The sequence below is a fragment of the Acidovorax cavernicola genome, from assembly GCF_003581445.1.
This window is the reverse complement of sequence record NZ_QXMN01000027.1, coordinates 1-55844: the sequence shown is the minus strand read 5'-3', so window position 1 is coordinate 55844 and position 55844 is coordinate 1. Positions and strand designations below refer to the sequence as shown.

General features: G+C 67.3%; 55 protein-coding genes and 1 tRNA gene (1 of these 56 running past the window's edge). 33 read left to right on the top strand and 23 right to left on the bottom strand.

The window, feature by feature from the left end; translation table 11 throughout:
* Positions 1-1346, top strand: the 3' portion of a protein-coding gene (locus D3H34_RS20275; protein ID WP_434057701.1) for a family 2A encapsulin nanocompartment cargo protein cysteine desulfurase. The gene continues 562 nt to the left of window position 1, outside the view; the window shows 1346 of its 1908 coding nt (coding positions 563-1908); the start codon falls outside the window, past its left edge; the stop codon is at positions 1344-1346.
* A gap of 26 nt (positions 1347-1372) precedes the next feature.
* On the opposite strand, the gene D3H34_RS20270 is transcribed toward D3H34_RS20275, so the two are convergent.
* Complete coding sequence (locus D3H34_RS20270; RefSeq protein ID WP_119556045.1) at positions 1373-2341, bottom strand: alpha/beta hydrolase family protein; 969 nt, start codon at positions 2339-2341, stop codon at positions 1373-1375.
* A 128-nt stretch (positions 2342-2469) separates the two neighbouring features.
* On the opposite strand from D3H34_RS20270, the gene D3H34_RS20265 reads away from it, so the two are divergent.
* The gene (locus D3H34_RS20265; RefSeq protein WP_119556044.1) at positions 2470-3828 is read left to right on the top strand and encodes an NAD(P)/FAD-dependent oxidoreductase; all 1359 of its coding nucleotides are present in this window, start codon (positions 2470-2472) and stop codon (positions 3826-3828) included.
* A 36-nt stretch (positions 3829-3864) separates the two neighbouring features.
* Here the strand turns inward: D3H34_RS20265 and D3H34_RS20260 are convergent, their stop codons facing one another.
* From D3H34_RS20260 to D3H34_RS20245, 4 genes are all read right to left on the bottom strand, one after another.
* On the bottom strand, positions 3865-4566 hold the full coding sequence (locus D3H34_RS20260) for an aspartate/glutamate racemase family protein (RefSeq protein ID WP_119556043.1): 702 nt from the start codon (positions 4564-4566) through the stop codon (positions 3865-3867).
* Between the two features lie 18 nt (positions 4567-4584).
* A complete protein-coding gene (panE, locus tag D3H34_RS20255; RefSeq protein WP_119556042.1) occupies positions 4585-5517 on the bottom strand; it encodes a 2-dehydropantoate 2-reductase in 933 nt (310 codons plus the stop codon).
* Between the two features lie 65 nt (positions 5518-5582).
* Positions 5583-6803 carry an N-methyl-L-tryptophan oxidase gene (gene solA, locus D3H34_RS20250; RefSeq protein WP_119556041.1) on the bottom strand — a complete coding sequence of 407 codons (1221 nt, stop codon included), beginning with the start codon at positions 6801-6803 and terminating at the stop codon, positions 5583-5585.
* A gap of 19 nt (positions 6804-6822) precedes the next feature.
* The gene (locus D3H34_RS20245) at positions 6823-7806 is read right to left on the bottom strand and encodes an aliphatic sulfonate ABC transporter substrate-binding protein (protein ID WP_119556040.1); all 984 of its coding nucleotides are present in this window, start codon (positions 7804-7806) and stop codon (positions 6823-6825) included.
* A gap of 231 nt (positions 7807-8037) precedes the next feature.
* On the opposite strand from D3H34_RS20245, the gene D3H34_RS20240 reads away from it, so the two are divergent.
* The 4 genes from D3H34_RS20240 to D3H34_RS20225 are packed head-to-tail and all read left to right on the top strand — an operon-like array spanning position 8038 to position 10943.
* Positions 8038-8880 carry an ABC transporter substrate-binding protein gene (locus D3H34_RS20240; RefSeq protein ID WP_119556039.1) on the top strand — a complete coding sequence of 281 codons (843 nt, stop codon included), beginning with the start codon at positions 8038-8040 and terminating at the stop codon, positions 8878-8880.
* Positions 8881-8889: 9 nt separating this feature from the next.
* A complete protein-coding gene (locus D3H34_RS20235; RefSeq protein ID WP_350308484.1) occupies positions 8890-9606 on the top strand; it encodes an amino acid ABC transporter permease in 717 nt (238 codons plus the stop codon).
* Positions 9603-10337 (top strand): amino acid ABC transporter permease, encoded by a 735-nt coding sequence (locus D3H34_RS20230; protein ID WP_119556038.1) that lies wholly within the window; start codon positions 9603-9605, stop codon positions 10335-10337. The genes D3H34_RS20235 and D3H34_RS20230 overlap by 4 nt, the downstream gene beginning before the upstream one ends.
* Positions 10338-10385: 48 nt before the next feature.
* Positions 10386-10943 (top strand): NADPH-dependent FMN reductase, encoded by a 558-nt coding sequence (locus tag D3H34_RS20225; RefSeq protein WP_119556037.1) that lies wholly within the window; start codon positions 10386-10388, stop codon positions 10941-10943.
* 166 nt (positions 10944-11109) lie between these two features.
* Here the strand turns inward: D3H34_RS20225 and D3H34_RS20220 are convergent, their stop codons facing one another.
* Positions 11110-11757 (bottom strand): FMN-dependent NADH-azoreductase, encoded by a 648-nt coding sequence (locus tag D3H34_RS20220; RefSeq protein ID WP_119556036.1) that lies wholly within the window; start codon positions 11755-11757, stop codon positions 11110-11112.
* A gap of 134 nt (positions 11758-11891) precedes the next feature.
* Here D3H34_RS20220 and D3H34_RS20215 point away from each other — a divergent pair, with 134 nt between their 5' ends.
* The 11 genes from D3H34_RS20215 to D3H34_RS20160 all read left to right on the top strand — a co-directional run bounded on the left by D3H34_RS20215 (position 11892) and on the right by D3H34_RS20160 (position 23488).
* The gene (locus tag D3H34_RS20215) at positions 11892-12806 is read left to right on the top strand and encodes a LysR family transcriptional regulator (protein WP_119556035.1); all 915 of its coding nucleotides are present in this window, start codon (positions 11892-11894) and stop codon (positions 12804-12806) included.
* Between the two features lie 150 nt (positions 12807-12956).
* Positions 12957-13598 carry a peroxiredoxin gene (locus tag D3H34_RS20210; protein WP_119556034.1) on the top strand — a complete coding sequence of 214 codons (642 nt, stop codon included), beginning with the start codon at positions 12957-12959 and terminating at the stop codon, positions 13596-13598.
* Positions 13599-13618: 20 nt separating this feature from the next.
* A complete protein-coding gene (locus D3H34_RS20205) occupies positions 13619-14194 on the top strand; it encodes an RBBP9/YdeN family alpha/beta hydrolase (RefSeq protein ID WP_119556033.1) in 576 nt (191 codons plus the stop codon).
* On the top strand, positions 14191-15207 hold the full coding sequence (locus tag D3H34_RS20200; protein WP_119556032.1) for a sulfate ABC transporter substrate-binding protein: 1017 nt from the start codon (positions 14191-14193) through the stop codon (positions 15205-15207). The genes D3H34_RS20205 and D3H34_RS20200 overlap by 4 nt, the downstream gene beginning before the upstream one ends.
* On the top strand, positions 15208-16095 hold the full coding sequence (cysT, locus tag D3H34_RS20195; protein ID WP_119556031.1) for a sulfate ABC transporter permease subunit CysT: 888 nt from the start codon (positions 15208-15210) through the stop codon (positions 16093-16095).
* Positions 16096-16225: 130 nt separating this feature from the next.
* On the top strand, positions 16226-17128 hold the full coding sequence (gene cysW / locus D3H34_RS20185; protein ID WP_119556030.1) for a sulfate ABC transporter permease subunit CysW: 903 nt from the start codon (positions 16226-16228) through the stop codon (positions 17126-17128).
* 20 nt (positions 17129-17148) lie between these two features.
* Positions 17149-18246, top strand: a complete 1098-nt coding sequence (locus tag D3H34_RS20180; RefSeq protein WP_119556029.1) for a sulfate/molybdate ABC transporter ATP-binding protein — start codon at positions 17149-17151, stop codon at positions 18244-18246.
* A complete protein-coding gene (locus tag D3H34_RS20175; RefSeq protein WP_119556028.1) occupies positions 18243-18746 on the top strand; it encodes a disulfide bond formation protein B in 504 nt (167 codons plus the stop codon). The genes D3H34_RS20180 and D3H34_RS20175 overlap by 4 nt, the downstream gene beginning before the upstream one ends.
* Positions 18747-18943: 197 nt before the next feature.
* Positions 18944-20122 carry a macrolide transporter subunit MacA gene (gene macA, locus D3H34_RS20170; RefSeq protein WP_119556027.1) on the top strand — a complete coding sequence of 393 codons (1179 nt, stop codon included), beginning with the start codon at positions 18944-18946 and terminating at the stop codon, positions 20120-20122.
* A complete protein-coding gene (gene macB / locus D3H34_RS20165; RefSeq protein ID WP_119556026.1) occupies positions 20119-22101 on the top strand; it encodes a macrolide ABC transporter ATP-binding protein/permease MacB in 1983 nt (660 codons plus the stop codon). The genes macA and macB overlap by 4 nt, the downstream gene beginning before the upstream one ends.
* Entirely contained in the window at positions 22094-23488 is a 1395-nt protein-coding gene (locus D3H34_RS20160) for an efflux transporter outer membrane subunit (RefSeq protein WP_119556025.1), read from the top strand. Before macB ends, D3H34_RS20160 begins: the two co-directional genes overlap by 8 nt.
* A 248-nt stretch (positions 23489-23736) precedes the next feature.
* Here D3H34_RS20160 and D3H34_RS20155 read toward each other — a convergent pair whose 3' ends face one another.
* From D3H34_RS20155 to D3H34_RS20140, 4 genes are read right to left on the bottom strand one after another with little or no spacing between them, the layout of a single operon-like run.
* Positions 23737-24516, bottom strand: a complete 780-nt coding sequence (locus D3H34_RS20155) for a glycosyltransferase family 2 protein (protein ID WP_119556024.1) — start codon at positions 24514-24516, stop codon at positions 23737-23739.
* A complete protein-coding gene (locus D3H34_RS20150; protein ID WP_095948657.1) occupies positions 24480-25277 on the bottom strand; it encodes a lysophospholipid acyltransferase family protein in 798 nt (265 codons plus the stop codon). The genes D3H34_RS20155 and D3H34_RS20150 overlap by 37 nt, the downstream gene beginning before the upstream one ends.
* Before the next feature lie 35 nt (positions 25278-25312).
* Positions 25313-26353 (bottom strand): chorismate transformation FkbO/Hyg5 family protein, encoded by a 1041-nt coding sequence (locus tag D3H34_RS20145; RefSeq protein ID WP_119556023.1) that lies wholly within the window; start codon positions 26351-26353, stop codon positions 25313-25315.
* Positions 26354-26355: 2 nt separating this feature from the next.
* Positions 26356-27147: a class I SAM-dependent methyltransferase gene (locus tag D3H34_RS20140; RefSeq protein ID WP_119556022.1), complete on the bottom strand. Its 792-nt coding sequence runs from the start codon at positions 27145-27147 to the stop codon at positions 26356-26358.
* A gap of 117 nt (positions 27148-27264) precedes the next feature.
* Between D3H34_RS20140 and D3H34_RS20135 the strand changes: the two genes are divergently transcribed.
* The 8 genes from D3H34_RS20135 to rng are packed head-to-tail and all read left to right on the top strand — an operon-like array spanning position 27265 to position 34211.
* Positions 27265-27990 (top strand): YebC/PmpR family DNA-binding transcriptional regulator, encoded by a 726-nt coding sequence (locus tag D3H34_RS20135; protein WP_119556021.1) that lies wholly within the window; start codon positions 27265-27267, stop codon positions 27988-27990.
* Between the two features lie 43 nt (positions 27991-28033).
* On the top strand, positions 28034-29332 hold the full coding sequence (gene purD, locus D3H34_RS20130; RefSeq protein ID WP_119556020.1) for a phosphoribosylamine--glycine ligase: 1299 nt from the start codon (positions 28034-28036) through the stop codon (positions 29330-29332).
* Positions 29332-30252, top strand: coding sequence for an oxygen-dependent coproporphyrinogen oxidase (gene hemF / locus D3H34_RS20125; protein ID WP_119556019.1), 921 nt, complete (start codon positions 29332-29334; stop codon positions 30250-30252). The genes purD and hemF overlap by 1 nt, the downstream gene beginning before the upstream one ends.
* Positions 30249-30881, top strand: a complete 633-nt coding sequence (nadD, locus tag D3H34_RS20120) for a nicotinate (nicotinamide) nucleotide adenylyltransferase (RefSeq protein WP_119556018.1) — start codon at positions 30249-30251, stop codon at positions 30879-30881. Before hemF ends, nadD begins: the two co-directional genes overlap by 4 nt.
* Positions 30881-31573, top strand: coding sequence for a ribosome silencing factor (gene rsfS / locus D3H34_RS20115; protein ID WP_119556017.1), 693 nt, complete (start codon positions 30881-30883; stop codon positions 31571-31573). The genes nadD and rsfS overlap by 1 nt, the downstream gene beginning before the upstream one ends.
* Entirely contained in the window at positions 31570-32037 is a 468-nt protein-coding gene (gene rlmH, locus D3H34_RS20110) for a 23S rRNA (pseudouridine(1915)-N(3))-methyltransferase RlmH (RefSeq protein WP_119556016.1), read from the top strand. Before rsfS ends, rlmH begins: the two co-directional genes overlap by 4 nt.
* Positions 32038-32074: 37 nt before the next feature.
* On the top strand, positions 32075-32677 hold the full coding sequence (locus D3H34_RS20105; RefSeq protein WP_119556015.1) for a Maf family protein: 603 nt from the start codon (positions 32075-32077) through the stop codon (positions 32675-32677).
* A gap of 7 nt (positions 32678-32684) precedes the next feature.
* Entirely contained in the window at positions 32685-34211 is a 1527-nt protein-coding gene (rng, locus tag D3H34_RS20100; RefSeq protein WP_119556014.1) for a ribonuclease G, read from the top strand.
* A 33-nt stretch (positions 34212-34244) separates the two neighbouring features.
* Here rng and D3H34_RS20095 read toward each other — a convergent pair whose 3' ends face one another.
* From D3H34_RS20095 to D3H34_RS20085, 3 genes are all read right to left on the bottom strand, one after another.
* Complete coding sequence (locus tag D3H34_RS20095) at positions 34245-35579, bottom strand: MFS transporter (protein ID WP_119556013.1); 1335 nt, start codon at positions 35577-35579, stop codon at positions 34245-34247.
* Between the two features lie 124 nt (positions 35580-35703).
* Positions 35704-36636 carry a 3,5-dioxohexanoate:acetyl-CoA acetone transferase gene (kce, locus tag D3H34_RS20090; protein ID WP_119556012.1) on the bottom strand — a complete coding sequence of 311 codons (933 nt, stop codon included), beginning with the start codon at positions 36634-36636 and terminating at the stop codon, positions 35704-35706.
* Positions 36637-36681: 45 nt separating this feature from the next.
* Complete coding sequence (locus tag D3H34_RS20085) at positions 36682-37464, bottom strand: SDR family oxidoreductase (RefSeq protein ID WP_119556011.1); 783 nt, start codon at positions 37462-37464, stop codon at positions 36682-36684.
* A 100-nt stretch (positions 37465-37564) separates the two neighbouring features.
* Here D3H34_RS20085 and D3H34_RS20080 point away from each other — a divergent pair, with 100 nt between their 5' ends.
* Positions 37565-38323, top strand: a complete 759-nt coding sequence (locus tag D3H34_RS20080; RefSeq protein WP_119556010.1) for a GntR family transcriptional regulator — start codon at positions 37565-37567, stop codon at positions 38321-38323.
* A gap of 3 nt (positions 38324-38326) precedes the next feature.
* On the opposite strand, the gene msbA is transcribed toward D3H34_RS20080, so the two are convergent.
* Positions 38327-40111, bottom strand: a complete 1785-nt coding sequence (gene msbA, locus D3H34_RS20075) for a lipid A export permease/ATP-binding protein MsbA (RefSeq protein WP_119556009.1) — start codon at positions 40109-40111, stop codon at positions 38327-38329.
* Between the two features lie 174 nt (positions 40112-40285).
* Here msbA and tolB point away from each other — a divergent pair, with 174 nt between their 5' ends.
* The 6 genes from tolB to D3H34_RS20045 all read left to right on the top strand — a co-directional run bounded on the left by tolB (position 40286) and on the right by D3H34_RS20045 (position 46463).
* Complete coding sequence (gene tolB / locus D3H34_RS20070) at positions 40286-41602, top strand: Tol-Pal system beta propeller repeat protein TolB (RefSeq protein WP_119556008.1); 1317 nt, start codon at positions 40286-40288, stop codon at positions 41600-41602.
* A gap of 44 nt (positions 41603-41646) precedes the next feature.
* Positions 41647-42165, top strand: coding sequence for a peptidoglycan-associated lipoprotein Pal (pal, locus tag D3H34_RS20065; RefSeq protein ID WP_119556007.1), 519 nt, complete (start codon positions 41647-41649; stop codon positions 42163-42165).
* Complete coding sequence (gene ybgF, locus D3H34_RS20060; RefSeq protein WP_119556006.1) at positions 42165-42917, top strand: tol-pal system protein YbgF; 753 nt, start codon at positions 42165-42167, stop codon at positions 42915-42917. Before pal ends, ybgF begins: the two co-directional genes overlap by 1 nt.
* Positions 42918-42989: 72 nt before the next feature.
* Complete coding sequence (locus tag D3H34_RS20055; protein WP_205736770.1) at positions 42990-43808, top strand: tRNA threonylcarbamoyladenosine dehydratase; 819 nt, start codon at positions 42990-42992, stop codon at positions 43806-43808.
* Positions 43809-43859: 51 nt separating this feature from the next.
* Positions 43860-43935, top strand: a tRNA-Lys gene (locus D3H34_RS20050).
* 194 nt (positions 43936-44129) lie between these two features.
* Positions 44130-46463 (top strand): membrane-bound PQQ-dependent dehydrogenase, glucose/quinate/shikimate family, encoded by a 2334-nt coding sequence (locus tag D3H34_RS20045; RefSeq protein ID WP_119556004.1) that lies wholly within the window; start codon positions 44130-44132, stop codon positions 46461-46463.
* Positions 46464-46490: 27 nt separating this feature from the next.
* Here the strand turns inward: D3H34_RS20045 and D3H34_RS20040 are convergent, their stop codons facing one another.
* Together D3H34_RS20040 and D3H34_RS20035 are read right to left on the bottom strand one after the other, a co-directional pair.
* A complete protein-coding gene (locus D3H34_RS20040) occupies positions 46491-46724 on the bottom strand; it encodes a hypothetical protein (RefSeq protein ID WP_119556003.1) in 234 nt (77 codons plus the stop codon).
* A 552-nt stretch (positions 46725-47276) separates the two neighbouring features.
* Positions 47277-48002, bottom strand: coding sequence for a helix-turn-helix domain-containing protein (locus tag D3H34_RS20035; RefSeq protein ID WP_119556002.1), 726 nt, complete (start codon positions 48000-48002; stop codon positions 47277-47279).
* A gap of 70 nt (positions 48003-48072) precedes the next feature.
* Between D3H34_RS20035 and D3H34_RS20030 the strand changes: the two genes are divergently transcribed.
* A complete protein-coding gene (locus tag D3H34_RS20030) occupies positions 48073-48303 on the top strand; it encodes a helix-turn-helix domain-containing protein (RefSeq protein ID WP_119556001.1) in 231 nt (76 codons plus the stop codon).
* A 21-nt stretch (positions 48304-48324) separates the two neighbouring features.
* On the opposite strand, the gene D3H34_RS20025 is transcribed toward D3H34_RS20030, so the two are convergent.
* From D3H34_RS20025 to D3H34_RS19995, 7 genes are all read right to left on the bottom strand, one after another.
* On the bottom strand, positions 48325-48837 hold the full coding sequence (locus D3H34_RS20025; protein ID WP_119556000.1) for a hypothetical protein: 513 nt from the start codon (positions 48835-48837) through the stop codon (positions 48325-48327).
* A gap of 91 nt (positions 48838-48928) precedes the next feature.
* Positions 48929-50941 (bottom strand): ABC-F family ATP-binding cassette domain-containing protein, encoded by a 2013-nt coding sequence (locus tag D3H34_RS20020; protein ID WP_119555999.1) that lies wholly within the window; start codon positions 50939-50941, stop codon positions 48929-48931.
* Positions 50942-51083: 142 nt separating this feature from the next.
* On the bottom strand, positions 51084-51965 hold the full coding sequence (gene prmB, locus D3H34_RS20015) for a 50S ribosomal protein L3 N(5)-glutamine methyltransferase (RefSeq protein ID WP_119555998.1): 882 nt from the start codon (positions 51963-51965) through the stop codon (positions 51084-51086).
* Entirely contained in the window at positions 51962-53149 is a 1188-nt protein-coding gene (gene dapE, locus D3H34_RS20010) for a succinyl-diaminopimelate desuccinylase (RefSeq protein WP_119555997.1), read from the bottom strand. Before dapE ends, prmB begins: the two co-directional genes overlap by 4 nt.
* 22 nt (positions 53150-53171) lie before the next feature.
* Positions 53172-54320, bottom strand: coding sequence for a PilT/PilU family type 4a pilus ATPase (locus D3H34_RS20005; RefSeq protein ID WP_119555996.1), 1149 nt, complete (start codon positions 54318-54320; stop codon positions 53172-53174).
* Between the two features lie 167 nt (positions 54321-54487).
* The gene (dapD, locus tag D3H34_RS20000; RefSeq protein WP_119555995.1) at positions 54488-55321 is read right to left on the bottom strand and encodes a 2,3,4,5-tetrahydropyridine-2,6-dicarboxylate N-succinyltransferase; all 834 of its coding nucleotides are present in this window, start codon (positions 55319-55321) and stop codon (positions 54488-54490) included.
* Positions 55322-55327: 6 nt separating this feature from the next.
* The coding region (locus D3H34_RS19995; RefSeq protein WP_119555994.1) for an aminotransferase class I/II-fold pyridoxal phosphate-dependent enzyme at positions 55328-55844 on the bottom strand (517 nt) is incomplete at its 5' end.

Sequence of the window (55844 nt, the reverse complement as noted above, 5' to 3'; positions counted from 1 at the left end):
GGCGCGACGCGCAGTTCTACTTCGTCGATGCCGTGCGCCTGCCCAGCGGCTTCGTCACGCCGGCCAAGCCCGATCCGCGCGGCCCCGACGCGGTGCCGCTGGCCGGCAGCGGCCGGCATCCGCCGTTCGACGTGCACGCCGTGCGGCGCGACTTCCCGGTGCTGCAGGAGCGCGTGAACGGCAAGCAGCTCGTGTGGTTCGACAACGCGGCCACCACGCACAAGCCGCAGTCGGTCATCGACCGCATCGCGTACTTCTACGCGCACGAGAACTCGAACATCCACCGCGCGGCGCACGAGCTGGCCGCGCGCGCCACCGACGCCTACGAAGGCGCACGCGAACGGGTGCGCCGCTTCATCAATGCGCCCGAAGTGGAGGAAGTGATCTTCGTGCGCGGCACCACCGAGGCCATCAACCTGGTGGCCAAGAGCTGGGGTGGGCAGCATGTGGGCGAGGGCGATGAGATCATCGTCTCGAACCTGGAGCACCACGCCAACATCGTGCCGTGGCAGCAGATGGCCGCCGCCAAGGGCGCGAAGCTGCGCGTGATCCCCGTGGACGATTCGGGCCAGGTGCTGCTCGACGAATACCGCAAGCTGCTCAACGACCGTACGAAGATCGTCGCCGTCACGCAGGTGTCGAACGCGCTGGGCACCGTGGTGCCGGTGAAGGAGATCGTCGAGCTGGCCCACCGCGCGGGCGCGAAGGCGCTGGTCGACGGCGCGCAGTCGGTGTCGCACATGCGCGTGGACGTGCAGGACCTCGGCGCCGACTTCTTCGTGTTCTCCGGCCACAAGGTGTTCGGCCCGACCGGCATCGGCGTGGTCTGGGGCAAGCGCGAAGTGCTCGAAGACATGCCCCCGTGGCAGGGCGGCGGCAACATGATTGCCGACGTCACCTTCGAGAAGACGGTGTTCCAGCCGATCCCGAACAAGTTCGAGGCCGGCACCGGCAACATCGCCGACGCGGTGGGCCTGGGCGCGGCGATCGACTACGTGAACAAGGTCGGCATCGAGAACATCGCGCGCTACGAACACGACCTGCTGGTCTACGGCATGGCGCAGCTCGGCGCGATCCCGGGCGTGCGGCTGATCGGCACGGCGGCCGACAAGGCCAGCGTGATGTCCTTCGCGCTCGACGGCTACAGCACCGAGGAGGTGGGCCACGCGCTCAACGACGAGGGCATTGCTGTGCGCACAGGGCACCACTGCGCGCAGCCGATCCTGCGGCGCTTCGGCGTCGAGACCACGGTGCGGCCGTCGCTGGCGTTCTACAACACCTTCGACGAGATCGACCGGCTGGTGACGGTGGTGCGGCGGCTGGCCGGCCAGCGGCGCACGCGGTAGTGAAGTAGGACGGTCGCGCGACTGGGTCAGGGCTTCGATGCGAGGTGCTGCCTGAAGAAGGCGAGTACCTTGGCATTGAAGTCCGCATGGAAGGCCACGCGGTCGAAGCCGGCCCCGTCGTTGCAGATCTCTGGCAGTACCTTGGCCATGGCGGGCGCGCAAGGCGCCAGGAACGCGAAGTGCCCGGTGTTCGCGGCCACGTGCCAGTCCGGCGGTGTGGGCAGGTTGCGGCGGACGGCTTCCACGTCGTCCGGCATCACCCCATCGCCGCCACGGGCCGAGGCCCAGAGCTGCACGGGCACCGCGACCTGCTTCAGTCCCTCGGCGTCGAAGAAGCTCAGCGGATCGACGATGACGGCGGCCTTGATGCGCGCGTCGCGCACCGGTGGCGCAGGCAGTTCCTGGCGCTGGATCTGTCCGCAGAACGGAATCCTCGACGCCGGTGTGCAGAAGCGCAGGCCGAGCTTGTAGTCGGGCACCGCGCCCGTCGCCACGAGGCCGGTGAAGCCGCCCCGGGAGAAACCGAAGAAGCCGACCTGGTCGGCGGTGAGCTTCGCGCGATGCGGCCAAGCGCCGAGCATGTGGTCGGCCAGTCGCCGCATGTCGATGGGCCGTGCGGCCAGCGTCGAGAGATGGCCCCGGCGTTCCATATCCTGGAAGTTGTCGTTGGGGTGATTGATGGCGGCGACCACGAAGCCAGCGTCTGCCAGCGCGGCGGCCGTGTCGTGGTGGCCCAGGAACGAGCCGCCTGAGCCGTGCGACATCAGCACCAAGGGGAGCTTCGCGCCAGCGATGGGGCAATCCTTCGCGGCCGAGATGGCGATCAGGCCGAACGAGATGTCGGTGGGCGGCGCCTCGCAAGGTGTCCACACTGCGCCACGCAAGGCCGGTCCGTCCTTGTCGGCCGGGACTTCGATGAAGCTGAATCCCGCGGCATGGCTCCATGCGGCGGATAGGCAGAGCGCGGCAGACAAGGCAAGGCGTCGCAGGAACATGGCGTGCAAGCTGGGGGGATGACGGGGCACCAGTGTGCCGTCTCCCGATCCGTGTCACCAACCGTTTTGTGTCGTGCGATGCGGGCGCGCTATGCTCTGTCGCTGTCAACCACGCAGCTTGTCTTCGCATGTCCCAGCCCCAGGTTTCCTCTCCCGGCGTTTCCAGCTCTCCAGAATCCTGCGATGTGTTCGTGATCGGCGGCGGCCCCGCCGGATCGACGATCTCGGCGTTGCTGGCGCAGCAGGGCCGAAAGGTGGTGCTGGTCGAGAAGGAGCACCACCCGCGTTTTCACATCGGCGAATCGCTGCTGCCCGCGAATGTCGAGCTGTTCGACAAGCTCGGCGTGCGCGATCAGGTCGAGAAGATCGGCATGCCGAAGTTCGGCATCGAGTTCGTCTCGCCGGAGCATGAGCACCGCAGCTACGTCGAATTCGGCGAAGGCTGGGACAAGTCGCTCGACTCCGCCTGGCAGGTGCGCCGTTCCGAACTCGACGAACTGCTGTTTCGCAATGCCGCCACGCGCGGCGCCCAGGCCTTGGAAGGTTGCAAGGTGCGCGACGTGGCCTTCGACGCCGACGGCGCCAACGTGCAGGCCGTGATGGACGACGGCACCAGGCGCAGCTGGCGCGCGCGCTTCGTGGTCGACGCGTCCGGGCGCGACACGATGCTGGCGAACAAATTCCGCTGCAAGGAAAAGAACCCCGACCACAACAGCACCGCGCTGTTCGGCCACTTCACGAACGCCGAGCGGCTCGAGGGCAAGAAGGAAGGCAACATCAGCATCTGCTGGTTCCCGCACGGCTGGTTCTGGTTCATTCCGCTGGCCGATGGCACGACCAGCGTGGGCGCGGTGTGCTGGCCTTATTACCTGAAGACGCGCGAGAAGCCGCTCAAGGATTTCTTCTACGACACCATCGCGCTATGCCCGGTGCTGGTCGACCGCCTGAAGAACGCCACGCTGGTCGACGACGCGGTGCATGCGACGGGCAATTTCTCGTACTCGAGCACGCACGCCACGGGCGACCGCTATCTGCTGCTGGGCGATGCCTTCGCTTTCATCGACCCGATGTTCTCCTCCGGCGTGTACCTCGCGATGCACAGCGCCTTCGACGGCGCCGAGTTGGTGAACGCCGCGCTCGACCAGCCGGCCGAACTCCCGCGCGCGCGCGAAGCATTCGAAGCCATGATGCGCAAGGGGCCGCGCGAGTACTCGTGGTTCATCTACCGCGTGACCAACCCGACCATCCGCGACATGTTCATGTACCCCGGCAATCCGTTCCGGGTGAAGGAGGCGCTGATGTCGCTGCTGGCCGGCGACATCTACAGGGGCACGCCGATGTGGGGCGCGCTGCGCATGTTCAAGGTGATCTATTACGGCATCTCCATCTCCAACTTCCGCCGTACCTGGGCGGGCTGGAAGCGGCACCGCTTCAACACCCGCGACATGGGGATGCTGAGGGGCGAGACGATCCAGAAGCAGGAGTAGGCCTGGCGAAGACCTGGCTCCTGCTGCAGGGCAGGGCTACCAGCCCGACATTCCTGTGCTGTTGGACGCCCAGGCCTTGCTCGACGCGCGCAGCATGGCCACCGCATGCGCCACGCCCAGTTGCGGGCTGCTGAGCACGTCGACACCCAGGTCCGCCAACAACGCCGTCACCGGCGCCATCGACGCCTGCGCCAGCACGATCACATCGGTGGCATCGGCTGCGGCGCGGATCGATTCGGCCAGCGTGGCCACGTAGCGCGCGGTGTCGCCGGACTGGAAATGCACCCAGGCGTCTTCGACCAGCAAGGTGCTGGCCCGGATGCCGACACCGGCCTGACGGGCCGCGGAGAGCACGAGCGACAGGGTCGGGTCGATGGTGCTCTCGACAGCGCCGACGATCAGCACGCGCGGGCCGTTGCGCACGGCGCGGTCGGCCATGGCGCGATCGATGCGCAGGGCTGCAAAGGCGCCGCCGGTGGCGGTTTTCTCTGCGATGCCGCCGATGGTCGAGCAGGTGCACACGACGACGGCGGCGCCGTCCGAGGCGGCATCCCGCATGGCTTCGTGCACGCGCGTCACGAGGCTGGCGTTGTCGATGCCCAGCCTGCGCGCATCGGCCAGCAACTCTTCCATCACCACATGCTGCACGCGCAGCTCGGGCGCGACCTCGCGTGCGAGGTTGCCGAAGGTCTGCACATGCACCTGGGCCGTGTGGAGGAAGGCGAGCGTGTCTGCCATGAGGCTCGTCGTGTCCGTTCAGCCGGCCTCGCGGGCGCGCCGGAACTCGTAGGCCTTGAGGTGCACGTACGCCGTGCGCAGCACCGACGGCGTGGGTGACTCGGTGCGCGCAGCACGGGCCAGCAGATCGCCCAGGATGTGGTCGGCCTCGACGCGCGCGCCGCGGGCCATGTCCTTGTACATCGAGGCGGTCATGGGCGAGCCGGCGGTCGTGACCACCGCGCGACCACGTGTGATGGCACCGGGCCGCGGGGCAAAGCCGTTGTGGGCGGCGATGGCGCAGCATTCGTCGAAGATCGCCAGCGCCACGTCCTCGCCGCCGGCGGCCACGATGTCGCCGATGGAGGCGTGCATGAGGCTCGTGAGGCCCGCGGCCGAGGCGATGAAGACCCACTTTTCCCACATGTCCTGCGCGATGGTCTCGCTCGCGGTGGCTGCGAAGTTCGCGCCGTCGAACTGCGCCGCGATGGCATCGATGCGCGCGGAGCGCCCACCTGCACGTTCGCCGTAGCTCAGGCTGTGCATGTCGTTCAGGTGCAGCACGCGACCCTCGTCGTCGAGCGTGGCGGAGATCATGCACAGGCCGCCGAGCACGCACGCATCGCCGAAGCGCGCGGCCAGCCGGTCGATGTGGCCGAGGCCGTTGAGCAGCGGAAGGATGACTGTGTCGGGGCCGACGGCGGGCGCGAACGAATCCATGGTCGCGTCGAGGTCGTAGGCCTTGCAGCCGACCACGACCACGTCGTACGGGCCGTCGATCTGTTCGGCCAGCACATGTTTCGGTGTCGGCAGGTCGAGGTCGCCGAAGGGGCTGCGCACCACGAGCCCGGTCGTGGCCAGCTGGGCTGCGCGGCCCGGACGCAGTAAAAAGGTTACGTCGCGGCCCGCTGCGAGCAGGCGTCCGCCGAAGTAACCACCGAGTGCACCAGCACCCACCACCAGGAATCGCATCGCGCGCTGCCTCCGAAGAAACTGAAGATCGGAAGCGATGATGCCCCGGATCGCGCGCGTACGCCTCAGGGGTATTGCGAGGCCACCAACCGCTCGCGGGCAAAGGGCCGCAGGTCGAGGCCGTGCGCGCTTTCGCGGCCCAGCACGCGGTCGGCGATGGCGTCGCCCAGTCCGGCCGAGTGCTTGAAACCATGGCCCGAGCAGGCCGAGACGATCAGCACGTGGGGCAGGCCGTCGAGCGCGTCGATCACGAAGCGACGGTCGGGTGTGACGGTGTACATGCAGGCGCGGGCCTTGAGCGCGTGTCCCTGGATCTGCGGAAAGCGGCCGGCCACGCGGTTGCGGTACATGGCGGCGGTTTCTTCGGCGCTCACGTCGCGGTTGAGCGCGTCTGGCGTGGTGGCGTCGACGTACTGCTCGGTGGCGACCTTCAGCGCGGGCTGCGATGCGTCGGAGGCCGGAAAGCCGTACATGTAGTCTTCCTGCGCGTCGCCGAACATCCAGATGAAGATGGGGAAGCGCCCGGGTGCGAAGTCGGCCGCGGCAGAGGGGCCGGTGTCGAACCAGTGCATCACCTGCCTGTGCACCGAGAAGTGGGCTTGCCAGTCGGTGCGCGCCTGCCGGCCGAGGAATTCGGGCAGCCAGGCGCCGGCGGCAACCACTACCTGGTCGGCGGTGAAGCTCGCGGTGTCGGTGCGCACGCGCACGGTGTCGCCATTGCCCACGGGCTCGACGCTCAGCACGCGCTCGCCCGTGCGGGTCTGTGCGCCGTCGGCGCGGGCCACGGCGAGCTGGGCGGCGATGGCTTCTTCGGGCCGCACGAAACCGGCGTCGCGTTCGAGATAGCCGATCTCGTCGCCTTGCAGGTGGAACTGCGGATAGCGCGCGCGGATGCCGGCTGCGTCGAGCACTTCATGCGCGATGCCGAAACGCTCGGCGCAGGCGATGGTGCGGCGCACGAAGTCGGACTTGCCATGGTGTTCCGCCACGCGGTCGCGCGGCGCGAGGATGAGGCCGCCGGTGGTGGTCATCAGCTCGTGGCCGGTGCGCGCTTCGAGTTCACGCCAGATGGCGTGCGAGCGGTGCACCAGCGGCACGTACTCGTCGCCTTCGCCGACGGCCAGTCGCGTGATGCGCGAATCGCCGTGCGAGGAGCCCTGGTCGTGTGGCGGCGCGAACTGGTCGATGCCGAGCACGCGCGCGCCGCGCTGCGAGAGCTGATACAGGGTGGCCGCGCCGAGGGCGCCCAGGCCGATGACGATGGCGTCGTAGTGGGGGAGGGTCACGGGGCGAAGGGTGTGGTCGTCAAACAAGGTTCAGGTCGAGGAAGGCATCCTTCACCGCGATGGGCTGCGGAATGAGCTTCAACTGCGCGAACACATCGGCCAACCCCTGTTGTTCGCGGGCGATGGCGGGCGTGAGCGCAACAACGCCATACTGCCGCCGTTCGGTCGCCAGCGCCAGCACCTTGGGTTCGACCTTGAGCTGCGGCGCGAGCGTGGCGACGACCTCGGCCGGGTTCGCCTGTGCCCATTCGTTGGCCTTGCGCAGTTCGGCGAACACGGTGCGCAGCGTGTCCTGGTTGGCGCGCGCGAAGCCGGCCTGCGCAAAGTGGTAGGTGCGGTTGCCGCTCAGGCCAGTGCCGTCGAACAGCAGGCGCGAATCGGTCGCCACCTGCGCGCCGGCCAGGAACGGGTCCCACAGGCCAATGGCCGCCACGCTGCCCGACTGGTAGGCGGCCACGGTGTCGGAGGCCGTGAGGATGTTGACCGGCTCGATGTCTTCGTAGCGCAGGCCGGCCGCTTCGAGTGCGCGGATCAGCACGTACTGCGTGTTGTAGCCGCGGCCGGTGACGACCTTCTTGCCCTTCAGGTCGCGCACGCTGCGGATCGGCGAGTCGCGCGGCACCAGGAAGCCGACGCCGCCGGGGTAGGGGCTCTCGGCTGCGAGATACACCAGGCCCTTGCCGCTGGCCTGCTGGAACACGCCGATGCCGTCGGAGGCATGGCCGAAGTCGATGGCGCCGGCGGCCAGCGCTTCCGAGAGTTGGCTGCCGCCAAGGAACTCGCGCCACTCGACGCTCACGCCGGCCGGCGCGAGCGCCTTCTCGAGCTGGCCCGTGCCCTTGAGGATGTTGAGCGTGTTGAACTTCTGGTAGCCGATGCGCAGCGTGCGAGCGCGGGTCTGGGCGAACAGCGGCGCCGAGGCGGCGACGGCGGCAGCGCCGACGCCGGCGCGAAGCAGAAGGCGCCGGGAGACGGCGGGAGATGAAGAAGCGGGGATGTGCATGAGAAGAGCGAGGCCACGTCACGCGGTCAAGGAAGAAAAAAGCAGTCAGTCGGAAGGCGGAGGCTGGCCACTCTAGGGATCGACGCCTTCACGCGCCACGAAGCTTTTGTCATTTGTTCATGCGCAACTCGTCGCTGCATATGCAAGCGGAAATTGCTTCGTTGGCGCCGTGCCGGACACTGCCTAGAGTCGCGCTCTCTCATTTTTTTCTTCTTCAAGCGAAGCGCAGGCATGACCCGCAATACCCACTCTTTCACTCTGACCAGCCTGGCCCTGGCTCTCGGCGCCTTCACCACCTTGGGCAACGTCGCCTGGGCCGACAAGCTCGACGACATCCGCAAGGCCGGCGTGCTGCGCGTGGCCGCGTTCGACGGCAACCCGCCGTTCGGCTACATCGATCCGGCCAGCAAGAAGCAGGTGGGCCATGACATCGACCTGGCCACCGAGTTCGCGAAGAGCCTGGGCGTGAAGATCGAGCTGGTGCCGACCAACCCGGCCAACCGCATTCCGCTGCTCACCTCCGGCAAGGCGGACGTGGTGTTCGCGAGCTTCACCATCACCGACGAACGCGCCAAGGCCGTGGACTTCACCACGCCTTACTTCCTGGTCGGGCAGCAGTTCCTCGCGAAAAAGGGCGTGCTGAAGGACGCCGCGCAGATCAAGGACATCCGCATCGGCACCGAGAAGGGCACGACGATGGAGTCGAACCTGCGCAAGAACTACCCCGACGCCAAGGTCGTGCTCTACGACGATTCGCCGTTCGCGCTGGCCGCGCTGCGCAACGGCAACGTGCAGGCCATCACCAACGACGGCGTGAAGCTCACGGCGCAGTGGAATGCGATTCCTGACAAGGAGAAGTACGAGATCCCGGCGATCACGGTGTCGAAGGAATACCTCGGCGCGGCCGTGGCCAAGGGCGAGACGCGCCTGCTCGAGACGCTCAACGCCTGGCTGGTCGACAGCGAGAAGAACGGCCGCGCCGTGGCGATCTACGACACCTGGTTCGGCCCGAACAGCAAGGCACCGCTGCCGCGCCTGCTGAAGATCGGCGACCAGCGCGTGGCCGCCAACTGACCGGCAGCCTTGACCGATCTGTTGCGCGAGCATCTGCTCGCGCCCCGTTATCTGGGCTGGCTGCTCGACGGCTGGCTCGTGACCGTGGGAGCCTCGCTGCTGGTGGCGGCGGGCGCAACGCTGCTCGGCGTGGTCGTGGCGGCAGGGCGCTCGTCGAGCCGGCCCGCGTGGCTTCGCGTGAGCGGCGCGTACGTCTCGCTGTTTCGCAACACGCCGCTGCTGGTGCAGCTCTTCTTCTGGTACTTCGGCGCGCCCAGCGTGCTGCCCGAGGCGCTGCGCGAAGGGCTGCTGGCGGGGCGTTTCATCTCCTTCGAACTGCTGTCGGCGCTCTTCGGGCTCACGCTGTATGCGGCGGCCTATGTGGGCGAGGACATCCGCTCAGGCATCCGTGGCGTGCCGGTCGGACAGACGCTGGCGGCGCAGGCGCTGGGCTTCACGCGCGCGCAGGTGCTGACGCAGGTGGTGCTGCCGCAGGCGCTGCGCATCGCGTTGCCGCCGCTGCTGGGTCAGTACATGAACATCGTCAAGAACACCTCGCTCGCAATGGCCGTGGGGCTGGTCGAGCTGTCGTATGCCTCGCGGCAGGTCGAGGCCGAGACCTTCAAGACCTTCCAGGCGTTCGGCGTGGCGACGCTGCTCTACATCGCGACCATCGGCGTGATCGAAGTGCTGGCAGCCTGGGCGGCGCGCCGGCAGTCGCAGGTGCCGGGGAGGGCGGCGACATGACCGACGCGTTGCACACGCTATGGGACAGCCTGCCGTACCTGCTGTGGGGCGCCTTTCCGCAGGGCGAACTGGGCGGTGCGGCGCTCACGGTGCTGCTCAGCGCCGGCTCGGGCATCGCCTCGGCGTTGCTCGGACTGGCGTGGGGCATCGGGCTGGCGATGGCGCGAGGGCCGCTGAAGCGTGTGCTGACGCTGGCGCTGGCCTTCCTGCGCGCGATCCCGGTGCTGATGCTGATCTTCTGGACCTACTTCCTGCTGCCGTTCGCGCTGGGCGTCAGCGTGCCGGGCGTGCTGTCGGTGATGTGCGCGCTGTCGCTGGTGGGCGGTGCCTACCTGGCGCACGCGGTGCATGCGGGCATCCGCGGCATCGGCGCGGGGCAGTGGGCGGCGGGGCTGTCGCTCGGGCTCACGCGCTGGGGCACGCTGCGTCATATCGTGCTGCCGCAGGCGCTGCGGATGATGCTGCCGTCGTTCGTCAACCAGTGGGTCACGCTCGTGAAGGACAGCTCACTCGCGTATGTGGTGGGCGTGGGCGAGCTGTCGTTCGTGGCCTCGCAGGTGAATGCGCGCACCATGGTCTATCCGGCGGAGATATTCATGCTCGTGGGCGCGATCTACTGGCTGCTGTGCACCGGGCTGGACCGGCTGGCCCACGGGGCCGTGCGGCGCGCGCAGGCGCGTGCGCCGGTTGTCATGAACTTTTCTGGAAAAGGTCTTGAGCGCTTCGCATAATCGTCCCGGTCATTCCGACAGCCTTTCTCACTTCAAGGAGTTCCACCCATGGCACAGACCCGGATCGCCGTCATCGTCGGCAGCCTGCGCAAGGATTCGTTCAACCACAAGCTGGCCCTTGCACTGGCGCATCTCGCACCGTCGGACTTCACTTTCGAAACCCTGCGCATCGACGATCTGCCGCTGTACAACCAGGACGACGACGGCAACCAGGCCGCCCAGGTGAAGCGCCTCAAGAGCGAGGTCGCGGCGGCACAGGGCGTGCTGTTCGTCACGCCCGAATACAACCGCTCGATCCCCGGCGTGCTGAAGAACGCCATCGACCACGCCTCGCGCCCTTACGGCCAGAGCGTCTGGGCCGGCAAGCCGACCGGCGTGCTCGGCATCTCGGTGGGTGCCATCGGCACGGCACTGGCGCAGCAACACCTGCGCAACATCCTGGCCTACCTCGACGCACCGACGATGGGCGGTCCCGAGGTGTTCCTGCAGGCCAAGGAAGGCCTGTTCGACGACAAGGGCCACATCGGCAACGCAGACACGAAGAAGTTCCTGCAGGGCTGGATGGACAAGTACGTGGCTTGGGTCAAATCCCACTCCGCAGCCTGATTGGGCTCGCCCCCAGGCTTCGCGCACTTCGTGTCGCTTCGCCAACCCCCTCGCCCGGGGGCAACACCAGCGGCCCGGCAAAGCCGGTTCCGCGGTGTTCTTGGCCTGAAGACAAAAAGGGCCGCCCTCATGGGCGGCCCTTTTGGTTTTTCAGCCTGCTACGGGATCAGGCGGCTTGCGCAACGGTCTTCTGGTTCGCGGCTTCGCTCGTGGCCACGAGGATGTCGGCGCGGGCTGCGGCCAGTGCGGCGGCCTTAGGGGCGTCACCCATCGCGATGCCTTCGGCGCGCACGAAGCGCACGTCGGTGATGCCGAAGAAGCCGAAGATCACCTTCAGGTAGCTCTCCTGATGTTCCGCAGCCTGGCCGCCTTCGGAGGTCGAGTAGATGCCGCCGCGGCTCGAAGCCACGATCACCGTCTTGCCGCCGGCCAGGCCGACGGCGCCCTTGTCGGTGTATTTGAAGGTGCGGCCGGCCTGGGCGAGGCGGTCGATCCAGGCCTTGAGCTGGGTCGGGATGGTGAAGTTGTACAGCGGGGCGCCGAGCACGATGACGTCGGCGGCCAGGAACTGGCTCACCAGCTTTTCCGACAGGGCGTTCTCGCGCAGTTGCGCTTCGGTGGGCTGGGCCTGCACGCCGGTCTTGATGCCGAGGGCATCGGCGCCGAAGTGCGAGGGCGCGTTCACGGCGAGGTCCAGGTACTCGACCTGGGTGTCGGGATGGGCGGCGCGCCAGGCGGTCACGATTTCCGCGGTCAGCTGGCGCGAGGTGGAGCCGGCGGCGAGGATGCTGGAGTCGATGTGGAGCAGCTTCATGTCAATCAAACGCTTTCTTTGCGGGTGTCGGCGCTCAAAGGTGGCCGGCGTTGGGAGAATTCTATTTTTGATGCCATTGGCTGATAAGTAGCCAAATTTCGATCAGATCGTTCTGTTTGCGGGACAATGAGGCGATGCAAGACCTCAACGACATGGTGTTCTTCGCCGAAGTGGCCGAACGGGGCGGCTTTGCCGCGGCCAGCCGGGCGCTGGGCATTCCCAAATCGCGCCTGTCACGCCGCGTGGCCGAACTCGAGGAGCGGCTGGGCGTGCAGTTGATGCAGCGCAGCACGCGGCGCCTGTCGCTCACGCCGGCCGGCGAGATCTACCTGCGCCACGCCTCCGCCATGCGTGACGCGGCCCAGGCTGCGGCCGAGGCGGTGGCGCAGGTGCAGACCGAGCCGAGCGGACTGGTGCGGCTGACCTGCCCGGTCACCATCGCGCACAGCGGGCTGGCGCAGCTGATGCCGGTGTTCATGGAACGCCATCCGGCGGTGCGTGTCGATATGCGTGTCATCAACCGGCCGGTAGACCTGATCGAGGAGGGCATCGACATCGCGCTGCGGGTGCGCCCGGCCATCGAGGACAGCACGGTGCTCGTGGCCAAGACCTTCGGCTACAGCCGCGGCGTGCTGGCTGCCAGCCCGGCGCTGCTGGCGCAACACGGGCCGGTCGAAACGCCGACCGATCTCGCGAAGCTGCCGACGGCGGCCATGTCGGTCAACGGGGAAGGGCGCGCCGAATGGCGGCTGGAAGGCCCGGACGGCCGCAGCCACCTGCATGTGCACACGCCGCGTTATGTGGCCGACGACCTGGCGACGCTGCAGTTCGGCACGCTGGGAGGCGTCGGCGCCACCATGCTCCCCGACTACATGTGCCGCGCCGACATCGAAGCCGGCCGGCTGGTGCGCGTGCTGCCCGGCTGGGGGCCGTCGCCGGTGGTGGCACACATGGTGTTTCCGGCACGGCGGGCGCTGGTGCCGGCGGTGCGGCGGCTGATCGACTTCCTGTCGGAGCACCTGCAGAGCGAGGAAATGCGGATGTTCTGAGGTCGATTGCTATCGAAAAGATAGCGTTCTGCGGCGGGCTTGGATGGCTCTATATGCGGAAAACGTCATATCCAAACAAACAGATATTCGTTTGTCATTGAAGCACCCGTTCGCACAATCCGAGGCTTCCACCCCATCCTTGGAGCGACCATGGCAACCCTGCGACTCGGCGACACCGCCCCCAATTTCACCCAGGACTCCAGCGAAGGCCCGATCGATTTCCATCAGTGGGCCGGCGATTCGTGGGTCGTGTTCTTCTCGCACCCGGCCGATTTCACGCCCGTGTGCACCACCGAACTCGGCAAGACCGCGGCGCTGTCGGGCGAGTTCGCCAAGCGCGGCGTGAAGCCCATCGCGCTGAGCGTCGATCCGGCCACCAAGCACAAGGAGTGGATCGGCGACATCAACGAGACGCAGAACACCACCGTCAACTTCCCGATCATTGCGGACGCCGACCGCAAGGTGGCCGACCTGTACGACCTGATCCACCCGAACGCCTCCACCACGGCGACGGTGCGCAGCGTCTACATCATCGACCCCAAGAAGATCATCCGCACCACCATCACCTACCCGGCGTCCACCGGCCGCAACTTCGACGAGATCCTGCGCGTGATCGACTCGCTGCAGCTCACCGACAGCCACAAGGTCGCCACGCCCGTGAACTGGAAGGACGGCGACGACGTCGTCATCGTGCCAAGCATCCAGGACCCGGCCGAACTCGCCGAGCGTTTCCCCAAGGGCTTCAAGGCCGTCAAGCCTTACCTGCGCATCACGCCGCAGCCCAACAAGTAAGCAAGCAGGACTGCGCCGTCATGCAGACTCGTGTCGTCATCGTGCCCGGCTGGCGCGACTCCGGGCCCGGCCACTGGCAGAGCCTGTGGGAAGAGCGCATCCCGGGCGCCGCGCGGGTCGTGCAGGACGACTGGGCCTCGCCGCGGCGCGAGGCCTGGGTCTCGACGCTGGCCAAGCTCGTGCTCGACACGCCCGGCCCGGTGGTGATCGCAGCCCACAGCCTGGGCTGCATCGCCACGGCGCACCTGCCGCCCGAGGCCGCCGCCCGCATCCAGGGCGCACTGCTGGTGGCGCCGGCCGATCCCGAGCGCCGCGCGGTACTGTCCGACTTCGCGCCCGTGCCGTATGCGGCGCTGCCGTACCGCAGCATCGTGGTGGCGAGCAGCAACGATCCCTATTGCCCCATCCGCCTTGCCGGCGCCTACTCGCGCGCCTGGGGCAGCGAGTTCGTGCGCATGCAGAATGCGGGGCACATCAACATCGATTCGGGGCACGGAGACTGGCCGCTCGGCCTGGCCCTGCTGCAATCGTTGACCGACGAACCCGCCGCCTGGTCGGCGGGACGTGAATTTTCAGAAAACCTGGCAACCACATGACTTCCAGAATCAAGACCTTCGTCGCCGTGCTCGCGCTGGCGTCCTCCGCACTCGCCGGCAGCACCGCCTTCGCACAAGGCACCGGGCTGCTCAACGCCTCGTACGACGTGGCCCGCGAGTTCTACAAGGACTACAACGCGGCCTTCGTGGCGAACTACAAGAAGACCACTGGCAAGGACGTCAAGATCGACCAGTCGCACGGCGGCTCCAGCGCCCAGGCGCGCGCGGTGGCCGACGGCCTGGACGCCGATGTGGTGACCATGAACACCTCGACCGACATCGACTTCCTGGCCAACGCCGGCGTGGTTGCCAAGGACTGGAACAAGAAGTTCCCCGAGAACGCATCGCCCACCACGTCGACCATGCTGCTGCTGGTGCGCAACGGCAACCCTAAGGGCATCAAGGACTGGGACGACCTGGTCAAGCCCGGCGTGCAGGTCGTGATCGTCAACCCCAAGACCGGCGGCAACGGCCGCTACGCCTACCTGGCCGCCTGGGGCTACATCAAGAAGAAGGGCGGCACCGACGCCCAGGCTGCCGAGTTCGTCGGCAAGCTGTTCAAGAACGTGCCGGTGCTGGCGCGCGGCGGCCGCGACGCGACCACCGCCTTCCTGCAACGCAACATCGGCGACGCGCTGATCACCTTCGAATCCGAAGTGGTCTCGATCGACCGTGAGTTCGGCACCGGCAAGGTCGACTCGGTGTACCCGTCGATCTCCATCGTGGCCGAGAACCCGGTCGCCATCGTCGAGCGCACCGTCAAGAAGAAGGGCACGGGCGACCTCGCCAAGGCCTACCTCGACTGGCTGTACTCCGAAGAAGCGCAGGAAATCGCCGCCAAGCACGCACTGCGTCCGCGTTCGCAGACCGTGCTCAAGAAGTACGCCGCCACCTTCAAGCCGCTGCAGCTGTTCACGGTGCAGGAACTGTTCGGCAGCCTGAGCGAAGCGCAGAAGGTGCACTTCAATGACGGCGGTCAATTCGACAAGTTGTACACGCCCGGCGCGAAGTAAATGAGCGGCGCTGCTTCTTCGGCGCTCCCGGCAGCGGGAGCGCCTTTTTCACGTGCCAACCGGGCAGGGGGCGCCAAGCGCGTGCTGCCCGGTTTCCACATCACGCTCGGCTTCACGATCTTCTATCTGTGCCTGATCGTGCTGATCCCGTTGTCGGCGCTGGTCTTCAAGACCTTCACGATGACCTGGGAGCACTTCTGGGTGTCGGTGACCGCGCCGCGCGTGATGGCCTCGTACCGCCTGACCTTCGGCGCCTCGCTGATCGCGGCGATGGTGAATGCGGTGTTCGGACTGCTCGTGGCCTGGGTGCTGGTGCGCTACAAGTTTCCGGGCAAGCGCATCGTCGATGCGTTGGTCGACCTGCCGTTCGCGCTGCCGACGGCCGTGGCCGGCATCTCGCTTACTGCGCTGCTCGCGGGCAATGGCTGGATCGGCCAGCTGCTCGAGCCGCACGGCATCAAGCTGGCCTTCACGCCGGCGGGCATCGTGATTGCGCTGATCTTCATCGGGCTGCCGTTCGTGGTGCGCACGGTGCAGCCGGTGCTCGAAGACGCCGAGAAAGAGCTTGAAGAAGCCGCGACCTCGCTGGGCGCCACGCGCCTGCAGACCTTCACCAAGGTGATCTTCCCGTCGATCGCGCCTGCGCTGCTCACGGGCTTCGCGATGGCGTTCGCGCGCGCCATCGGCGAATACGGTTCGGTGATCTTCATCGCCGGCAACATGCCGATGATTTCCGAGATCACGCCGCTCATCATCATCGGCAAGCTGGAGCAGTACGACTACACGGGCGCCACGGCGGTCGCGCTGGTGATGCTGGTGCTGTCGTTCATCCTGCTGCTGGTCATCAACGGCCTGCAAGCGTGGCAGCGCAAGCGCGCGGGAGCCTAGAAATGTTGCACTCCCCCAGTCTTCGCGCACTTCGTGTCGCTTCGCCAACCCCCTCGCCGGGGGCAACACCAGCAGCCCGGCAAAGCCGGTTCTGCGGTGTTCCTTCGCGCAGCCTCATCGGGAACTTGCCATGAGCGCACCTTCCAAGACCATCCGCCGCGCAAAAGCCGGCACCACCGAGTCGGCCTGGGTCCGCTGGACGCTGATCGGCATCGCCCTCGTGTTCATGTTCCTGTTCCTCGTGCTGCCGCTGGCGGCCGTGGCGGTCGAGGCGCTGCGCAAGGGCGTCAACGCGTACCTCGAGGCGTTGAAGGAACCCGATGCGTGGAGCGCCATCCGCCTCACGCTGATCACCGCGGCCATCGCCGTGCCGATGAACCTCGTGTTCGGCGTGGCGGCGGCCTGGGCCATCGCCAAGTTCGAGTTCCGCGGCAAGGCCTTTCTCACCACGCTGATCGACCTGCCGTTCGCGGTGTCGCCGGTGGTGGCGGGCCTGATCTATGTGCTGGTGTTCGGTGCGCAGGGCTGGTTCGGTCCGTGGCTCGCGGAGCACGACATCAAGATCATCTTCGCCGTGCCCGGCATCGTGCTGGCCACCGTGTTCGTGACCTTCCCCTTCATTGCGCGCGAACTCATTCCGCTGATGCAGGCGCAGGGCACCGACGAAGAGCAGGCCGCCATCGTGCTCGGCGCGACCGGCTGGCAGACCTTCTGGCGCGTGACCCTGCCCAACATCAAGTGGGGCCTGCTGTACGGGGTGATCCTGTGCAACGCGCGCGCCATGGGCGAGTTCGGCGCGGTGTCTGTGGTGTCGGGCCACATCCGCGGCCAGACCAACACCATGCCGCTGCATGTGGAAGTGCTCTACAACGAATACCAGTCGGTGGCCGCGTTTGCCGTGGCCTCGCTGCTGGCGATCCTGGCGCTGGTCACCCTGGTGATCAAGTCGGTCATCGAGTGGCGCCATGAGCGCGAAATGAAAGCCATCGCCGAGCTTCCGCCCGAGCGTCCCCCCGAGCCCTCGGTGGCCTGAGAAGACGAGAGAACAAGACCATGAGCATCGAAATCCGCAACATCAGCAAGCAGTTCGGCGACTTCCGCGCGCTGAACAACGTGAACCTCGACGTCGAGTCGGGCGAACTCGTCGCGCTGCTCGGCCCCTCGGGCTGCGGCAAGACCACGCTGCTGCGCATCATCGCGGGCCTGGAAACGGCCGACACCGGCAGCATCCATTTCTCTGGCGAAGACACCACCGACGTGCACGTGCGCGAGCGGCAGGTGGGCTTCGTGTTCCAGCACTACGCGCTGTTCCGTCACATGACCGTGTTCGAGAACGTGGCCTTCGGCCTGCGCGTGAAGCCGCGCAAGGAGCGCCCGAGCGACGCGCAGATCAAGGCCAAGGTGACCGACCTGCTCAAGCTGGTGCAGCTCGACTGGCTGGCCGATCGCTACCCCTCGCAACTGTCCGGCGGCCAACGCCAGCGCATCGCGCTGGCCCGCGCGCTGGCGGTGGAGCCCAAGGTGCTGCTGCTGGACGAGCCTTTCGGCGCGCTCGACGCCAAGGTGCGCAAGGAACTGCGCCGCTGGCTGCGCCGGCTGCACGACGAGCTGCATGTCACCTCGATCTTCGTCACACACGACCAGGAAGAAGCGCTCGAAGTGGCCGACCGCGTGGTGGTCATCAACAAGGGCCGCATCGAGCAGGTCGGCTCGCCCCAGGACGTGTGGGACAAGCCCGCGAGCCCGTTCGTCTACGGCTTCCTGGGCGACGTGAACCTGTTCCACGGTCGGGCCGACAACGGCGCGGTGCAGCTGGACGGCATTCGCATCGACTCCCCCGAGCACGGCACCGCGCGCGACGCCAAGGCGCTGGCCTACGTGCGCCCGCATGACCTGGATGTGACACGCTACCTGCCCGGCGCCGCCGGCATCGTCGCCACCCTGTCGCGTGCGATCGTCGTCGGACCGATCGCGCGGCTGGAACTTGAGCCCACCGAAACGAATCCAGATAATCCGGGCTCCGGAACCATCATCGAAGCGCAACTCCCTGCGCAACAGTTCCGCGACCTGGGCTTGAAGGAAGGCGACACCGTCGTCGCCAATCCGCGCAAGGCCAGGGTGTTCGTAGAAGAAGATTGGGTGTCTCCTTGATCCATTGGTACTTCGGCGCGCCGCGCCGCGCGCTCGCGCTGATCTGCCTGGCCTGTGTCCTGATGCTGGCCTTCGGGCTGTATCTGCAACATGTGGTCGGGCTCGAACCCTGTCCCATGTGCATCGTGCAGCGCTACGCGCTGATGCTGGTGGCGCTGTTCACCGGCTTGGCAGCGTTGTTCAGGAGCCGTGGCCTGCAGGTCACCGGCGGGGTGCTGGCGCTGGTGTCGGCGCTGGGCGGCGCCTACACGGCGGCGCAGCAGAGCTGGCTGCAGTGGTATCCGCCCGAAGTCGTCTCGTGCGGGCGTGACCTGTACGGAATGATCGAGACCTTCCCGCTCAAGCGCGCGCTGCCGATGATCTTCCGCGGTGGCGGCGACTGTTCCAAGATCGACTGGACATTGTTCGGCCTGACGCTGGCGAACTGGTCGTTCATCGCGTTCACGGTGCTGACACTGTTGCTCATTACCTTGCTTGTGCGTCGGCGCACTGCGCGCTGAGTTCTTTTTCAGTAGGTCTTGCGGCGTGGCCCGCTGTCCCCCAGGGGCAGCGGGCCACGCCGTTTTCATGGGCCGCATCCCGTTCCGGGGCAAAGGCCCGCCGGAAAGGCATGCTTTAGCCGGCCTTCAGCAACCGGGGCTAGGATCAATCTCATCCTTTCCCAGGGCCACTGGCCGTTTCATCCCACTTCCACTGCATGCCCAACAACACTCCTTCGCGGCGATCGCGCAAGCTCCTTGTCGGCCTGGCCTTGCTCGTCGTGCTGGCCATCGTGGCCTTCTTCTGGTTGAGTCCGCCGAAGAAAACCGACTACCTGACCGCCACCGTGCAGCGCAGCGACCTCGAGAACTCGGTGCTGGCCACCGGCGTGCTGCAGGCGTTCCGGCAGGTCGAGGTGGGCGCGCAGGCGTCCGGCCAGCTCAAGTCGCTGAAGGTGGTGCTCGGCCAGACGGTGAAGAAGGGCGACTGGCTCGCCGAGATCGACCCCGTCATCCTGCAGAACACCCTGGCGCAGGAGCAAGCCAAGCTCGAGAACCTGCAGGCGCAGAAGCTCGCGAAGGAAGTCCGCGTGAAGCAGGCCGAGCTCACCTGGGCGCGCCAGCGCGAGATGCTGGCGCAGGACGCCACCGCGCGTCAGGACCTGGAAGGGGCCGACACCGAGCTGCGCGCGCTGCGTGCCGATGCCGTCTCGCTCGACGCGCAGATCCGCCAGCAGAAGCTGGCCCTGGCCTCGGCGCAGGCCAACCTGTCATACACGCGCATCGTCGCGCCCATCGACGGCGACGTGGTGTCGATCAGCACGCTCGAAGGCCAGACCGTGGTGGCTTCGTTCCAGGTGCCCACGCTGATGAAGCTGGCCGACCTGTCGACCATGACCGTGAAAGCCCAGGTCTCCGAGGCCGACGTGGTGCGCGTGAAAGCCGGCCAGCCGGTGTACTTCACCATCCTGGGCGATCCCGACACGCGTTACCACGGCACGCTGCGCGCCGTGCAGCCGGCACCCGAGAAGATCAACAACGCCGTGTTCTTCAACGCGCTGTTCGACGTGCCCAACCCCGACCGCACGCTGCGCGTCGACATGACGGCGCAGGTCGCCATCCTGCTGGGCGAGGCGAAGCAGGCGCTGACCGTGCCGCTCACCGCACTGGGCGCGCGCGACAAGGACGGCCGCCAGGAAGTGCGCGTGCTCAAGCCCGACCACAGCGTGGAGAAGCGGCAGGTGCGCATCGGCATCAGCAACAACTTCCAGGCGCAAGTGCTCGAAGGCCTGAAAGAGGGCGACAACGTCATCACGGGTGATGCCTCGGCGCTGGAAAAGGCAGACGGCAACAACGGCAATGGCAACGACGGCAACACCCGGAGGCCGCGCCAGTGACGCAGCCGCTGCTGACCCTGCGCGGCATCGGCCGCAGCTTTCCCTCGGGCGAGCAGGAGGTCCAGGTGCTGAAGGACGTCAACCTGGACATCGGCCACGGCGAAATGCTGGCCATCGTCGGGGCCTCGGGCTCGGGCAAGTCGACGCTCATGAACATCCTCGGCTGCCTCGACCGGCCGAGCACCGGCACCTACACCGTCTCGGGGCAGGACGTCGGCACGCTCGACAGCGATGCGCTGGCCGCGCTGCGGCGCGAGCACTTCGGCTTCATCTTCCAGCGCTACCACCTCATGCAGCACCTGACGGCCACCGGCAACGTCGAGGTGCCCGCCGTGTACGCCGGTACCGAGGGCGGCGCGCGCGAGGAGCGAGCACGCCAGCTGCTGGCGCGGCTGGGCCTGGGCGACCGCACCGAGCATCGGCCGAGCCAGCTCTCGGGCGGCCAGCAGCAGCGCGTGAGCATCGCGCGCGCGCTGATGAACGGCGGGCAGGTCATCCTGGCCGACGAGCCGACCGGCGCGCTCGACAGCAAGAGCGGTCAGGAGGTCATGGGCATCCTGCGCGAGCTGCATGCGCAGGGGCACACGATCATCATCGTGACGCACGACATGCAGGTCGCACGCTGCACCGAGCGCATCATCGAGATCGCCGACGGCGAAATTGTGGGCGACCGTCCCAATGTGCCGACGGTGGCCGCGCCGCCGCAGGCGGTTGCAGACGACGCTCCGGCGCCGCCCGCCATGACCCGCCCCACGCTCGGCATCGCGCGCTTCAGCACCGGCTGGGCGCGCTTCTCCGAAGCCTTCCGCATGGCCTGGCGCTCGATGATGGCGCATCGCATGCGCACGGCGCTGACCATGCTGGGCATCATCATCGGCATCACGTCGGTGGTGTCGATCGTGGCCATCGGGGAGGGCGCCAAGCGCTTCGTGCTGGCCGACATCAAGGCCATCGGCACCAGCACGCTCGACATCTACCCGGGCCGCGACTTCGGCGACGACAAGGCCGCGAGCATCCGCACGCTGTTGCCGGCCGACCTGCAGGCCATCGCCGCGCAGCCCTACGTGCACAGCGTCACGCCGACCACCATGCGCAGCCTGCGCCTGCGCTACCGCAGCGCCGACATCAACGGCAACGTGAACGGCGTCAGCGACAGCTTCTTCAGCGTGCGCGACGTCCAGATGGCCAGCGGCATGGCCTTCAATGCCAACGACGTGCGGCAGCAGTCGCAGGTGGTGGTGATCGACCAGAACACGCGGCGCAAGCTCTTTCCCGAGGGCACCGACCCGGTCGGCAAGATCATCCTGGTGGGCAGCCTGCCGTGCACGGTGATCGGCGTGGCGCAGGAAAAGAAGAGCATGTTCGGCGAGAACAAGTCGCTCAACATCTGGCTGCCCTACAGCACCGGCGCGAGCCGGCTGTTCGGGCAGCAGCACTTCGACAACATCACCGTGCGCATCCGCGACGACCAGCCGACCAAGGCGGCCGAGGACAGCATCGTGCGGCTGCTCACGCTGCGCCATGGCGGCAAGGACTTCTTCACCTTCAACATGGACAGCATCGTGAAGACGGCCGAGCGCACGAGCCAGTCGCTCACCTTGCTGCTGTCGCTGATCGCAGTGATCTCTCTGGTGGTCGGCGGCATCGGCGTGATGAACATCATGCTGGTGTCGGTGACCGAGCGCACCCGCGAGATCGGCATCCGCATGGCCGTGGGCGCGCGCCAGAGCGATGTGCTGCAGCAATTCCTGACCGAGGCGGTGCTCGTGTGCCTGGTCGGCGGTTTCATCGGCGTGATGCTGTCGTACGGCATCAGCTTTCTGTTTTCGGTGTTCGTGAAGCAATGGCAAATGATCTTTTCGCTGGGGGCTGTCGTGTCTGCCTTCCTGTGCGCGTCGCTCATCGGCGTGCTGTTCGGGTATCTGCCGGCGCGCAACGCTGCGCGGCTCGACCCCATCGAGGCGCTGGCTCGTGAGTAGCGCGCGCCTGACCCTGGGGGCGCTCGCCGTGGCGCTGGCGCTCGGCGGCTGCACACTGTTCCAACCCGAGCGGCGCGAGCAACGGCCGCTTGGCGTGCCGCAGGCATGGCAACAGCAGCAGCCCACGCCGCCATCGTCAAACGCCGCCGCGATACCGCAGACACGCTGGTGGACCGCCTTCAACGACGCGCGGCTCGACGCCCTGATCGACAACGCCCTGCGCACCAACAACGACCTGGCCGTCGCCGGCATCCGCGTGCAGCGGGCGCAATTGCAGGCTGGCCTGGCCCACACGAACCTCACGCCGGGCGTGACGGGGCAGCTCGACACGAACCGTCGCTTCGACCTGAAGCGCGGCGGCGTGGCGGCATCGAGCGCGAGCTCCCAGCTGAGCCTGAGCTACGAAATCGACCTGTGGGGGCGCCTGTCGGCACAGCGCAGCGAGGCCGACTGGGCACTGCAGGCCACCCAGTCCGACCGTGAGGCCACGGCGCTGGCGCTGGTGGGCACGACCGCCGAGCTGTACTGGCGAAGCGGCCACCTGAACCATCGCATCGCACTGAGCGAAGCCGGCATCGCCGACGCAAGTCGCATCCAGGCACTGGTGCGCGCCAAGTACGCGGCGGGCGCCGTGTCCGGGCTCGATGTCGCGCAGGCGGGCCAGAACCTCGCGAGCCAGGAGGCGGCGCACACGCAACTGCTGCAACAGCGCGTCGAGGCGCGCAACGCGCTGGCGATCCTGTTCGACATGCCGCCCGACGCCCTCGACCAGGAGCCGTCGCAGCTGCCGGACACGGCCTTGCCCGTGATCGATGCCGGCCTGCCCGCCAGCCTGCTCGGCCGTCGACCCGACCTGCGCGCAGCAGAACAGCGCCTGCGGGCGTCGCTGGCGAACGTCGATGCGACACGCACGGGCTTCTATCCGGTGCTGAGCCTCACGGGCGCATTGGGCGCGGGGAGCAATGCGTTGGGCGAGGTGTTGAAGAACCCCGTCGCGACTTTGGGTGCGGGGCTGGTGTTGCCGTTCCTGCAATGGAACACCGCACGCCTGACCGTCGCCGTGTCGCAGACGCGGTACGAAGAAGCGGTCGTCGGGTTCCGCCAGTCGCTCTACACCGCGCTATCCGAGGTGGAGAACACGCTGTCGTCACGGACCCAGTTGCAAGATGAAAGCGTCAAGTTGGCCCTGGCGCTTCAACAGGCGCAACGTGCGGAAGCCTTGTCCGAAGTGCGCTACCGCGCCGGCGCCACTGCGTTGCAGCCGGTGCTCGATGCCAAGGACAAGCGCCGCGCCGCGGAAGTTTCGGTGGCACAGAACCGGTTGAACCAGCTCAACGCAACGATGACGCTGTACAAGGCTTTGGGTGGCGGCGCTGCTGCTGAGTAGCGGAAGAAGGGCAGAGGGCCTTCACGTCACAGCAGGCGCCCGGCAGGCGGTGCGGTGTGGACGGCCCCTCTGTGCCGCCGAGGAGCGCAGCGTTTCGCGGATCAGGGCTCGCAGCTGTTTGAGCGCAACGCAGTGGAGCGAGTTCTGCGAGACCCCGCGAAACGCGAGCACCGCAGGGGAGCCGCGAAGCGGCCGGCACAGTGGGGCTGGCCGCGCCGTACCGCCTGTCGGGTGCCCCCAAAAGGGGTTCAGTCCTGAAACGGCGGCGCCCCTCGAATCTTGCGAATCAGCAGCCCAGGCAGCCGCAAGACGAACTCGATCATCAACCGCGTGTGCATCCACGTCAGCAACACGTTGTCGCGTCCATAGCGAAAGTGCGACACCCCGCCTTCTTCAGCTGTCAGGTATTTCACAGGCGCATCGATGTTCACCGGCTTGACCCCGCGCCAGGCCAGTCGCACCACGGCCTCCGTGTCGAAGTCGAAGCGTCGCATCCACGGTTGCCGCGCCATCACGGCAATCAGATCGACCACCGGATACACGCGGAAGCCGTAGAGCGAATCCCCGACCCCCGCGAACAGCGTTTCGAGCTGCGTCCAGCCGTTCGACACCCGACGCCCCCGCACCCGCAGCAGCGGCGCGCTGGCGTCGAACACCGGCCGGCCCAGCACCATCGTCTCGGGCCGTGCCAGCGACGCGTTCATGAAAGAGGGGATCAGGTCCGCCGGATGCTGCCCGTCGGAATCCATCGTGAGCGCATGCGTGAAGCCGGCTTCCTTCGCGGCCCGCAGCCCGTGCAGCACCGCCGAACCCTTGCCCTGGTTCTGCGGCAACACCCACACGCGCAGCCCCGGATCGTCAGTCGCCATCTGCTGCAACCGCTCGCCCGTGCCGTCGTCGCTGCCGTCGATCACCACCCACACCGGGTTCCATTGGGCCCGTGCGGCCGCGACCGTCGAGAACAGACGCTCGCCTGTGTTGTAGCTGGGAATCAGGACAAGGTGGGTGCGCGAGGCGTCTGCTGGCATTCGGGGGACGCGTCGGTGGCGCGCTGCTCCATGTGTTGACGGAAATAGTGTTCCAGCTCGACCTGCAACGCGTCGCTGTCCTGCGTCGGCGCAAAGCGCTTGCCCAGCCGCAGCGTGAAGACGATCGGCAGCGGCGGCACGCGCCACAGCGGCCAGCCCTTGCCGAGGTAGGGCGAGTCGGTGTCGATGAACACCGTCTGGATCGGCGCCTGCGCCAGCTTGGCGATCAGCGTGGTGCCGGGTCGGAAGGGGTTGAGCGGCGGCGTCACCGTGCGCGTGCCCTCGGGAAAGATCACGAGCTGGCCGCCCTGGCGCAGGTCATTGACCGCCAGGCGCACCATGGTTCGGGCCGACTTGTTGCTGATGTAGCGCGCCAGCCGGGCTCCCGCGCCGAGGAAGATGTTGCCCATCAGCTCGGCCTTCATGATGCAGGCGCTGCGTGGCAGCCGCGCCACCAGCAGCAGCGCGTCGAGCATCGTCGGGTGGTTGGCCACGAAGATCACGCCGGGTTCGTTGCGCATCGGGTCCAGGCACGAGGCGTCGATGCGCATCATGCCGGTGACGGACGCGAGCCACCAGAACATCCGGTAGGCGAAGGCGATGGTCATGCGGCCCAGCGCGCGCGCCGGTACGGCCGGCATCACCGGGTACAGCAGCATGGCGACGAAATTCCAGACCAGCGAGATCAAGCCGAGAAACAGCAGCAGCGCATAGAGCATCAGCGCGAGCGGGATCGACGTGAGAAAACGCAGCACGTTCATGGGTGGTGAGGTCGGTCGGACGGACGGGCGACCGCTCACGCGGCCTGCAGCCGTCCGGCGGCGACCGTGTGGGCCTCGATCTCGACCAGCAGATCGCTGCGGCAGATGTCGGCTTCCAGGTACACGGCATGCCGGGCCATCGGCGCGTCGGCACCGAGCGCGGCTGCGATCACTTCGCGCACGGCGTCGGTGTCCGACGGATGCCGCACATACACCACGCAATCGAGCGCGTCGAGCGAGAAGCGCGCGGTGGTCTGCGCATGGGCGGAGGCGATCACGGCTTCGAGGTTGCGCAGGGTCTCGCGGGTTTGCTCCTGCACATCGCCGTGGTGCACGGTTTCGTGCCCGACGATGCTCGCCGTGCCCGAAATGAAGAGCGCGATCTGGCCGTCGCCGATGTCCGCCAGCGCGGCGCGCGAGAAGGTCGGCGAGCGCGGGCCGTAGGTTTCGGGGTAGCGGTAGGCCGACACCTGCCGCGGGTTCTCCACTGGCAGCGGCGCGGTGCGTCCCGCGAGAAAACGGATCGACAGCGCGCCCTGGCGGATGCCCAGCGCACAGGCGGCCGGGGCGCCCTCGAAGGCGGCCCGGCCGGCTTCGAAGAAGGCTTCCTGCCGGCCCAGGTTGAACTGGCGGTAGCGTTCGAGCCCGCCACCGTCGGCGTTGATGCGCGGCAGGTAGTTCCAGATGCGCTGCAGGTGCGGCGTGCCGGCCTGGTCGAGCGTGCGGAACAGGTCTCGGTAGGCGCGCTGCGAAAGCTCGGTCAGGCTCTGGCCTTCCACGGCTTCATCGAGATCGATGGCGCCCAGCAGCCAATGCCCGTCGGTGCGCCAGCGCGCGATGCCGGTGGTGCCCGACTTGATCTGGGAGCCGTCGCCCACGTGCCACACGTCGGCCATGGCACCTTGCGGCGACAGCACGCGCGCGTTGACCGTCGGCATCCAGGCGACACCGTGCGGCGTGCCGTAGCCGAGCGCGGCAAAGGGCGCGTGACTGTGCGTGGCCAGCGCGAGGCTGTCCGGCAGCGAGAGGCGCTCCACGCGCAGGGGGGGGTGAAGGTGGTCGTCCTGGGGGCGCACGTTCAGCGAACCTCGTCGGCGGTGGATTCGGGCTTGCGGCCGGTGTAGGCCGAGAAGACCCCGAGGCTCGCATGGCGGCGAACCTCGCTGAAGCCGGCAGCGCCCAGCGCCTGCATGACGCGTTCGGGCGGAATGCAGGCCTCGATCGTGTCCCAGTAATAGCGCCACAGCTCTGAGGTGTCGCTGCGGCGGCCGACCACGCGGGCGATCAGCGGCACCACGGCGCGCATGTAGCCCTTGAGCAGCGCCGTCGCCATGCGGCCTTCGGGCTTGGTGATCTCGAGCACGACGACGCGGCCGCCGGGGCGCAGCACGCGATGGAATTCGGAGAAAGCGGCGGCCACGTCGCTGATGTGGCGCATAGCGTAGCCCATGCTCACGAAGTCGCAGCTGGCGTCCGGCCGGGGCAGGGCCTCGGCCACGCCCTGGATCAGCTCGACACCAGGCAGGCGGATCTGGCCCATCATCCCAACGCTCGGGTCGACGCCGGTCAGCTTGCCCGTGGGGCCGATGATCTTCAGGGCCTCGCGGGCGACGAGCCCGGTGCCGATGCCCACGTCGAGCACCTGCGCGCCCGCGGCAAGGCCGGCCTGCTGCAGCGCGGCGCGACGATAGGACGGGCCGGTGCCGAAGGCCAGCACGGCTTCGATGCGGTCGTAGTCCGCGGCTGTGCTGTCGAAGATGCGCCGCAGGAAGGCCTGGTGCTCCGCTTCGGTGTTGTAGTACAGCGGCAGCGGTGCGTGCGGCGGCAGGGCGTCGGGATTTCCCGTACCGGCAATGGGCGATGGCGTCATCAAACAATTATCACCAAAAGGTCCGGGCCGAAATCCCGGGCGCCGGGGAGCGTTGTGTGCGCCGGACAGTAAACTCCACACTTGCTTTGAAAACACACGACAGCGAGAGAGATAGCCATGGCCGGACATAGCAAGTGGGCAAATATTCAGCACCGCAAGGGCCGCCAGGACGAGAAACGGGGCAAGCTCTGGACCCGCGCCATTCGCGAAATCACGGTGGCGGCACGTGCCGGCGGCGGTGACCTCAGTGCCAACCCCCGGCTGCGGCTGGCGGTCGAAAAGGCCAAGGCGGTCAACCTGCCCATCGACACCGTCAAGCGCAACATCGACAAGGCCACGGGCAACCTCGAAGGCGTCAATTACGAAGAAATTCGTTACGAAGGGTACGGCATCGGCGGCGCGGCGATCATCGTCGACACCATGACCGACAACCGCGTGCGCACCGTGGCCGAAGTGCGCCACGCCTTCTCCAAGCACGGCGGCAACATGGGCACCGAAGGCTCGGTGGCCTTCCAGTTCAAGCACTGCGGGCAGATCATCTTCGCGCCCGGCATCAGCGAGGACAAGGTCATGGAAGTGGCTCTCGAGGCCGGCGCCGAGGACGTGATCACCGACGACGATGGCGCCATCGAGGTGCTCACCGCCGTCGGCGACTTCGAATCCGTCAAGAACGCCCTCGAAGCCGCGGGCCTGAAGCCCGATGCCGCAGAGATCACCATGCGCGCCGAGAACACCGTGGACGTGACCGGCGAGGACGCCGCCCGGATGCAGAAGCTGCTCGACGTGCTCGAGGACCTGGACGACGTGCAGGACGTCTATCACAACGCCGCACTGTCCGACTGAACGAATGAATGATGGATCCACAGCGACAAACGAAAGCCCGCGAATGAAGGTACTGGTGATTGGAGGAGGGGGCCGCGAGCACGCGCTGGCGTGGCGGCTGGCGCAGGGCAACCGGGTCAGCCGCGTCTACGTGGCACCGGGCAACGGCGGCACTGTGAGCGACGAACGCTACGACTGCATCGACATCACCGAGCCCGCCGCGCTGCGCGAGTGGGCGATGGCCGAGAAGATCGCGCTGACCGTGGTCGGCCCCGAGGCGCCGCTGGCTGCCGGCGTGGTGGACGAGTTCCGTGCGCATGGCCTGCGCATCTTCGGCCCGACGCAGGCTGCGGCGCAGCTCGAAAGCTCCAAGGCGTTCTCGAAGGCCTTCATGAAGCGCCACAAGATTCCGACCGCCGAGTACGAGGCCTTCACCGACGCCGCGGCGGCCCACGCGTACATCGACGCCAAGGGCGCGCCGATCGTCGTCAAGGCCGACGGCCTGGCCGCCGGCAAGGGCGTGGTCGTTGCCATGACCGCGCAGGAAGCCCACGAGGCGGTCGACTTCATGCTGGTCGACAACAAGTTCGGCGTGTCGCACAACGAAGGCGGCGCGCGCGTCGTCATCGAAGAGTTCCTGCAGGGCGAGGAAGCCAGCTTCATCGTGCTGTGCGACGGCAAGAACGTCACCGCGCTGGCCACCAGCCAGGACCACAAGCGCCTGCTCGACGGCGACGAAGGCCCGAACACCGGCGGCATGGGCGCGTATTCACCCGCGCCCGTGGTCACGGCCGAGGTACATGCGCGCGCGATGCGCGAGATCATCCTGCCGACCATCCGCGGCATGGAAAAGGACGGCATTCCGTACACGGGTTTCCTGTACGCCGGCCTGATGATCGATGCTCAGGGCCAGCCCAAGACGCTCGAATTCAACTGCCGCATGGGCGATCCCGAGACGCAGCCGATCATGATGCGCCTCAAGTCCGACTTGTTCGAGGTGTTCTGGCACGCCACCGACGGCACGCTCGACCAGGTCGAGCTGCAGTGGGACCGGCGCGTGGCGCTCGGCGTGGTGATGGCCGCGCACGGCTACCCGCTGTCGCCGCGCAAGGGCGACCGCATCAGCGGCATTCCGGCTGAAGCGCCCGATGCCGTGGTGTTTCACGCGGGCACCACGATTGAAAACGGCGAACTCAAGACCAGCGGCGGCCGCGTGCTCTGCGTGACCGTGCTGGCCGACAGCGTCAAGCAGGCGCAGCAGCGCGCCTACGAAGTCGCTGCGCGCGTGCAGTTCGACGGTGCCCAGTACCGCAAGGACATCGGCTATCGCGCCCTGAACGCGCGCAACACGACCCAATCCTGATGCCTGCCACCCAGCCGAAGGCGGTCGGCGACTATCTGCGCGGACTGCAGCAATCGATCATCTCGGCGGTCGAGGCGGCAGACGGCGGCCAGGCCGTGCGCGATGCGTGGCAGAAGGAGCCGGGCGAGCCGCTGCAGGGCAGCGGTCTAACCTGCATCCTCGAAGGCGGTGCGCTGTTCGAGCGTGCCGGCGTCGGCTTCTCGCAGGTGCGCGGCGCCAAGCTGCCGCCTTCGGCCACACAGAACCGCCCGGAACTCTCGGGCGCGCCGTTCGAAGCCATGGGCGTGTCGCTCGTCTTCCATCCGCGCAACCCCTATGTGCCGATCGTCCACATGAACGTGCGCATGCTTGCGGCGCAGCCTGCGGGCGGCGGCGAGCCTGTGTGCTGGTTCGGCGGTGGCATGGACCTCACGCCGTGCTACGGCTTCGAGGACGACGCGGTGCATTTCCACACCGTGTGCCGTGATGCGCTCGCACCATTCGGCGCCGACAAATACCCGCGCTTCAAGACGTGGTGCGACGAGTATTTCTTCTTGAAGCACCGCAACGAGCAGCGTGGCATCGGCGGCATCTTCTTTGACGATTTTGCCGAGGGCGGCATCGAGAACGGCTTCGCATTGATCCGCTCGGTCGGCGACGCCTTCCTGCAGGCCTACCTGCCGATCGTCGAGCGCCGCCGCGGCATGCCGTACGGCGAGCGCGAGCGCGAGTTCCAGCTGTACCGGCGCGGGCGCTATGTCGAGTTCAACCTCGTGTGGGACCGCGGCACGCACTTCGGCCTGCAGTCGGGCGGGCGTACCGAATCGATCCTGCTGTCGATGCCGCCGCTCGCGAGCTGGGCCTACCGACAACAGCCCGAGCCCGGGACTCCCGAAGCCGCGCTGTACAGCGACTTCATCGTGCGCCGGGACTGGGTGTGAGCCCCTCGGGTCCTGCTTTGCGCATCGGCGTCTTCGGCGGGGCCTTCGACCCGCCGCACAACGCCCACGTCGCCCTGGCCGAAGCTGCGCTGGCGCAGCTCGACCTGACGGAGCTGCATGTGATTCCCACGGGGCAGGCCTGGCACAAGAGCCGCACCCTCACGCCGAAGGAAGACCGCCTCGCAATGGCGCGACTGGCCTTCGGCGAGCTGACAGGGAAGGTCGTCATCGACAGCCGCGAAGTGTTGCGCGACGGCCCGACTTACACGCTCGACACGTTGCACGAACTGCAGCAGGAACAGCCCGGCGCACAGCTCGTGCTGGTGATGGGCGCCGACCAGGCCAGTGCCTTGCCGACCTGGCACGGCTGGCAGGATATACTCGGCATTGCTATCGTTTCTGTAGCGTATCGCGCACTATCGACAGGTGACGTCACCCGTTTTGATCCGAAACAGCTGCCCGGCCTCCCGGCTGGCGCGCGTTTCGAGGCGCTTGAACTGCCTGCCGCCATGGACACCAGCGCCACCGACATCCGGCGGCGCGTGGCGTCGGGTGTGGACATTTCCTCGCTGGTTCCGCCCACGGTTGCACGCTATATTGACCAACACCACCTCTACCGCTCTGCCTGATGACCACTGAAGCCGCCGCCAAAAAAGACATCCAAAAACTCCAGCGAGCCATCATCGATGGTCTCGAAGACGTCAAGGCGCAGGACATCCAGGTATTCGACACGGAGCACCTCTCGCCGCTGTTCGAGCGCGTGATCGTGGCCTCGGGCACCTCCAACCGCCAGACCAAGGCGCTCGCTTCGAGCGTGCGCGACGCCGTGCGTGAAGCCGGCTTTGCCAAGCCGCGCACCGAGGGTGAGGAAAACGGCGAGTGGATCATCGTGGACTGCGGCTCGGCCGTGGCGCACATCATGCAGCCCGCCATCCGCCAGTACTACCACCTCGAGGAAATCTGGGGTGACAAGCCGGTGCGCGCCAAGCTCGGCGCCACCAAGCCTGCGCTGGCCACTGCGTCGTCCGTCAAGGGCGCCGAAGAGAAGAAGCCGGCTGCCGCCAAGGCTCCGAGCCTGCGCCGTTCGAGCGCCGCCAAGACCGCGATCCGCGCGGCCGAGCAGGAAGCCAAGGCCGCCAAGGCGCCGGCGAAGAAGGCAGCCTCGAAGACCACGGCCAAGACCGCCGCCAAGAAGGCCCCTGCGAAGAAGTCCGCCACGGGCACCGCACGCGTGCCGGTGAAGGTGGTCGGCAAGCCGGCCGCCAAGAAGACCGCTGCGAAGAAGGCGCCGGCCAAGAAGGCGCCAGCCCGCCGCGCATGAAGCTGCTGGTGGTCGCCGTCGGGCAGCGCATGCCCGACTGGGCGCAGACCGCCTGGGACGACTACGCCAAGCGCTTCCCGCCCGAGCTCAAGCTCGAGCTGCGCGCCGTCAAGACCGAGCCGCGCGGTTCCAAGACACTCGAGACGCTGTATGCGGCCGAGCGCGAGCGCATCGAGGGCGCCATCGTCCGCGGCATGCGCATCGTCGTGCTCGACGAGCGCGGCACTGCACTCACCACGAAGGCACTGGCCGCACGGCTGCAGACCTGGCAGGGCGAGGGCGACGACGTGGCGCTGGTCATCGGCGGCCCCGACGGGCTCGACCCGGCCTTCAAGGCCGCGGCGCACGAACGCATCCGCCTGTCCGACCTGACCCTGCCGCATGCCATGGCGCGCGTGCTGCTGGTCGAGCAGCTCTACCGGGCGTGGTCGGTCAACGCGGGCCATCCGTACCACCGCGAATGATCACGGGGCCGGCGGTGGGGCCCACGGAGACCTGAACTTGCCTGACTTCATCTACCTCGCGTCGCAAAGCCCGCGCCGCGCCCAATTGCTCGGCCAGCTCGGCGTGCGCCACGAACTGCTGCTGGCCGGCCCCGACGAAGACGCCGAGGCGCTCGAAGCCTTGCTGCCGAACGAGTCGCCGACTGCGTATGTGCAGCGCGTCACCGCCCTCAAGCTCGATGCCGCCGTTGCCCGCCGCAAGCGCCTGGGCCTGGCCGATGCGCCCGTGCTCTGCGCCGACACCACGGTCGCACTTGGCCGCACGATCCTCGGCAAGCCCGAAGATGCGCGCGACGCCGAGCGCATGCTCGCGCACCTGTCTGGCGCTACGCACCGCGTGCTCACCGCCGTCGCGCTGCAGCACGGCCGTCGCCGGCATGCGGCGCTCAGCGTTTCGCGCGTGCGCTTCGCAACGCTCACGAAGAAGCAGATGGCTGCCTACGCCGCCAGCGGCGAGCCGCTCGGCAAGGCCGGCGCGTATGCAATTCAGGGCGCGGCGGCAGCGTTCATCGAGCACATCAGCGGGTCCTATTCGGGCATCATGGGACTTCCCATGTTCGAGACCGCGCAGCTGCTTCGAAGCGCAGGTTTCAATACTTAAGACTTCCATGCAAGACATCCTGATCAACTGGTCTCCGCAGGAGACCCGTGTGGCGCTGGTCGAGCACGGCGCGGTGCAAGAGCTGCACGTCGAGCGCACGCTCGAGCGCGGGCTGGTCGGCAACATCTACCTGGGCAAGGTCTCGCGCGTGCTGCCTGGCATGCAGTCGGCCTTCATCGACATTGGCCTGGAGCGCACCGCCTTCCTGCACGTGGCCGACATCGTTTCGCCGTTCACGCCGGGCTCGCGCCCGAGCGCCGCGTCGCCCGAGCGCGACCACCGCAACGGCGGGCCGATGGTGCCCATCGAGAAGCAGGTGTTCGAAGGCCAGTCGCTGCTGGTGCAGGTCATCAAGGACCCGATCGGCACCAAGGGCGCGCGGCTGTCCACGCAGATCAGCATCGCCGGCCGGCTGCTGGTGTTCCTGCCGCAGGACAACCACATCGGCGTGTCGCAGAAGATTCCGCCCGACCAGCGCGAGTCGCTGCGCAACCGCATGCTGGCGCTCATTGAAGCAGCTGCAGCCGCAGAGAGCGGTGGCGTGGTGCCTGTGAACACGGGCGGCTTCATTCTGCGCACCAACGGCGAGGACGCCGCCGATGCCGAGCTGGCCGAAGACATCGCCTACCTGCGCAAGACCTGGACGCGCATCCGCGAGGCCTCGGGCCGGCTGCCGGCGATGTCGCTGTTGCACCAGGACCTGAGCCTGCTGCAACGCGTGCTGCGCGATATGACCACCGAGAGCACGCAGACGATCCGCATCGACTCGCGCGAGCAGTTCGAGGTGCTGCTGAAGTTCGGTCTCGAATTCATGCCGCAGGCGGCCGGCAAGCTGCAGCACTACAAGGGCGAGCGGCCCATCTTCGACCTGTATTCGGTGGACGAGGAAATCGCGAAGGCGCTGGGCCGGCGTGTCGACCTGAAGTCGGGCGGCTACCTTGTGGTCGACCAGACCGAGGCGCTGACCACGGTCGATGTGAACACCGGCGGCTTCGTGGGAGCGCGCAACTTCGACGACACCATCTTCAAGACCAACCTCGAGGCCGCGCAGGCGATTGCGCGGCAGCTGCGGCTGCGCAACCTGGGCGGGATCATCATCGTCGACTTCATCGACATGGCGCGCGACGACCACCGCGAGCAGGTGCTGGCGGAGTTTCGCAAGCAGCTCGCACGCGACCGCGTGAAGACCACGGCCGGCGGCTTCTCGCAGCTCGGGCTGGTCGAGATGACGCGCAAGCGCACCCGCGAATCGCTGGCCCACATGCTGTGCGAGCCCTGCGTGGCCTGCGGCGGACAGGGCATCGTGAAGACCGCGCGCAGCGTGGCCTACGACGTGATGCGGGAAATCCTGCGCGAGGCGCGGCAGTTCACGCCGCGCGAGTTCCGCATCGTCTCGTCGCCGCAGGTCATCGAGCTCTTCCTCGACGAGGAGAGCCAGCATCTCGCAGGGCTGAGCGACTTCATCGGCAAGCCGATCTCGCTGCAGTCCGAGCCCGCCATCGGGCAGGGGCAGTACGACATCGTGCTGCTCTGACGGTGGGAGCGCGCGGCCCGTTGCAACGACGGGTCAGCGCTTGCGCTGCGATTCCTGGCCCTGCCGCATCCAGACGCTGGCGAGCGCGGCGGCCACCAGCATCCCGGCGATCAGGAGCAGGCCGTTCTTCGTGCTGCCCGTGCTCTGCTCGATCCAGCCCATCACCGACGGGCCGATGAAACCGCCCACGAGGCCGCAGGTGTTCACGAGCGCCAGCCCGCCTGCCAGCGCCACGCCGGCCAGCCGAGACGACGCGAACAGGAAGATCACGGACTGCACGACGAAGAACATCGAGCCCGTGAGGCAGAAGCCGGCCAGCGCAATGGCCGGGCTCGCGAACGCCGCGATCAACAGACCGACCGACATCGAGACCAGTCCGACCAGCAGCAGCAGCCGGCCGCGCTGCGGCGTGACCGCGAGCCGCGGCAGCGCAATGGCGCCGACGGCGGCGGCCACCCAGGGCAGCGAGTTGAGCGCACCGATTTCCAGCGGCGACAGCTTGCCGTAGGTGCCGATGATGCTCGGCAGGAAGAAGATCACCGTGTAGATGCTGATCTGATGGCAGAAGTAGACAAAGATCGCCAGCCAGATCTGCCGGTCGACCAGGCAGGCCCTGAACGACTCGCCGACCTGGCCGTCGGCCACGTCTTCGGCGCGTTCGGCGGCGAGCTGGCGTTCGATGGCCTGTGCCTGCGGGCGCGTGAGCCAGCTGGCGCTGGACGGCCCGTCGGGCAGCTTGCGCCAGACCACGAAGGCCAGCGCCACGGCCGGCAGACCTTCGAGCACGAACATCCATTGCCAGCCATGCCAGCCCCACAGGCCGTCCATCTGCAGCAACGCGCCGCCGACCGGGCCGCTGAGGATGTTGGCGATGCACACGCCGAGCAGGAAGTAGCCCGTGGCGCGTGCGCGGTCCTTGCGGCCGAACCAGTAGTTCAGGTACAGCATCACGCCCGGGAACAGGCCGGCTTCCGCCGCGCCGAGCAGGATGCGCATCACGTAGAACGAGGTCTCTCCCGTGACGAAGGCCATGCCGGCCGACAGCAGGCCCCAGGTGATCATGATGCGGGCGATCCACCAGCGTGCGCCCACACGGTGCATCACCAGGTTGCTGGGCACTTCGAGCAACGCGTAGCTCAGGAAGAACAGGCCGGCGCCCAGCCCGTAGGCGGCGGCCGAAATGCCGATGTCCACGGCCATGTGGTTCTTGGCCAGCGCGATGTTGGTGCGGTCGATGAAGCTGATCACGTAGGCCAGCACCAGCAGCGGCATGAGCTTGCGGAAGATCAGGGCATTGAGCGAGGCCTGCTCGTCGTCTGCCCGACTGGCCCCCAGGCCTGGCGTGGCAGGGATGGATGTGTGTTGCATGGGAAGTCTCTTTCCTGTCCTGTGGTGTTCTGGCGGAAGGGCGTCGGCGCTGGGGCGACGGGCGTGCGGATGCGGCCCGGTCCCCGGAGTCAACCGAGCCGGGCCGGGTGGTCCTGGCGCAGGGCTAGAAGTCGACGTTCGCCGCGCCCTTGAGGCCGAGGATCTCGCGCGCCTCGGCGGGTGTTGCGATGTCGATGTTCAGTGCCTCCAGCACGGCGCGGATGCGCAGCACCTGTTCGGCACTCGACGCGGCGAGCCGGCCCGGCCCGATCCACAGCGAGTCTTCCAGCCCGACGCGCACATGCGAGCCCATGGCGGCGCCGATGGTGGCCAGCGGCAGCTGGTTGCGGCCGGCGCCCAGGATCGACCACTCGAAGCGATCGCCGAACAGCCGTGTCGCGGTGCGGCGCATGTGCATCAGGTCTTCGGGATCGCCCCCGATGCCTCCCAGGATGCCGAAGACGGTCTGCACGAAGACCGGGGCCTGCACCAGCCCCTGGTCCAGGAAGTACCGCAGGTTGTTGAGGTGACTGACGTCGTAGCACTCGAATTCGAAGCGCGTGCCGCTGGCGTTGCCGAGCTTGAGGATGTTCTCGATGTCTGCAAAGGTGTTCTTGAAGATCAGGTTGCGGCTGTTCTCCAGGTGTTCGCGCTCCCAGTCGTGTTCGAAGGACTTGAAGCGTTCCAGCATCGGAAAGAGGCCGAAGTTCATCGAGCCCATGTTGAGCGACGCGAGTTCGGGTTTGAAGGTGCTGGCCGGGCGCATGCGCTCCTCGACGCTCATGTGCGGGCTACCGCCGGTGGTGATGTTGATCACCGCGTCGGTCGCCGCCTTGATCTTCGAGAGGAAGGGGCGGAAGAGGTCCGGGTCCTGCGAGGGGCGGCCGTCCTTCGGGTCGCGCGCATGCAGGTGCAGGATCGCGGCGCCGGCGCGGGCCGCGTCGATCGAGGCCTGTGCGATCTCGTCGGCCGTCACGGGAAGGTGCGGCGACATGCTGGGCGTGTGGATGGCGCCCGTGGGGGCGCAGGTGATGATGGCTTTGGGGCGTTGGGCCATGGAGTGTCCGGAAAAGAAGAGGGAAGGAAAGAGGATGCGAGCGGATCAGCTCAGCGCCTGCGTGTGGCCGTCCACCACGAGCTCCTGGCCCGTGACGCTGGCGGCCAGGTCGCTGGCAGCGAACAGGACCATGTTCGCGATGTCCGTGGCCGTCACCATGCGGCCCAGTGCGGCTTGCGCGGTGTAGGCGCGCGTCACTTCGTCGAGCGGCTTGCCCAGCACCTCGGCCTTGGCCGCGATCACCGCACGGATGCGCGGACCGTCGACCGCGCCCGGCAGGATCGCGTTGACGCGGATGCCGTCGGGGCCGAGTTCGAGCGCCAGCGTTTTGGTGAAGCCGATCACGGCCCACTTCGAAGCGGAGTAGGGCGAGCGCCCCGGCATGCCCAGGTGGCCGGCGGCCGAGGACAGGTTGACGATGGCCGGCAGACGGCCCTTGCGCAGTCGCGGCACGGCCAGTCGAACGCAGAGGAACTGGCCGGTGATGTTGACAGCCATCGTGCGCTCCCAGTCGGCGAGCGAGACGGTCTCGACCGGGCCGGTCGGGCCCGCCACGCCGGCGTTGTTCACCAGCACGTCGAGGCCGCCGAGTTCGCGGTCGACCGCCTCGAAGAGACGCGCCACGTCGTCCTCCCTGGACACGTCGGCGACGCAGCGGCCCACCTCGGGCAGTTCACCCGCCAATTGGTCGAGGCTGGCCGGCTGCACGTCGCAGACGAAGACCTTGGCGCCCGCGGCGACGAAGTTGCGCACGATGTCCAGGCCGATGCCGCTGGCACCGGCGGTGACGAGCACGCGCCGGCCGGCGAGGGAGTTGTTGTTCCACATGCTGAAGAGATCCTTGGGGTCGATGTTTGCAATGATCGGAATCGTATATCTGTGATCACAGATAAATCATAGGGAATACCCCAGACATATACTTCGACGCATGAGCCTCACCGATCTCGTCACCCCCCTCAAGCGTCAGACGCTCAGCGCCAACGTCTACGACCAGTTGCGCGACCTCGTGATGAGCGGGCAGATGATGCCGGGCGAGCAGATTTCATTGCGCAGCGCGGCCGAGGCGCTGGGCGTGAGCGTGATGCCGGTGCGCGAAGCGATGCAGCGCCTGGTGGCCGAGCAGGCGCTCGAACTCACGCCCAGCCGCACCTTGCGCGTGCCCCGGATGACGGCCGCGCAGTTCAAGGAAATCACCACCATCCGCACCAATCTCGAAGGCCTTGCCACCGAGCTGGCCGCCACGGCGCCGGGCGCGGTGGCGCTGCGCGACATCACGCGCTGGCACGACGAGTTCGCGGCCGAGATGGACTCGGCGAGCCCGGACGGCTCGAAGCTCGTCACCTTCAATAAGGAGTTCCACTTCGCGGTCTACGCGGCCGCCGACATGCCGGTGCTGCTGCAGATGATCGAAGCGCTGTGGCTGCGCATCGGACCCATCCTCAACTACGACTTGCGTGCCGGCTCGCGGCGCGTGGGGGACAAGGTGGCGATGTCGCACCATGCGGCGTTGCTGGCTGCGTTGAAACGCCGCGACGGCGCCAAGGCTCGGGCCGCACTGCAGGGCGATATCGAAAGCGCGGCTGAATTCATCCTGTCGACGGGCGTGCTGGTGTCCGATGGCACGCCGCCGCAGACTCCCGCATCAGCGGCGAAGAAGACGCGTGCCGCGGCAGGCGCGGCGCGCTGACATTCAGAGCGTCGGGTCTTGCCCCGGCGCCGCGCTGCGCACGGCCAGCGTCTGCAGCCGCGCATAGAGTCCGTCGCGGGCCATGAGCTGCTCGTGGCTGCCTTCCTCGGCGATGCGGCCTTGCTCCATCACGATGATGCGGTCGGCATGCTGGATGGTCGACAGGCGATGCGCCACGATCAGCGTGGTGCGGCCTTGCATCAGGCGCTGCAGGGCGTCCTGCACCAGCCGTTCCGATTCGGTGTCCAGGGCCGAGGTCGCTTCGTCGAGCAGCAGCACGGGCGCGTTCTTGTAGAGCGCACGGGCAATCGCCAGCCGTTGGCGCTGCCCGCCCGAGAGCTGCGTGGCGTTGTGGCCGAGCACGGTGTCGATGCCCTGCGGCAGCGTCTCGACGTGCGCGCTCAGGTTGGCCGCCTCGAGGCAGGCCAGCACACGCGGCACGTCGATGTCGCCGCCCAGCGCCACGTTGGCGGCGAGCGTGTCGTTGAGCATCACGACGTCCTGGCTCACCATCGCGAACTGGGCGCGCAGGCTCTTGAGCTGCCACTCGCTGGTGTCGTGGCCGTCGAGCAGCACCTGGCCGCCGCTGGGCTGGACGAAGCGCGGCAGCAGGTTGATCAGCGTGGTCTTGCCGGAGCCCGACGGACCGACGAAGGCCACGACCTGGCCCGGCTCGATGACGAGGTTCACGCGGTCGAGCGCTTTCAGACCGTCTTCGCCGCGGTAGCTGACCTCGATGTTGCGCAGTTCGATGCGACCGTTCGCGTGTGCGACCTGGTGGTCGCCCTGCGATTCGGGCGCGACTTCGTCGATGAGGACGAGACCGCGCTCGAGCGCGGCAAGGCCGCGCGTGATCGGCCCGGCGACTTCGGCCAGGCGACGGATCGGCGCGATCAGCATCAGCATCGCCGTGATGTAGGCGACGAAACCGCCCACCGTGAAGCCCTGCTTGCCGCTTTGCCACAGCGCGATCATCACGACCACCGACAGCGCCAGCGAGGCCATCATCTGCGTCAGCGGCGTGGTGGCGGCCTGGGCGATGGTCGATTTCACGGCCAGCCGGTTCAGGCGCTGGCTCAGCTGTTCGAAGCGCCGGCCCTGGGCCTCTTCGGCGCCGTGCAGCCGCACCACGCGGTGGGCCAGCACGTTTTCCTCGACCACGTAGGCCAGCTCGTCGGTGGCCTGCTGACCTTGCTGCGTGAGCTTGTACAGGCGCTTGGAGAACACCTTCATGATCCAGGAGATGCTGGGCACCAGGAAGGCCACGATCAGCGTGAGCTTCCAGTTCAGGTAGATCAGATAGCCGAGCAGCGCGATCAGCGTGAAGCCGTCGCGCGACAGCCCGAGCAGCGCTTGCACCAGCAGCATGGCGCCGGTCTGCACCTCGTACACGACGGTGTTCGACAGCGCGCTGGCCGACTGCCGCGCGAACAGCGCCAGCTCGGCGCCGAGCAGTCGTTCGAACAGCACGCGGCGCAGCTTCTGCATGCCTTCGTTGGCGATGCGCGAGAGCGCGTATTGCGAAATGAACTGCGCGATGCCGCGCACCGCGAACAGCAGCAGCACGGCGGCCGGGATGAACCACAGCGGCATCTCGTCGCGCGTGAAGCCCCGGTCGAGCAACGGCTTGAGCATGGCGGCCATCAGCGGCTCGGTGAGTGCGGCCAGCAGGGCGCCGATCAGCCCCACGGCCCACCATTGGCGCGAACTGCCGAACCAGGTCATGAGTCGCGCCAGCCGGCGCATGAGGGGAGGGCGGGCGCTCTCGCTGCCGGGGGATGCTTGCATATGGCGGCGGATTTTACGGGGCGGCTCCGGCCGCTTTCCGGGGGCCTTGTAGGACCAGTTCGCTGGCTGAACGTTGGATAAACGTTTTGTGACGGCGGGTCCAAACCAGTGTGTAACATGTGGCCCGTGAAACGCCCGGGAGAAACTTTTGACCCGGAAACCTCTCCGAACCGCATGAACAAGCCGTTGCAAGATCTTTCCCCAACTCCTTCTTCATCGTTGATTGCGCGCCGCAGCCTCATCGCGGCCCTTGCCGCCACTCCCATGCTCCCTGCCATGGCCCAGTTCCGGGTCGAGGTGTCGGGCGTGGGCCTGACGCAGCTGCCGATCGCGCTCGTGCCTTTCCGGGGGCAGGACGCCTCGCCCCAGAAGATTTCCGACATCGTCCAGGCCGACCTGGAGCGCAGCGGCCAGTTCCGTGGCGTCGATGCCTCGGGCCAGGCGCTCGACGAGTCCTCCCGCCCCGACCTCGCCCTGTGGCGTCAACGCACCGCCGATTCGCTCGTGGTGGGCAGTGTCAGCCGGCTGGCCGATGGCCGCTACGACGTGCGCTTCCGCCTGTGGGACGTCGTGAAAGACCGCGACCTCGGCGGCCAGAGCTACACCGTGCCGCAGGGTGACCTGCGTCTGGCGGCGCACCGCATCGCCGACTACGTCTATGAAAAGCTGACCGGCGAGAAGGGCATCTTCTCGACCCGCATCGCCTACGTCACCAAGGGCGGCAGCCGCTATTCGCTGTGGGTGGCCGACGCCGACGGCGAGAACGCGCAGGCCGCGCTTGCCAGCCCCGAGCCGATCATCTCGCCCTGCTGGTCGTCCAACGGCCAGCAACTGGCGTACGTGTCGTTCGAGTCGCGCAAGCCCGTGGTCTATGTGCACAACGTGGCCAGCGGCCAGCGCCGGTTGCTCGCGAACTTCAAGGGCTCCAACAGCGCGCCGGCCTGGGCGCCCGACGGCGGCTCGCTGGCCGTCACGCTCAGCCGCGACGGCGGCTCGCAGCTGTACACCATCCCGGCCAGCGGTGGCGAACCGCGTCGGCTGACGCAAAGTTCAAGCATCGACACCGAGCCGGTGTACTCGGCCGACGGCAGCACGATCTACTTCGTGAGCGACCGCGGCGGCGCGCCCCAGATCTACAAGATGGGCGCCGGCGGCGGCAATCCGACCCGGGTCACCTTCAGCGGCACCTACAACATTTCTCCATCTGTCAGCGGCGATGGCCGGTGGTTGGCCTACATCTCGCGGGTCGGCGGTGCGTTCAAACTCCACGTGATGGAGTTGGCCACCGGCAACGTCGCCGCGATCACCGACACCACGGCCGACGAGAGCCCGAGCTTCGCCCCCAACAGCAAGCTGATCGTCTATGCCACGCACCTGCAAGGCCGCGAGGCGCTCATGACGACCACGCTGGACGGAAAGATCAAGGCCCGACTGGCGGGCCAGGCCGGAGACATCCGGGAACCGGACTGGGGTCCGTTTCAAAAGCAATAAGCACTGACAGCACTGACCAGACAAATTTCTTGAGGAGTTCGCAAATGTTGAAACGTACGATCTATTCGCTCGCCATCGTGGCGCTTATCGCCGGTTGCTCGTCGGGCACCAAGCTCAATGAAACGCCGGTCTCCGACCGCACCGGCACGGCCGGCGGCCAGCAAGGCGGCGCAACCGCTGTGGCTCCGGTGACCATCGATCCCAACGCCAACACGGCGCAAGGTCCGGTCGGCGTCGCGCGCATCGTGTACTTCGACTACGACAGCTACACGGTCAAGCCCGAGTTCCAGTCGGTCATCGACGGCCACGCGCGCTTCCTCAAGGGCGCACCGCAACGTCGCATCTCGATCGAAGGCCACACCGACGATCGCGGCGGCCGCGAATACAACCTGGCCCTCGGACAGAAGCGCTCCGAAGCCGTGCGCCGCGCGCTCACGCTGCTGGGCGTGAACGACGGCCAGATCGAAGCCGTGAGCTTCGGCAAGGAAAAGCCCGCGGCCCAGGGCTCGGGTGAAGAGGCGTGGGCACAGAACCGCCGCGCTGAAATCCGCTACACCCGGTGATGCAGCCACGTGCCCTGTGGCGAGGCGCGGCCCTCGCCGCCGCCTTGCTCTGCGCCTCGGCCGGCTCGCAGGCCGCGCTGTTCGAGGACGACGAGGCGCGCCGCGCCATCCTCGACCTGCGCCAGCGCGTCGAAGCCATGCGCCAGCAGACCGACCAGCGCCTGGCCGACGAGAATGGCCAGCTGCGCCGCAGCCTGCTCGACCTGCAAAGCCAGATCGAACAGATGCGCGGCGAGCTGGCGCGCATGACCGGCCAGAACGAGCAGCTCACGCGCACGCTGAGCGAAATGCAGTCGCGCCAGACCACGATCGATGACAAGCTGCGCCAGAACGAGCCTTCCAAGGTCTCGATCGACGGTCGCGAGTTCAACGCCGATCCGAAGGAAAAGGCCGATTTCGAAGCTGCCCTCGGCATCTTCCGCTCGGGCCAGTTCGCACAGGCCCAGACCGCGTTCGCCGAGTTCGTGAAGCGCTACCCGCAAAGCGGCTACAACGCGTCCGCGCTGTTCTGGCTCGGCAATGCGCAGTACGCCACGCGCAACTACAACGAAGCCATCGCCAATTTCCGCTCGATGCTGTCGCTCGCGCCCGACCATGCCAAGGCCCCAGAGGCTGTGCTGTCGATCGCGAACTGCCAGATCGAACTGAAGGACACGCGCGCCGCACGTCGCACGCTGGAAGACCTGGCCAAGGCCTATCCGCAGTCGGAAGCCGCACAGGCCGGCCGTGAGCGTCTGTCGCGCCTGCGCTGACGTGATGACTGTTCTGGCGGAGCTTTCCGCTTGAGCGCTTCGATGCCTTCGGCTGAAGTCTCCTCCCTCCCCATGGCCGCCGCGGATGTCATCACCGACACCGCGGCGCCTGACTTTGCGCGCCGCTTCGGCGGGCTCGAGCGTCTTTACGGCGTGGCCGGTGCTGCGCGCATCCGCCATGCCCACGTGCTGGTCGTCGGCATCGGCGGCGTGGGCTCCTGGGCGGTCGAGGCGCTGGCGCGCAGCGGGGTGGGGCGCCTGACGCTGATCGATCTCGATCACGTGTCGGAGTCGAACATCAACCGCCAGATCCACGCCCTCGACTCCACCGTGGGGCAGGCCAAGGTCGAGGCCATGCGCGAGCGCATCGCACAGATCAACCCCGGCTGCCAGGTGCTCGCCATCGACGAGTTCGTCGAGCCCGACAACTGGACCTCGCTGCTCGATGCCGCGCAGGCGGCCCACGGGCCAGTGCATGCGGTCATCGACGCCTGTGACCAGGTGAAGGCCAAGCTGGCCATGGCCGCATGGGCACGCACGGCGTCGCGCAGCACCGCGCTCATCACGGTCGGTGCGGCAGGCGGCAAGCGCCAGGCGCACAGGGTCGACATCGAAGACCTCTCGCTCGTCACCCACGACCCGCTGCTTGCCCAGCTTCGCCAACGCCTGCGCAAGCTGCACGGCGCGCCGCGCGAGGGTCGCAAGATCGGTTTGAGCTGCGTGTTCAGCCGCGAGAGCGTGGCACCGCCCGACGCCTCCTGCCAGATCGAGTCGGGCGATGGTTCGCTCAACTGCCACGGCTACGGATCGGTGGTCAGCGTGACCGCCACCTTCGGTCAATGTGCGGCAGGATGGGTGCTGGACGAAATTGCGCGAAACAGCACGCTATAATCCAAGGCTTTGCCGGATTCGACGTCGGCAAGAAGCAAGAAAAATGGTTCCGGGACGTTAGCTCAGTTGGTAGAGCAGCGGACTTTTAATCCGTTGGTCACTGGTTCGAATCCAGTACGTCCTACCAAACCTCTTGATCGCCAGACAGGCCGCTATTTCCAGGAATAGCGGCTTTTCTTTTTTCTGCGGCTCGGATCACGACGGCGCTCGCTTTGTCGAGCGCAGTGTCGGATGCGTGGTCACCAAAGCAGAGGCCGCCTGCCTCGCAGGTGCTTCCCCTCGTTCAAGTTGCCGTGCTAGGCTGAAATCAGGAGGCCTGTCATGGTGATTGTTTCGCGCTTGTTCTCTGTCCTGGTGATCCTCATGGGGCTGGGCCTCGCGATCGGCGGCGCCCAACTGGTCTGGCTCCAGGGCTCGCCTTATTACCTGCTCGCGGGGGCGGTCCTTGTTGTGGCCGCGCTGCAGATCTGGCGTGGCCGCCGCAGTGGTGCCTTGCTGCTGGCGGTGCTGGCCGTGCTCACGGTGCCATGGGCACTGTGGGAAAGCGGCGCTGATTTCTGGGCACTGTTTCCGCGCGTGATGGCGCCGTTCGCCCTGGCGGCCATCGGCCTGTGGCTGGCGCCTTCCGCGAGCGATGTGACGCGGCCTGCGCCCTGGCGTGTGGGGGGCGTGGTGTTCGCGTTGCTCTTCGTGATGGGCTTCGGCCTGGCCTTCATGCCGCACGGCGTGGTCCGTCCCGATGCATCGATGGCCTATCAGCTGCCCACCGGCGACAACCAACCCGTCGACTGGAGCGCCTATGGCCGCACCACCGAGGGCCGGCGCGATGCACCGTTCAACCAGATCAACCGCGAGACGGTCGGCAAGCTCCAGCTCGCGTGGAGCTATCGCACCGGTGACCTCAAGCCCGGCGTGGACCAGAACACGCCGCTGCAACTCGGCGACACCGTGTACAGCTGCACGCGCAACGACAAGATCATTGCACTCGATGCGGACACGGGCAAGGAACGCTGGACCTTCGACCCGCAGGCCGAGTCGCCGTTCTGGCAACGCTGCCGCGGACTGGGGCACTACCGCGCCGAGGCGGTGGCCCCGGCCGCTGCCAGCACGACCTCCGAAGGCCAGTGCCGGGACCGCATCATCCAGACCACCATCGATGCCCGCCTGATCGCGCTGGATGCGCGCACAGGCAAGCCCTGCGAAGACTTCGGCGACAAGGGGACCGTGGCCCTGTCGCAGAACATGGGACTCGTGCGGCCCGGCTTCTACTTCCAGACCTCGGCGCCGTTGGTGGCACGCGACCTGATCGTCGTGGGTGGCTGGGTGGTCGACAACCAGATGCGCGGCGAGCCCTCGGGCGTGATCCGTGCCTTCAGCGCGCGCACCGGTGAACTCGTGTGGGCCTGGGACCTGGGCAACCCCGACACCACGCGGCTGCCGCCCGAAGGCCAGACCTACACCCTGGGCACGCCGAACATGTGGACCACCGCGTCCTACGACGACAAGCTGGGCCTCATCTATGCGCCGCTGGGCAATGCCACGCCCGACTACTACGGCGTGGGCCGGCCCGCGCATTCGGATGCCTACAACGCCACGCTGGTGGCGCTCGATGTGACCACGGGTCGGCCGCGCTGGAAGTTCCAGACGGTGCACCACGACATCTGGGACTACGACCTGCCGTCGCAGCCGGCCCTGATCGACCTGCCCGACGGGCAGGGCGGCAGCACGCCGGCCGTCCTGCAGACGACCAAGCGCGGCCAGATCTTCCTGCTCAACCGAGCGACAGGCGAGCCGCTGGCTGAAGTGACGGAGAAGCCCGTGACGCAGGAAGGCGCCGTGCCCGAGGAAAAGCTGTCGCCCACGCAGCCTTATTCGACCGGCATGCCCTCCATCGGCGCCGAGCGCCTGAGCGAGCAGCGGATGTGGGGCATGACGATGTTCGACCAGCTCCTGTGTCGCATCGAGTTTCGCAAGCTGCGCTATGACGGCGACTTCACGCCGCCGGGTCTCGTGCGCTCCATCCAGCATCCGGGCAATGTGGGTGGCCTGAACTGGGGCAGTGTGTCCGTCGACACGGCCAACCAGCGCGTGTTCCTTAACGACATCCGCGTGCCGAGTGTGTTCCAGCTCGTGCCGCGCGACGACTACGCGGCCTTTTCCAAGAAGTACCCGCCGGTCAGCGACGGCCACGGCCCGTCGGCGCAGCTCGGAACGCCGTACGGCATCTACACCAACATCTGGTTCTCCGCGCTCGGCGTGCCCTGCGTGCAGCCGCCGTTCGGCACCCTCACCGCGATCGACCTGAAGACGCGCAAGGTGGCCTGGCAAGTGCCTGCCGGCACGGCCCAGCAGCTCGGCCCGATGGGCGTGAAGCTGAACATGCCCATGCCCATCGGCATGCCGACATACGCTGGCACGCTGTCGACGGCGGGCGGCCTGGTGTTCTTTGCGGGGTTCCAGGACTTCTACCTGCGCGCCTACGACGCGCAGACCGGTGCCGAGGTCTGGAAGCACGAGATGCCGGTGGGCTCGAGCGCCACGCCGATGACGTATGTGTCGCCCAAGACGGGCAAGCAGTACATCGTCATTTCGGCGGGCGGGGCGGCTTACTCGCCGGAGCGGGGCGACTACGTGCTGGCGTTCGCGTTGCCCTGAACGGGGCGGTGCAGGCGACGGCAGGCGCTACGCCGAGGCGCGCCAGTCTTGCGCCGACTGCGGTGCGAGGTTGGCGGTGCCTTCATTGCAAGGCTGGACCTCCAACGGATCGCACGGGCTGCTGATCTGGCGCCCGTCGAACTTGATCCGGATGTGCGAATTGCTCGCGCCGGCGACGGTGCCGAGGCGGCCACCGCAGATGACGCGGGTTCCTCTTTCGAAGCTCACGCCGTAGCGTTCGCGGATATCCCTGAGGCTCATTTGATTCCCTTTGTTCCCTGTGCAGACAGTGAGCGAATCGTCTCTTGCGCCCGGGTGGAACCGCGTAGGTCGCATTCCGTTACGTCGTGTAGGAAAAAAGAGGGGTTGACGGAAGGCGGGCGCCTTGGGCTGCGAGCGCGCATAAAAAAGCCCTCGCGGGGAGGGCTTTGGGAATGTGGTCGTGAACTCTTACGCGGTCCACGCTACGGCAAAGATTCGTTTGCGGAAGTCATTGTTGTTTTTCTCGTCGCTATGACTTCGACGCGCTGGTATGAGATTCAGCTTGCCTGGCCAGGCAATGCCCGATGTTTTCGGGCAACCGAGGATTATACATAAAAATCCTCGGGCCCATCCGTTTGCGCGGGTTGCCTGTGTTCGCAGGCAAAAAAACAGCCCGCACAAGGGCGGGCTGGAAGATGACCTGCTGGAGGAGGGAGGATCAGAGGTGCAGGCCACCGGGAGAAACCTCACTGTGCCCGGCGAATCTGTACGCAACCTGACCTCGCGAATCGAGGCCTTTGCACGCGCCTGCCGCTCGACCTTCTCGACCTCTCAGTCTTCGTCTTCCCATTTGCCGATCACCGTGCCCAGCACGGTGAAGGCGGCGCGCACCGGTTCGTGCGCCGGGTTCAGCGGCAGCAGCCAGCGGCGGCCCGCGTCTTCCTTGTAGACCTTGAAGGTAACTTCGCCGCTCGTGTCGTTGTCGAGCTTGGCGATCACGCGCTCGCCGTCGTCGGGCGTGGTGTGCTGCGGGTCGACGAAGATGATCGATCCGGCCGGGTAGCTCTTCAGGTGCCCGTGCGGTGCCGTCATGCTGTCGCCGCGCACGCGCAGCGCGTAGGTGCCGGCGCTGTGGTGCGCGATGCAGGGAATCCAGCGTTCGGCCAGCGTGGGCCGGGGCGGCGATTCGGCGCCGCGCCATTCGCCGGCCAACTCCCACGAGATCAGCGGCACGGTGCCGGGCGTCTGCGGTGCGAAGGCCGGGCCTTCGGGCGGGGTGCGGGTGACGCGGTAGGGACCGGGCGGCTCGTGGGCGTTGTCGCGTGCCGGGCGGATCTGCACTTCGTCCCACGGCGCGGGGCCGTCGCCGGTGTCGAGCCAGTTGGGATCGGCGCGGTAAGCACGCGCCAGGGCCAGCACGCTCATCGAGCGGCTGGTGTCGCCGCGCTCGATCTTCGAGATGCTCGATTGCTTGACGCCCGAAGCGATCTCCGCCTGCTTCTGAGTCATCTTGGCGAATTTGCGTGCGGCCAGGGCACGGGAAGCAATAGTCTCCATGGGGTGGAGATTCAAGCGCAAATGAATATTCGTATTGGACTTTAGAATATTAAAAAAAGGGAGGTTCGATATGAAGCCACGCGAATTGGTGCAAGCGCTGCGGGCGCTCGGATTGACGCAAAAGCAGATCCAGGAGCGAACGGGCATTCCGCAGCCCACGGTCAGCAAGATCGGGCTGGGGCGGGTGAGCGACGTGATGTCGCGCCACTACGTGGCACTGCTGGCCGCCTACGAACAGCGGATGAAGGAAGAGGCGCTCCGGCCGGCCGCGCACTTCGCGCCGCCGCCTCATCGCGACTGACGCACCGTCCGGGCGGGTGTCTCAGGCCGGCTTGAGCCGCTCAGCCGGCTCAGGCGGCGTCAGGGCCAGCGTGGTGCTCACGCGCACGCAGTCCTTGATGTGCTGCTCGCCCAGCGCGCGCAGCGCGGCGTAGCCGAGCGCGGCGGACACCACCTGCCCGGCAATGGGCACGTACTTGGTGGCCTGCTTGGCGGTCAGGCGGATGCCGGCGTGGCGGGCCAGCTTCATGAGCAGCTCGCGCGTGACGAGCCGCCCGACGAGCAGGGCGCCGAGCGTCGTGGCGGCCTTCTGGATGCGTTCGCGCTGGTGCGGCGCGAGCTTTTCGACCTGGGTGACCGAGAGGCCGAACTCGGAGCTGATCTGCGGCACCAGGCGCGAAAGCAGCGCCGCGTCGGCCATCCAGTCGACGCCAGGGAGCGGGATGGCGCTGGCGGCGGCGGCCATGAGGGCCTTGCGGCCGATCAGGCGTCGGCTGCGGTGGATGGCCGCGATGAGTTTTTCATCGCCCCGGGCGAGTTCGATGGCAGACGGCATGCGGCGTGGCTCCTTGGCGGGTTCCCTGACCTTGCCATGCTACCCGGCCCGCGCTGACCGGCCAGTGGCCAGCCGTGCGCAGGCAGGGGGCTTAGGCCGTCAGCGCTTCGAGCTGGTCGGACAGCGCCAGCCAGCGCTCTTCGAGCTGCGCAATCTCGTCGTTGAGCGACTTCAGCCGCTTGCCGGCATCGGCGATCTCGGCAGGCGGCAGCGGTTCGGCCAGTTTGGCTTCGAGCGTGCCGCGCTCGGCGCTGGCCGCCGCCATGCGTTCGTCGATCCTGGCGATTTCCTTTTTCAGCGGCTTGGCCTGTTCGCTGCGCTGCTGGCGCTCCTGGGCGTCCTGCTTGCGCTGCTCGGGGGTGTTGCTGCTCTTGGCGGGGGCCGCAGAAGCTGCGGCGGCGGCTGCAGCAGCGGCCGTCGCCGCGGCGTCCGCCTCGCGCACGGCCACCTTGGCCTCTTCACGCAGGCGCTTGGCTTCGTCGAGCAGGTAGCGCTGGTAGTCGTCCAGGTCGCCGTCGAAGTCGCCGACGACACCGCGGCCGACGAGCCAGAACTCGTCGCACACCGAGCGCAGGAGCGCACGGTCGTGGCTCACCAGCATCAGGGTGCCTTCGAACTCGTTGAGCGCCACGGCCAGGGCTTCGCGGGTGGCCAGATCCAGGTGGTTGGTCGGCTCGTCGAGCAGCAGCAGGTTGGGGCGCTGCCAGACCATCATCGCGAGCACGAGGCGGGCCTTTTCGCCGCCGCTCATGGTGCCCACGGGCTGCTTGACCATGTCGCCGCTGAAGTTGAAGCTGCCCAGGTAGCCGCGCAGCGCCTGCTCGCCGGTCGGCTCCTTGGCGCTGCTGCCGAGCTCGCGCGCCATGCGCACCATGTGCTCCAGCGGGTTGCTCTCGGGGTGCAGCACGTCGAGTTCCTGCTGTGCGAAGTAGCCGATGTTCAGCCCCTTGCCCTCGGTGACCTGGCCCGCCAGCGCACCCATTTCGCGCGCGATGGTCTTCACCAGCGTCGACTTGCCCTGGCCGTTCGCGCCCAGGATGCCGATGCGCTGGCCCGCCAGCACCGAGCGGTTGACGCCGCGCAGGATGGTCTTGGGCGCTTCGTTCTCCACCACGTAGCCGAAGCTCGCGTTGCTGATCGACAGCATCGGGTTGGGGATGTTGCCCGGCTCCTTGAACTCGAAGCTGAAGTCGGCTTCGGCCAGCAGCGGCGCGACCCGCTCCATGCGCTCCAGCGCCTTGACGCGGCTTTGCGCCTGTTTGGCCTTGCTGGCCTTGGCCTTGAAGCGGTCGATGAACTTCTGCAGGTGGGCGATCTTGTCCTGCTGCTTGGCGAAGGCCTGTTGCTGCTGCTCCATCTGCAGCGCGCGCATGTCCTCGAACTTGCTGTAGTTGCCGCCGTAGCGCGTGAGCTGGGCGTTGGCGATGTGCAGGGTGACATCGGTCACGGCGTCGAGGAACTCGCGGTCGTGGCTGATGACGATCATGGTGCCGGCGTACTTCTGCAGCCAGGCTTCGAGCCAGACGAGTGCGTCCAGGTCCAGGTGGTTGGTGGGTTCGTCGAGCAGCAGCAGGTCGCTGGGGCACATCAGCGCACGCGCCAGCTGCAGGCGCATGCGCCAGCCGCCCGAGAAGCTGTTGACGGGCTCGTCGAGCTCGTGCGACTTGAAGCCCAGGCCCAGGATCAGCGCCTGCGCGCGCGGCACGGCATCGTGCTCGCCCGCGTCGGCCAGGTCGGTGTAGGCATGGGCCATTTCCATGCCGATCTCGGCATCGTCGGGGTTCTCGGCGTAGGCGGCTTCGATCTTGGCGAGGGTGTCGCGCAGCTCGGTCAGGCGCGTGTCGCCGCCCACCACGAAGTCGGTGGCCGACTCCTCGGTCTCGGGCATGTTCTGGGCGACCTGGGCCATGCGCCACTGCTTGGGCACCGAGAAATCGCCGCCGTCTTCGTGCAGCGTGCCGTTGAGCAGGGCGAACAGGGTCGACTTGCCGGCGCCGTTGCGTCCCACCAGGCCGACCTTCTCGCCGGGGTTGAGGGTGACGGTGGCGCCGTCGAGCAGGACCTTGGCGCTGCGGCGAAGAATGACGTTCTTGAGAGTGATCATGAGAGCAAAACCTGAGGGGCGATTATCCCGCCCGGCCCATGGCGACCCGGCGCGAAGGGGCAAAGGCGGACATCGCCCGATGAAAGGGGGCGCAGCCTGGAGGCTGCGTGCAAGGCGGTGAGAGGGGCGTGGACGGGCGCCGCTAACGCACGCCGGCGCCGGCCAGCAGCGCCGTCCGGGTGACCAGCAGCACCTGGTCTTCCCCGGCCGAGGTTTCGAGCCAGACCACCTCGAGCTGCGGAAACGCCGTCTCGAAGTAGTCGCGCTCGTTGCCGATCTCCAGCACCAGCACGGCCTGCTCGCTCATGCGTGCGGGCGCGTCGGCGAACAGCTGGCGCACGAAATCCATGCCGTCGGTGCCGCCGGCCAGCGCCAGTTCGGGCTCGGCGCGGTATTCGGCGGGCAGCGCGGCCATGCTGGCGCTGTTCACGTAGGGCGGGTTGCACAGCACGAGGTCGTACGGGCCGGGCACGTTCTTCAGGCCGTCCGATTCGATCAGCGTGACGCGGGCATCGAGTGCGTGGCGCGTGACGTTGATGGCAGCCACTTCGAGGGCCTCGACCGACAGGTCGGCGGCATCCACCATCACGTCCGGGTAGGTGAGCGCCGCGAGCACCGCGAGGCTGCCGTTGCCGGTGCACAGGTCGAGCACGCGCTGCGTGTGTTCGCCCAGCCAGTAGTCGATGCTGCCGTCGGCGATGAGTTCGGCGATGAAGCTGCGCGGCACGATGGCGCGCTCGTCCACGTAGAAGGGCACGCCCTGCAGCCAGGCCTCTTTCGTGAGGTAGGCGGCGGGCTTGCGCGTGGCGATGCGTTCGTCGATGAGGGCCACCACCTTGGCGGCGTCGGCCGGCGACACGGGGGTGTCGGCCACGGCGTCGAGGTCGTCCAGTGGCTGCTTCAGGCGCCACAGCACGAGCCAGGCAGCCTCGTCGAAGGCGTTGGCGGTGCCGTGGCCGAACGCGACGCCGGCGTCGGTCAGTCGCTGGGCGCCGGCTTCGATGAGTTCGATGACGGTGCTCATCGCGCGCCCTGGGCGAGCGCCGCGTCGAGCCCGCGCAGTGTGCGCAGGTAGATGTTCTTCAGCGTCTCGATCTCGGCGACCTCGATGTGCTCGTCGATCTTGTGGATGCTGGCGTTCACCGGGCCGCATTCGACCACCTGCTTGCAGATCTTGGCAATGAAGCGCGCGTCGCTGGTGCCGCCGCTGGTCGACAGTTCGGTCTCGAGGCCGGTTTCCTCGCGGATCGCCGTCTGCACGGCCGAGACGAGTTCGCCGGGCGTGGTCAGGAAGGGCAGGCCGCCGACGGTCCAGGTCAGCGTGTAGTCGACGCCGTGCGCATCGAGCACGGCGTGCACGCGCTGCTGCAGCGATTCGGGCGTGGACTCGGTCGAGAAGCGGAAGTTGAAATCGATCACCGCGCTGCCCGGAATGACGTTGCTCGCGCCGGTGCCCGAATGGAAATTGCTGATCTGCCAGCTGGTCGGCTGGAAGTAGGGGTTGCCTTGAGCGTCCCAGCCGCCGGCGGCATTGATCGCCACCAGCTCGGCCAGCGCGGGCGCCACCGCATGCACCGGGTTCTTCGCCAGGTGCGGATAGGCGATGTGGCCCTGCACGCCGTTCACCGTGAGCTTGCCGCTCATGGTGCCGCGGCGGCCGTTCTTGATCATGTCGCCGCAGCGCGCGACCGAGGTGGGTTCGCCGACGATGCAGTAGTCGATGGTTTCACCGCGTGCAGCCAGCGCGTTGCAGACGATCACGGTGCCGTCGACGCCCGGGCCTTCTTCGTCGCTGGTCAGCAGCAGGGCCAGCGTGAGTGCCGGGTCGGGCTGGCCCTGCAGAAACTCCTCGATGGAGGTCACGAAGGCCGCGACCGAGGTCTTCATGTCGCAGGCACCGCGGCCGTAGAGCTTGCCGTCGCGGTGCGTGGGCGTGAAGGGGTGGCTGCTCCACTGGTCGAGCGGACCGGTGGGCACCACGTCGGTGTGGCCGGCGAAGACCAGCGTCTTCGTCGCCTTGCCATTTGTGGGGCGGCGCACGGCCCAGAGGTTGGTCACCCGGAAATCGGCCGGCCCGCTCTCGATGGTTTCCAGCGTGAAGCCCAGCGCGGCGAGGCGTTCGCCCAGGATCTGTTGGCAACCCGCGTCGTCGGGGGTGACGGAAGGGCGCGAGATCAGTTGTTCGGCGAGCTGGAGCGTACGGGACATCGAGGGAGCGGAAAAAAGAGGGTCAGAACTTCACATCGAGTGTGATGTCGGTGAAGGTGGGTTCGTCGAGCTGATCGGTCAGATCGCGATCCTCGGCCTGCTTCTTGGGCGCGTCGCGGTTCTGCAGGCGCCACATCAGGTTGGTGGGAGAGTCGGCGTTGGCCAGGCCTTCCTCGCGGGTCACGCGCTCCTCGGTGATGAGGCGGGCGATGTCTTCCTCGAAGGTCTGCGAGCCTTCGGCCATCGACTGCTCCATGGCTTCCTTGACGCCGGAGAAATCGCCCTTTTCGATCAGGTCGGCCACGAGCGCGGTGTTCAGCATGACTTCGAGTGCAGGCACGCGCGCGCCGGCGGGCGTGCGCAGCAGGCGCTGCGACACCACGGCGCGCAACGCCGAGCCCAGGTCGCCCAGCAGGGTGGGGCGCACTTCCACAGGGAAGAAGCTCAGGATGCGATTCAGCGCGCGGTAGCTGTTGTTGGCGTGCAGCGTGGCCACGCACAGGTGGCCCGACTGCGCGTAGGCGATGGCGGCCGTCATGGTCTCGCGGTCGCGGATTTCACCGATCTGGATCACGTCGGGTGCCTGGCGCAGCGCGTTCTTGAGCGCGGTCTGCAGCGAGGTGGTGTCGCTGCCCACGTCGCGCTGGTTCACCAGCGATTTCTTGTTGGTGTACGTGAACTCGATCGGCTCCTCGACCGTGAGGATGTGGCCGCTGGCGTGCTCGTTGCGGTAGTCGAGCATCGAGGCCAGCGTGGTCGTCTTGCCCGCGCCGGTGGCGCCCACCATCAGGATCAGCCCGCGCTTTTCCATGATGAGCGACTTCAGGATGTCGGGCAGGTTCAGGTCGTCGAAGCTGGGGATGACGGAGGCGATGTGCCGCACCACCACCGCGTAGCTGCCGCGCTGGCGCATCGCGCTGATGCGGTAGTTGCCGGCGCCTTCGAGGGCGACGGCCATGTTGAGTTCGCCCGTGTTTTCCAGTTCCTGGATGCGGGCTTCGGGCACCACTTCCGACAGCAGCGCCAGCGGCGCGGTCGGCGGCAGCACCTGCGCATTGATCGGCAGGCAGTTGCCGTTGATGCGGATCATCACCGGAGAGTGGGCCGAGAGGTAGATGTCGGAGGCCTTGCGCTCGGCCATCAAACGAAGAATCCGTTCCATCATGTTCATCGGTCTCTCTCCTCGGTTGTTCTCTGAATTATTCGCAGGCTGCGCAAGCACCGGATTCTTCGTGCGGAACGCCGCGGAACCGGCTTTGCCGGGCCGCTGGCGTTGCCCCCTGCAAGGGGGTGTGCGAAGCGACACGCAGTGCGCGCAGCATGGGGGTGTGCCTAAGGTCAGTCGCGCAGCAGGTCGTTCAGGCTGGTCTTCGAACGCGTTTGCGCGTCGACCGTCTTCACGATGACCGCGGCGTAGGTGCTGTAGTCCTGGCCCGACTTGGTCTTCTTGGGCAGGCTGCCGCTGATGACCACGCTGCCGGCCGGCACGCGGCCGTACGAAATTTCGCCGGTGTCGCGGTTGAAGATCGGGGTGCTCTGGCCGAGGTACACGCCCATGCCCAGCACCGAGTTCTCTTCGACGATCACGCCTTCGACGACTTCGGAGCGCGCGCCGATGAAGCAGTTGTCTTCGATGATGGTCGGGTTCGCTTGCAGCGGCTCGAGCACGCCGCCCAGGCCCACGCCGCCCGACAGGTGCACGTTGGCACCGACCTGCGCGCACGAACCGACGGTGGCCCAGGTGTCGACCATGGAGCCTTCGCCAACGTAGGCGCCGATGTTCACGTACGAGGGCATCAGGATTGCGCCCTTGGCGATGAAGCTGCCGCGGCGGGCCACGGCCGGCGGCACGATGCGCACGCCCGAATCCTTCAGCTCGGCGGCCGACAGGTGCGAGAACTTGGTCGGCACCTTGTCGTAGAAGCCCAGCGAACCGGCCTGGATCTGCTCGTTGTCCTTCAGGCGGAACGACAGCAGCACGGCCTTCTTGATCCACTGGTGCACGGTCCACTGGCCCACGCCTTCGCGGGTGGCGACGCGCAGCTTGCCGTTGTTCAGCTCGGTGATCACGTGTTCGACGGCGTCGACGACTTCTGCGGGCGCGCTCGCGGGGCTCAGGTTTGCACGGTTGTCCCAGGCGGCGTCGATGATGGATTGCAATTGCTGAGTCATGAAAGCTTACTTCTTCAGGTTTTGGATAAATTGGACGATGCGCTGGGCCGCTTCGAGGCATTCCGCGGTCTCTGCGACCAGGGCCATGCGTACGCGATTCGCACCGGGGTTGTGGCCTGCGACATCCCGGGCCAGATAGCTGCCCGGCAGGACCGTGACATTGTATTGAGCATACAGCTCGCGTGCGAACTCCGTGTCATCCATGCCCAGGGATTCCGGTACGCCGGCCCAGAGATAGAAGCCCGCGTCGGGCAGGCGCACGTCCATCACGCTGGCCAGCAGCGGCGTGACTTCGGCGAACTTCTGCCGGTACTGGCGGCGGTTCTCGATCACATGTTCTTCGTCATTCCAGGCAACGATGCTCGCTTCCTGCACGGCCGGGCTCATCGCGCCGCCGTGGTAGGTGCGGTACAGCAGGAAGGCCTTGAGCAGCGCGGCGTCGCCGGCGACGAAACCGCTGCGCAGCCCGGGCACATTGCTGCGCTTGGACAGGCTGGTGAACGCCACCAGGTTCTTGAAGTCC

Coding starts and splice junctions, on each gene's coding strand:
- D3H34_RS20225 (WP_119556037.1), top strand. CDS start 10,386: ATGGCACAGACCCGGATCGCCGTCATCGTCGGCAGCCTGCGCAAGGAT.
- D3H34_RS20080 (WP_119556010.1), top strand. CDS start 37,565: ATGAGCCTCACCGATCTCGTCACCCCCCTCAAGCGTCAGACGCTCAGC.
- hemF (WP_119556019.1), top strand. CDS start 29,332: ATGCCTGCCACCCAGCCGAAGGCGGTCGGCGACTATCTGCGCGGACTG.
- D3H34_RS20095 (WP_119556013.1), bottom strand. CDS start 35,579: ATGCAACACACATCCATCCCTGCCACGCCAGGCCTGGGGGCCAGTCGG.
- cysT (WP_119556031.1), top strand. CDS start 15,208: ATGAGCGGCGCTGCTTCTTCGGCGCTCCCGGCAGCGGGAGCGCCTTTT.
- D3H34_RS20240 (WP_119556039.1), top strand. CDS start 8,038: ATGACCCGCAATACCCACTCTTTCACTCTGACCAGCCTGGCCCTGGCT.
- D3H34_RS20005 (WP_119555996.1), bottom strand. CDS start 54,320: ATGAACATGATGGAACGGATTCTTCGTTTGATGGCCGAGCGCAAGGCC.
- D3H34_RS20245 (WP_119556040.1), bottom strand. CDS start 7,806: ATGCACATCCCCGCTTCTTCATCTCCCGCCGTCTCCCGGCGCCTTCTG.
- D3H34_RS20265 (WP_119556044.1), top strand. CDS start 2,470: ATGTCCCAGCCCCAGGTTTCCTCTCCCGGCGTTTCCAGCTCTCCAGAA.
- D3H34_RS20025 (WP_119556000.1), bottom strand. CDS start 48,837: ATGCCGTCTGCCATCGAACTCGCCCGGGGCGATGAAAAACTCATCGCG.
- pal (WP_119556007.1), top strand. CDS start 41,647: ATGTTGAAACGTACGATCTATTCGCTCGCCATCGTGGCGCTTATCGCC.
- D3H34_RS20020 (WP_119555999.1), bottom strand. CDS start 50,941: ATGATCACTCTCAAGAACGTCATTCTTCGCCGCAGCGCCAAGGTCCTG.
- D3H34_RS20180 (WP_119556029.1), top strand. CDS start 17,149: ATGAGCATCGAAATCCGCAACATCAGCAAGCAGTTCGGCGACTTCCGC.
- D3H34_RS20210 (WP_119556034.1), top strand. CDS start 12,957: ATGGCAACCCTGCGACTCGGCGACACCGCCCCCAATTTCACCCAGGAC.
- purD (WP_119556020.1), top strand. CDS start 28,034: ATGAAGGTACTGGTGATTGGAGGAGGGGGCCGCGAGCACGCGCTGGCG.
- cysW (WP_119556030.1), top strand. CDS start 16,226: ATGAGCGCACCTTCCAAGACCATCCGCCGCGCAAAAGCCGGCACCACC.
- D3H34_RS20215 (WP_119556035.1), top strand. CDS start 11,892: ATGCAAGACCTCAACGACATGGTGTTCTTCGCCGAAGTGGCCGAACGG.
- panE (WP_119556042.1), bottom strand. CDS start 5,517: ATGCGATTCCTGGTGGTGGGTGCTGGTGCACTCGGTGGTTACTTCGGC.
- ybgF (WP_119556006.1), top strand. CDS start 42,165: ATGCAGCCACGTGCCCTGTGGCGAGGCGCGGCCCTCGCCGCCGCCTTG.
- D3H34_RS20045 (WP_119556004.1), top strand. CDS start 44,130: ATGGTGATTGTTTCGCGCTTGTTCTCTGTCCTGGTGATCCTCATGGGG.
- dapE (WP_119555997.1), bottom strand. CDS start 53,149: ATGTCCCGTACGCTCCAGCTCGCCGAACAACTGATCTCGCGCCCTTCC.
- D3H34_RS20205 (WP_119556033.1), top strand. CDS start 13,619: ATGCAGACTCGTGTCGTCATCGTGCCCGGCTGGCGCGACTCCGGGCCC.
- D3H34_RS20230 (WP_119556038.1), top strand. CDS start 9,603: ATGACCGACGCGTTGCACACGCTATGGGACAGCCTGCCGTACCTGCTG.
- msbA (WP_119556009.1), bottom strand. CDS start 40,111: ATGCAAGCATCCCCCGGCAGCGAGAGCGCCCGCCCTCCCCTCATGCGC.
- D3H34_RS20200 (WP_119556032.1), top strand. CDS start 14,191: ATGACTTCCAGAATCAAGACCTTCGTCGCCGTGCTCGCGCTGGCGTCC.
- D3H34_RS20135 (WP_119556021.1), top strand. CDS start 27,265: ATGGCCGGACATAGCAAGTGGGCAAATATTCAGCACCGCAAGGGCCGC.
- dapD (WP_119555995.1), bottom strand. CDS start 55,321: ATGACTCAGCAATTGCAATCCATCATCGACGCCGCCTGGGACAACCGT.
- rng (WP_119556014.1), top strand. CDS start 32,685: ATGCAAGACATCCTGATCAACTGGTCTCCGCAGGAGACCCGTGTGGCG.
- D3H34_RS20220 (WP_119556036.1), bottom strand. CDS start 11,757: ATGAAGCTGCTCCACATCGACTCCAGCATCCTCGCCGCCGGCTCCACC.
- rsfS (WP_119556017.1), top strand. CDS start 30,881: ATGACCACTGAAGCCGCCGCCAAAAAAGACATCCAAAAACTCCAGCGA.
- D3H34_RS20035 (WP_119556002.1), bottom strand. CDS start 48,002: ATGGAGACTATTGCTTCCCGTGCCCTGGCCGCACGCAAATTCGCCAAG.
- rlmH (WP_119556016.1), top strand. CDS start 31,570: ATGAAGCTGCTGGTGGTCGCCGTCGGGCAGCGCATGCCCGACTGGGCG.
- D3H34_RS20030 (WP_119556001.1), top strand. CDS start 48,073: ATGAAGCCACGCGAATTGGTGCAAGCGCTGCGGGCGCTCGGATTGACG.
- prmB (WP_119555998.1), bottom strand. CDS start 51,965: ATGAGCACCGTCATCGAACTCATCGAAGCCGGCGCCCAGCGACTGACC.
- D3H34_RS20155 (WP_119556024.1), bottom strand. CDS start 24,516: ATGCCAGCAGACGCCTCGCGCACCCACCTTGTCCTGATTCCCAGCTAC.
- D3H34_RS20140 (WP_119556022.1), bottom strand. CDS start 27,147: ATGACGCCATCGCCCATTGCCGGTACGGGAAATCCCGACGCCCTGCCG.
- D3H34_RS20040 (WP_119556003.1), bottom strand. CDS start 46,724: ATGAGCCTCAGGGATATCCGCGAACGCTACGGCGTGAGCTTCGAAAGA.
- macA (WP_119556027.1), top strand. CDS start 18,944: ATGCCCAACAACACTCCTTCGCGGCGATCGCGCAAGCTCCTTGTCGGC.
- kce (WP_119556012.1), bottom strand. CDS start 36,636: ATGGCCCAACGCCCCAAAGCCATCATCACCTGCGCCCCCACGGGCGCC.
- D3H34_RS20260 (WP_119556043.1), bottom strand. CDS start 4,566: ATGGCAGACACGCTCGCCTTCCTCCACACGGCCCAGGTGCATGTGCAG.
- D3H34_RS20150 (WP_095948657.1), bottom strand. CDS start 25,277: ATGAACGTGCTGCGTTTTCTCACGTCGATCCCGCTCGCGCTGATGCTC.
- tolB (WP_119556008.1), top strand. CDS start 40,286: ATGAACAAGCCGTTGCAAGATCTTTCCCCAACTCCTTCTTCATCGTTG.
- D3H34_RS20085 (WP_119556011.1), bottom strand. CDS start 37,464: ATGTGGAACAACAACTCCCTCGCCGGCCGGCGCGTGCTCGTCACCGCC.
- D3H34_RS20055 (WP_205736770.1), top strand. CDS start 42,990: ATGGCCGCCGCGGATGTCATCACCGACACCGCGGCGCCTGACTTTGCG.
- D3H34_RS20270 (WP_119556045.1), bottom strand. CDS start 2,341: ATGTTCCTGCGACGCCTTGCCTTGTCTGCCGCGCTCTGCCTATCCGCC.